Annotated in this window: 55 protein-coding genes and 1 pseudogene; 30 read left to right on the forward strand and 26 right to left on the reverse strand. The window is 68.7% G+C overall.

All coding sequences use genetic code 11. The features are described from left to right. From IE209_RS33905 to IE209_RS18610, 3 genes and pseudogenes are all read right to left on the reverse strand, one after another. Positions 1-464 (reverse strand): annotated as a pseudogene (locus IE209_RS33905) (Hpt domain-containing protein); the annotation flags it as partial. A gap of 18 nt (positions 465-482) precedes the next feature. After that, a complete protein-coding gene (locus IE209_RS18605; RefSeq protein WP_189688432.1) occupies positions 483-845 on the reverse strand; it encodes a response regulator in 363 nt (120 codons plus the stop codon). 43 nt (positions 846-888) lie between these two features. Then, on the reverse strand, positions 889-1,338 hold the full coding sequence (locus IE209_RS18610; protein WP_189688433.1) for a hypothetical protein: 450 nt from the start codon (positions 1,336-1,338) through the stop codon (positions 889-891). A gap of 169 nt (positions 1,339-1,507) precedes the next feature. Here IE209_RS18610 and IE209_RS18615 point away from each other — a divergent pair, with 169 nt between their 5' ends. The 3 genes from IE209_RS18615 to IE209_RS18625 are packed head-to-tail and all read left to right on the forward strand — an operon-like array spanning position 1,508 to position 4,226. Beyond that, positions 1,508-2,626, forward strand: coding sequence for a hybrid sensor histidine kinase/response regulator (locus IE209_RS18615; protein WP_189688434.1), 1,119 nt, complete (start codon positions 1,508-1,510; stop codon positions 2,624-2,626). After that, a complete protein-coding gene (locus IE209_RS18620) occupies positions 2,623-3,252 on the forward strand; it encodes a response regulator (RefSeq protein WP_189688435.1) in 630 nt (209 codons plus the stop codon). The genes IE209_RS18615 and IE209_RS18620 overlap by 4 nt, the downstream gene beginning before the upstream one ends. An 11-nt stretch (positions 3,253-3,263) precedes the next feature. Beyond that, positions 3,264-4,226 carry an aldo/keto reductase gene (locus IE209_RS18625; RefSeq protein ID WP_189688436.1) on the forward strand — a complete coding sequence of 321 codons (963 nt, stop codon included), beginning with the start codon at positions 3,264-3,266 and terminating at the stop codon, positions 4,224-4,226. On the opposite strand, the gene alkB is transcribed toward IE209_RS18625, so the two are convergent. From alkB to fliF, 14 genes are all read right to left on the reverse strand, one after another. Continuing rightward, a complete protein-coding gene (gene alkB, locus IE209_RS18630; RefSeq protein ID WP_373305383.1) occupies positions 4,214-4,849 on the reverse strand; it encodes a DNA oxidative demethylase AlkB in 636 nt (211 codons plus the stop codon). The two genes, IE209_RS18625 and alkB, sit on opposite strands and share 13 nt — an antisense overlap. A 14-nt stretch (positions 4,850-4,863) precedes the next feature. Then, positions 4,864-5,631 (reverse strand): flagellar biosynthetic protein FliR, encoded by a 768-nt coding sequence (gene fliR, locus IE209_RS18635; protein WP_189688438.1) that lies wholly within the window; start codon positions 5,629-5,631, stop codon positions 4,864-4,866. Between the two features lie 179 nt (positions 5,632-5,810). Then, positions 5,811-6,080: a flagellar biosynthesis protein FliQ gene (gene fliQ, locus IE209_RS18640; RefSeq protein ID WP_056667529.1), complete on the reverse strand. Its 270-nt coding sequence runs from the start codon at positions 6,078-6,080 to the stop codon at positions 5,811-5,813. Further along, positions 6,077-6,817, reverse strand: a complete 741-nt coding sequence (gene fliP / locus IE209_RS18645) for a flagellar type III secretion system pore protein FliP (RefSeq protein WP_189688439.1) — start codon at positions 6,815-6,817, stop codon at positions 6,077-6,079. The genes fliQ and fliP overlap by 4 nt, the downstream gene beginning before the upstream one ends. Continuing rightward, positions 6,814-7,158 (reverse strand): FliO/MopB family protein, encoded by a 345-nt coding sequence (locus IE209_RS18650; RefSeq protein ID WP_189688440.1) that lies wholly within the window; start codon positions 7,156-7,158, stop codon positions 6,814-6,816. The genes fliP and IE209_RS18650 overlap by 4 nt, the downstream gene beginning before the upstream one ends. A 7-nt stretch (positions 7,159-7,165) precedes the next feature. After that, positions 7,166-7,597: a flagellar motor switch protein FliN gene (gene fliN / locus IE209_RS18655; protein WP_189688441.1), complete on the reverse strand. Its 432-nt coding sequence runs from the start codon at positions 7,595-7,597 to the stop codon at positions 7,166-7,168. After that, the gene (fliM, locus tag IE209_RS18660; RefSeq protein WP_189688442.1) at positions 7,587-8,588 is read right to left on the reverse strand and encodes a flagellar motor switch protein FliM; all 1,002 of its coding nucleotides are present in this window, start codon (positions 8,586-8,588) and stop codon (positions 7,587-7,589) included. The genes fliN and fliM overlap by 11 nt, the downstream gene beginning before the upstream one ends. 9 nt (positions 8,589-8,597) lie before the next feature. After that, on the reverse strand, positions 8,598-9,167 hold the full coding sequence (locus tag IE209_RS18665; RefSeq protein ID WP_189688443.1) for a flagellar basal body-associated FliL family protein: 570 nt from the start codon (positions 9,165-9,167) through the stop codon (positions 8,598-8,600). 112 nt (positions 9,168-9,279) lie between these two features. Further along, positions 9,280-10,530, reverse strand: coding sequence for a flagellar hook-length control protein FliK (locus IE209_RS18670; RefSeq protein WP_189688444.1), 1,251 nt, complete (start codon positions 10,528-10,530; stop codon positions 9,280-9,282). Further along, positions 10,520-10,999, reverse strand: coding sequence for a flagellar export protein FliJ (gene fliJ, locus IE209_RS18675; protein WP_189688445.1), 480 nt, complete (start codon positions 10,997-10,999; stop codon positions 10,520-10,522). The genes IE209_RS18670 and fliJ overlap by 11 nt, the downstream gene beginning before the upstream one ends. Positions 11,000-11,004: 5 nt before the next feature. Further along, positions 11,005-12,444 (reverse strand): flagellar protein export ATPase FliI, encoded by a 1,440-nt coding sequence (fliI, locus tag IE209_RS18680; protein WP_189688446.1) that lies wholly within the window; start codon positions 12,442-12,444, stop codon positions 11,005-11,007. A gap of 192 nt (positions 12,445-12,636) precedes the next feature. Next, positions 12,637-13,365 (reverse strand): FliH/SctL family protein, encoded by a 729-nt coding sequence (locus tag IE209_RS18685; protein ID WP_189688447.1) that lies wholly within the window; start codon positions 13,363-13,365, stop codon positions 12,637-12,639. 189 nt (positions 13,366-13,554) lie between these two features. Continuing rightward, positions 13,555-14,550, reverse strand: coding sequence for a flagellar motor switch protein FliG (fliG, locus tag IE209_RS18690; protein ID WP_189688448.1), 996 nt, complete (start codon positions 14,548-14,550; stop codon positions 13,555-13,557). A 15-nt stretch (positions 14,551-14,565) separates the two neighbouring features. Beyond that, positions 14,566-16,329 (reverse strand): flagellar basal-body MS-ring/collar protein FliF, encoded by a 1,764-nt coding sequence (fliF, locus tag IE209_RS18695; protein ID WP_189688449.1) that lies wholly within the window; start codon positions 16,327-16,329, stop codon positions 14,566-14,568. Between the two features lie 175 nt (positions 16,330-16,504). Between fliF and fliE the strand changes: the two genes are divergently transcribed. Next, positions 16,505-16,828, forward strand: coding sequence for a flagellar hook-basal body complex protein FliE (gene fliE, locus IE209_RS18700; RefSeq protein ID WP_189688450.1), 324 nt, complete (start codon positions 16,505-16,507; stop codon positions 16,826-16,828). Positions 16,829-16,924: 96 nt separating this feature from the next. Here fliE and IE209_RS18705 read toward each other — a convergent pair whose 3' ends face one another. From IE209_RS18705 to IE209_RS18720, 4 genes are all read right to left on the reverse strand, one after another. Beyond that, entirely contained in the window at positions 16,925-17,224 is a 300-nt protein-coding gene (locus IE209_RS18705) for a flagellar protein FliT (RefSeq protein WP_145547533.1), read from the reverse strand. An 11-nt stretch (positions 17,225-17,235) separates the two neighbouring features. After that, the gene (gene fliS, locus IE209_RS18710) at positions 17,236-17,664 is read right to left on the reverse strand and encodes a flagellar export chaperone FliS (RefSeq protein ID WP_308433192.1); all 429 of its coding nucleotides are present in this window, start codon (positions 17,662-17,664) and stop codon (positions 17,236-17,238) included. A 74-nt stretch (positions 17,665-17,738) separates the two neighbouring features. Beyond that, positions 17,739-19,172 (reverse strand): flagellar filament capping protein FliD, encoded by a 1,434-nt coding sequence (fliD, locus tag IE209_RS18715; RefSeq protein WP_189688451.1) that lies wholly within the window; start codon positions 19,170-19,172, stop codon positions 17,739-17,741. A gap of 116 nt (positions 19,173-19,288) precedes the next feature. Next, positions 19,289-20,488, reverse strand: a complete 1,200-nt coding sequence (locus IE209_RS18720; RefSeq protein ID WP_189688452.1) for a flagellin — start codon at positions 20,486-20,488, stop codon at positions 19,289-19,291. 356 nt (positions 20,489-20,844) lie between these two features. Here IE209_RS18720 and IE209_RS18725 point away from each other — a divergent pair, with 356 nt between their 5' ends. From IE209_RS18725 to IE209_RS18735, 3 genes are all read left to right on the forward strand, one after another. Continuing rightward, entirely contained in the window at positions 20,845-22,047 is a 1,203-nt protein-coding gene (locus IE209_RS18725) for a flagellin N-terminal helical domain-containing protein (RefSeq protein ID WP_189688453.1), read from the forward strand. A gap of 67 nt (positions 22,048-22,114) precedes the next feature. Beyond that, positions 22,115-23,218: an ATP-grasp domain-containing protein gene (locus IE209_RS18730; RefSeq protein ID WP_189688454.1), complete on the forward strand. Its 1,104-nt coding sequence runs from the start codon at positions 22,115-22,117 to the stop codon at positions 23,216-23,218. Positions 23,219-23,243: 25 nt separating this feature from the next. Further along, positions 23,244-24,101, forward strand: coding sequence for a DUF1698 domain-containing protein (locus tag IE209_RS18735; RefSeq protein ID WP_189688455.1), 858 nt, complete (start codon positions 23,244-23,246; stop codon positions 24,099-24,101). Positions 24,102-24,117: 16 nt separating this feature from the next. Here the strand turns inward: IE209_RS18735 and IE209_RS18740 are convergent, their stop codons facing one another. Further along, positions 24,118-25,245, reverse strand: coding sequence for a DegT/DnrJ/EryC1/StrS family aminotransferase (locus IE209_RS18740; RefSeq protein WP_189688456.1), 1,128 nt, complete (start codon positions 25,243-25,245; stop codon positions 24,118-24,120). Further along, entirely contained in the window at positions 25,242-28,199 is a 2,958-nt protein-coding gene (locus IE209_RS18745) for a tetratricopeptide repeat protein (RefSeq protein ID WP_189688457.1), read from the reverse strand. Before IE209_RS18745 ends, IE209_RS18740 begins: the two co-directional genes overlap by 4 nt. Positions 28,200-28,487: 288 nt before the next feature. On the opposite strand from IE209_RS18745, the gene motA reads away from it, so the two are divergent. From motA to IE209_RS18800, 11 genes are all read left to right on the forward strand, one after another. Then, positions 28,488-29,345 carry a flagellar motor stator protein MotA gene (gene motA, locus IE209_RS18750; RefSeq protein ID WP_189688458.1) on the forward strand — a complete coding sequence of 286 codons (858 nt, stop codon included), beginning with the start codon at positions 28,488-28,490 and terminating at the stop codon, positions 29,343-29,345. A 14-nt stretch (positions 29,346-29,359) separates the two neighbouring features. After that, positions 29,360-30,331, forward strand: a complete 972-nt coding sequence (gene motB, locus IE209_RS18755; protein WP_189688459.1) for a flagellar motor protein MotB — start codon at positions 29,360-29,362, stop codon at positions 30,329-30,331. A gap of 61 nt (positions 30,332-30,392) precedes the next feature. Further along, positions 30,393-30,776, forward strand: a complete 384-nt coding sequence (gene cheY, locus IE209_RS18760) for a chemotaxis response regulator CheY (RefSeq protein WP_268245970.1) — start codon at positions 30,393-30,395, stop codon at positions 30,774-30,776. Between the two features lie 8 nt (positions 30,777-30,784). Next, positions 30,785-31,429 carry a protein phosphatase CheZ gene (locus IE209_RS18765; protein WP_189688460.1) on the forward strand — a complete coding sequence of 215 codons (645 nt, stop codon included), beginning with the start codon at positions 30,785-30,787 and terminating at the stop codon, positions 31,427-31,429. A gap of 25 nt (positions 31,430-31,454) precedes the next feature. Continuing rightward, entirely contained in the window at positions 31,455-34,445 is a 2,991-nt protein-coding gene (locus IE209_RS18770; protein ID WP_189688461.1) for a hypothetical protein, read from the forward strand. Beyond that, positions 34,442-34,954: a hypothetical protein gene (locus tag IE209_RS18775; RefSeq protein ID WP_189688462.1), complete on the forward strand. Its 513-nt coding sequence runs from the start codon at positions 34,442-34,444 to the stop codon at positions 34,952-34,954. Before IE209_RS18770 ends, IE209_RS18775 begins: the two co-directional genes overlap by 4 nt. Positions 34,955-35,056: 102 nt before the next feature. Beyond that, positions 35,057-36,271: a flagellar biosynthesis protein FlhB gene (flhB, locus tag IE209_RS18780; RefSeq protein ID WP_189688463.1), complete on the forward strand. Its 1,215-nt coding sequence runs from the start codon at positions 35,057-35,059 to the stop codon at positions 36,269-36,271. Beyond that, positions 36,271-38,349, forward strand: coding sequence for a flagellar biosynthesis protein FlhA (flhA, locus tag IE209_RS18785; protein ID WP_189688464.1), 2,079 nt, complete (start codon positions 36,271-36,273; stop codon positions 38,347-38,349). Before flhB ends, flhA begins: the two co-directional genes overlap by 1 nt. Continuing rightward, positions 38,346-39,926 (forward strand): flagellar biosynthesis GTPase FlhF, encoded by a 1,581-nt coding sequence (flhF, locus tag IE209_RS18790; RefSeq protein ID WP_189688465.1) that lies wholly within the window; start codon positions 38,346-38,348, stop codon positions 39,924-39,926. The genes flhA and flhF overlap by 4 nt, the downstream gene beginning before the upstream one ends. Then, positions 39,919-40,647 (forward strand): hypothetical protein, encoded by a 729-nt coding sequence (locus tag IE209_RS18795; protein ID WP_189688466.1) that lies wholly within the window; start codon positions 39,919-39,921, stop codon positions 40,645-40,647. The genes flhF and IE209_RS18795 overlap by 8 nt, the downstream gene beginning before the upstream one ends. A gap of 74 nt (positions 40,648-40,721) precedes the next feature. Then, positions 40,722-41,435 (forward strand): RNA polymerase sigma factor FliA, encoded by a 714-nt coding sequence (locus IE209_RS18800; protein WP_189688467.1) that lies wholly within the window; start codon positions 40,722-40,724, stop codon positions 41,433-41,435. A 78-nt stretch (positions 41,436-41,513) separates the two neighbouring features. Here the strand turns inward: IE209_RS18800 and IE209_RS18805 are convergent, their stop codons facing one another. The 3 genes from IE209_RS18805 to flgA form a co-directional block, all read right to left on the reverse strand. After that, a complete protein-coding gene (locus tag IE209_RS18805; protein WP_189688468.1) occupies positions 41,514-41,885 on the reverse strand; it encodes a hypothetical protein in 372 nt (123 codons plus the stop codon). A 33-nt stretch (positions 41,886-41,918) separates the two neighbouring features. Further along, positions 41,919-42,251 carry a flagellar biosynthesis anti-sigma factor FlgM gene (gene flgM, locus IE209_RS18810; protein ID WP_189688469.1) on the reverse strand — a complete coding sequence of 111 codons (333 nt, stop codon included), beginning with the start codon at positions 42,249-42,251 and terminating at the stop codon, positions 41,919-41,921. A gap of 101 nt (positions 42,252-42,352) precedes the next feature. Continuing rightward, positions 42,353-43,054 carry a flagellar basal body P-ring formation chaperone FlgA gene (gene flgA, locus IE209_RS18815; protein WP_189688470.1) on the reverse strand — a complete coding sequence of 234 codons (702 nt, stop codon included), beginning with the start codon at positions 43,052-43,054 and terminating at the stop codon, positions 42,353-42,355. 192 nt (positions 43,055-43,246) lie between these two features. Between flgA and flgB the strand changes: the two genes are divergently transcribed. From flgB to IE209_RS18875, 12 genes are all read left to right on the forward strand, one after another. Then, positions 43,247-43,672, forward strand: coding sequence for a flagellar basal body rod protein FlgB (gene flgB / locus IE209_RS18820; protein ID WP_145547569.1), 426 nt, complete (start codon positions 43,247-43,249; stop codon positions 43,670-43,672). 11 nt (positions 43,673-43,683) lie between these two features. Beyond that, entirely contained in the window at positions 43,684-44,088 is a 405-nt protein-coding gene (gene flgC, locus IE209_RS18825; RefSeq protein ID WP_189688471.1) for a flagellar basal body rod protein FlgC, read from the forward strand. A gap of 34 nt (positions 44,089-44,122) precedes the next feature. Further along, on the forward strand, positions 44,123-44,794 hold the full coding sequence (locus tag IE209_RS18830; RefSeq protein ID WP_189688472.1) for a flagellar hook assembly protein FlgD: 672 nt from the start codon (positions 44,123-44,125) through the stop codon (positions 44,792-44,794). Between the two features lie 25 nt (positions 44,795-44,819). After that, positions 44,820-46,043 carry a flagellar hook protein FlgE gene (flgE, locus tag IE209_RS18835; protein ID WP_189688473.1) on the forward strand — a complete coding sequence of 408 codons (1,224 nt, stop codon included), beginning with the start codon at positions 44,820-44,822 and terminating at the stop codon, positions 46,041-46,043. Between the two features lie 9 nt (positions 46,044-46,052). Next, complete coding sequence (locus IE209_RS18840; RefSeq protein ID WP_189688474.1) at positions 46,053-46,793, forward strand: flagellar basal body rod protein FlgF; 741 nt, start codon at positions 46,053-46,055, stop codon at positions 46,791-46,793. Positions 46,794-46,805: 12 nt separating this feature from the next. Beyond that, positions 46,806-47,588: a flagellar basal-body rod protein FlgG gene (gene flgG / locus IE209_RS18845; RefSeq protein ID WP_189688475.1), complete on the forward strand. Its 783-nt coding sequence runs from the start codon at positions 46,806-46,808 to the stop codon at positions 47,586-47,588. Positions 47,589-47,597: 9 nt separating this feature from the next. Next, positions 47,598-48,290: a flagellar basal body L-ring protein FlgH gene (locus IE209_RS18850; protein WP_189688476.1), complete on the forward strand. Its 693-nt coding sequence runs from the start codon at positions 47,598-47,600 to the stop codon at positions 48,288-48,290. A gap of 43 nt (positions 48,291-48,333) precedes the next feature. Further along, on the forward strand, positions 48,334-49,446 hold the full coding sequence (locus IE209_RS18855; RefSeq protein WP_189688477.1) for a flagellar basal body P-ring protein FlgI: 1,113 nt from the start codon (positions 48,334-48,336) through the stop codon (positions 49,444-49,446). A gap of 1 nt (position 49,447) precedes the next feature. After that, positions 49,448-50,311, forward strand: a complete 864-nt coding sequence (gene flgJ, locus IE209_RS18860) for a flagellar assembly peptidoglycan hydrolase FlgJ (RefSeq protein WP_189688478.1) — start codon at positions 49,448-49,450, stop codon at positions 50,309-50,311. Positions 50,312-50,324: 13 nt separating this feature from the next. Beyond that, positions 50,325-52,217, forward strand: coding sequence for a flagellar hook-associated protein FlgK (gene flgK, locus IE209_RS18865; RefSeq protein ID WP_189688479.1), 1,893 nt, complete (start codon positions 50,325-50,327; stop codon positions 52,215-52,217). 4 nt (positions 52,218-52,221) lie between these two features. Next, the gene (gene flgL / locus IE209_RS18870; RefSeq protein ID WP_189688480.1) at positions 52,222-53,487 is read left to right on the forward strand and encodes a flagellar hook-associated protein FlgL; all 1,266 of its coding nucleotides are present in this window, start codon (positions 52,222-52,224) and stop codon (positions 53,485-53,487) included. A 211-nt stretch (positions 53,488-53,698) separates the two neighbouring features. Then, the gene (locus IE209_RS18875) at positions 53,699-54,898 is read left to right on the forward strand and encodes an HDOD domain-containing protein (RefSeq protein ID WP_189688481.1); all 1,200 of its coding nucleotides are present in this window, start codon (positions 53,699-53,701) and stop codon (positions 54,896-54,898) included. Positions 54,899-54,993 lie beyond the last annotated feature (95 nt).

Consider the following 54,993-nt stretch of genomic DNA (forward strand, 5'->3'; position numbering starts at 1 on the left):
GGCGCCGGCGCCGGTGCGGGTGCTGCGGCCGCCGGCACGTTGCCCGCGGCCAGGTCGCTGATGCGGCGCACCAGGTCGGCCGTGGAGGGCACTTCGCCCTGGCCACCGTTCTGGTGGCGCGCCAACAGGCCGCGCGAGGTGTCGGCCGACTCCAGCAGCACGTCCACCATCTGCGGCACGGGCGTGATCTCGTGGCGGCGCAGCTTGTCCAGCAGCGACTCCATGTGGTGCGTGAGCTCCGTCACGTCGCGGAAACCGAAGGTCGCCGCGCCGCCCTTGATCGAATGGGCGCAGCGGAAGATGCCGTTGAGCGCCTCGTCGTCGGCCTGCGAGAGGTCCAGGCCGACCAGCATCTGCTCCATCTGGTCCAGGTTCTCGCCGGCCTCCTCGAAAAAGATCTCGTAGAACTGGCTCAGGTCGAAGTCGGCGCCACCGCCACCGGCTTCCTGCGTGTGTTCAGCCATGCAAGCTCCTCGCGGCGGTCAACGGATGACTTTCTGGATGACCTCGATCAGGCGCGCCGGATCGAAGGGCTTGACGAGCCAGCCAGTGGCACCGGCCGAGCGGCCGGCCTGCTTCATCTGGTCGCTCGATTCGGTGGTCAGGATGAGGATGGGCACGGTCTTGAATTTGGGGTCGTCGCGCAGCTTGCGGGTCAGTCCGAGGCCGTCGAGCCGCGGCATGTTCTGGTCGGCCAGCACCAGGTCGATGGGCTGGGCCTGCGCCTTCTCGTAGGCGTCCTGGCCGTCCACGGCCTCCACCACGTTGTAGCCGGCCCCGGTCAGGGTGAACGACACCATCTTGCGCATCGAAGGTGAGTCGTCTACGGCGAGGATCGATTGCATTGGAAGAACTCCGGGCGAGGTAGGCAGTGCGTGCAACGAGGGATCAGAACAGCTCGATCGAGCCAGCGTCCATCTCGCTCTGGGTGACAGGGTTGGGGCGGCCGTTGGTCGGGGCGCCGAACGGCGCGGCGGCAGCTTCCTCTTCCTCGGGGCCCTGCCCCATGGACTCGGCCGCCAGCTTGTAGGCACAGCCCTGCAGCACCTTGGTGGTGTGGGCGATCAGCTGCGAAGCCATGTCCTGGAACTGCAGTTCGGTCACGGCGTCGCGCAGCGTGCCGCGCACCTGGACCATGGCCTCGTGGTGCTGCGGCTCGGCCAGGGCACTGTGCACCTTGTCGAAGCGCTGCATCAGGTTGTCCATGGTGTGGGCCAGCAGGCTGTCCAGCCGCTGCAGATCGTGCATCACGACCATCAGCGAGTCCTGCAGGTCGGCCACGACCATCACCGGCAGCTGCACTGCCGGCGTCTGGGACGGTTCTGACTCTGCCGACATGGGTGTCTCCATAACACGGGAGAAGCTGCATTACTGAGCGAATGTAGGGCGGATATTAGTGCGGTTTGGGTACAGGCTCACCAAATGTGTAGGATGGGGCGACGAAGTGCAGCGCCAGGGAGACAGGCGTTGCGCACCGTACAGCTCCACCACCGCAGCAAGCCCGTCCATGGCCGACAACGCCGCCCCTGCTCCGATCCGGGTCCTGCACCTGGAAGATTCCGAAATCGACCACCAGCTCGTGGCCCTCACGCTGCGCAAGCACGGCATGGCCTTCGCCATGGAACGTGTGGAAACGCTGGAAGACTTCGCGCTGCGGCTGGAGCAGGCCTGCTTCGACGTGATCCTGGCCGACTACCACCTGGCCGGCTTCACGGCGCTGGATGCCTGGGCCCTGCTGCGCACGCGCGCGCAGCGCCCGCCGTTCGTGCTGCTGTCCGGCGCCATCGGCGAGGCGGCCGCCGTGGAAGCCATCCGCATCGGCCTGTCCGACTACGTGCTCAAGGACCACATCGGCAAGCTGCCGCACGTGATCATGCGTGCCATCGAGGTCTGGCAGGCGCGCCAGGACCAGGCCCGCGCCGACGCCGAACTGGCCGCCTCCGAGCGCCGGCTGGCAGCGCTGACCGAACATCTGCAGACCTCGATCGAGCAGGAACGCGCGGCGATCGCGCGCGAGGTGCACGACGATATCGGCGGCTCGCTGGCGGCGATCCGGCTCGACCTGGCCTGGATCGCCCGCCACAGCCAGGACGATGCGGCGATGCAGTCGCACACCCAGGCCGCCAGCGAGATGCTGCAGCACGCGCTGGAAGCCAGCCAGCGCATCATGATGAACCTGCGCCCGCCCATCCTCGACCAGGGCCTGGTGGCCGCCATCGGCTGGCTGGCCGAGGCGTTCGAGCGCCGCACCGGCGTGGCCACCGTGCTGGCCGCCCCGCCGGGCGGCCTCGACATCGACAAGACCCTGGCCCTGGTGGCCTACCGCACCGCGCAGGAGGCGCTGACCAATGCCTCCAAGTACGCCGAGTGCAGCCGGGTGGCGATCGACCTGTCCGACGGCGAAGGCGTGCTGACGCTGGAGGTCAGCGACAACGGCCGCGGCATCGCACCCGAGGCGCTCGCCAAGCCCAAGTCCTTCGGGTTGCGCGGCCTGGCCGAGCGCGCCAAGACCGTGGGCGGCTGGCTCGACATTTCGAGCCGGCCTGGCGCCGGCACCACCATCGTCCTGTCCATCCCGCTGGACGCCGCGGCGGCCGAGCGCCTGGCCCAAGGAGAGTCCGCATGATCCGCGTCGTGCTCTGCGACGACCATGCCGTGGTGCGCCGCGGCATCCGTGACACCCTGGCCGAGGCCGTCGACATCCAGGTCGTCGGCGAGGCCTCCAGCTATGCCGAAGTGCGCGATGTGCTGCGCAAGACGCCATGCGACGTGCTGGTGCTGGACCTCAACATGCCCGGCCGCGGCGGCATGGAGGTGCTGACCAGCCTCGGCGAATCGGGCATCAGCGTGAAGGTGCTGGTGGTCTCCATGTACCCGGAAGACCAGTACGCGCTGCGCTGCCTGCGTGCCGGCGCCAAGGGCTACCTCAGCAAGGCCGGCGACCCCGAGGAACTGGTGCGCGGCGTGCGCACCGTGGCCCAGGGCCGCAACTATGTGACGCCCGAGGTCGCGCAGATGCTGGTCGACAGCCTGGCCAAGCCGGCGCAGGAATCGCTGCACGCGGCGCTGTCCGAGCGCGAGCTGCAGACGGTGGTCAAGATCGCCAGCGGCAAGCGCCTGTCGGACATCGCCGAGGAACTCATGCTGAGCCCCAAGACCGTGAGCGTGTACCGCACCCGCGCGCTGGAAAAGCTCAACCTGGGCAACAACGCCGAACTCACCGTCTACGCCATCCGCAACGGCCTCGTTTGAAGGAATCGCCCATGCAATTGCGCCCCCTGGGAGCCACCGACCTCGCCATCGCCCCCGTCGTCTTCGGCGGCAACGTGTTCGGCTGGACCATCGACGAAGCCACCAGCTTCTCGGTGCTCGACGCCTTCGTCGATGCCGGCTTCAACGCCATCGACACGGCCGACGTCTATTCGCGCTGGGCCACCGGCAACCAGGGCGGCGAGTCCGAGACCATCATCGGCAAGTGGCTCCGGGCCCGCCCCAGCCGGCGTGACCAGGTGGTGCTGTTCACCAAGGTCGGCTCCGACATGGGCCTGGGCAAGCGCAGCCTGGCCGCCGACTACATCGGCCGCGCCGTCGAAGACTCGCTGCGTCGCCTGGGCGTGGAGCGCATCGACCTGTACTTCTCGCACTGGCCCGACCCGGAAACCCCGCACGAGGAAACCCTGGGCGCCTACGCGAAGCTGCTGGCCGCCGGCAAGGTGCGCGCCATCGGCACATCCAACTACGACGCGGCCCTGCTCGGCGAAGCGCTGGCCGTGGCGCGCCGCCAGGGCCTGCCCGCCTACCAGGTGCTGCAGCCCGAGTACAACCTGGCCGACCGGGCCTCGTACGAAGGCCCGCTGCGCGATCTCTGCCTGCGCGAAGGGCTGGGTGTGGTCACGTACTACAGCCTGGCCTCGGGCTTCCTGTCGGGCAAGTACCGCAGCCAGGCCGACCTGGCCGGCAGCGCACGCGGCCGGGGCGTGGCCAAGTACCTCAACGCGCGCGGCAGCGCCATCCTCGACGCGCTCGATGCGGTGGCCGCGGCCCACGGCGCCACGCCCGCCGAGGTCGCGCTGGCCTGGCTGATCGCACGCGAAGGCGTGACGGCGCCGATCGCGAGCGCCACCAGCGTGCGCCAGGTCGAGAGCTTCGCCAAGGCCGCGCGGCTGCAGCTCACGTCGGCGCAGATCGCCGCGCTGGATGCGGCCAGCGCGCCTCAGCCGGCCTGACGCAGCGTCAGGTTGATTCGCTCGGCGCCCAGCAGCGGGTGCGGCAGGTCCTTGAGCGGCAGCACGCCGTGAAAGCGCAGGCGGTCCACCCCGCCCCAGACCACCACGTCGCCATGCTGCAGCGGCACGCGCGCGGCCTTGTCCGCGCGCGCCAGCCCGCCGAACAGGAACACCGCCGGCATGCCCAGCGAGACCGAGACGATGGGCGCGCGGTGGTCGCGCTCGTCCTTGTCCTGGTGCAGCGACAGCCGCGTGCCGGGCCGGTAGTGGTTGATGAGGCAGGCATCCGGCGCATAGCCCGTGAAGCCGGCCGCGCCGGCCGCCGCCAGCGCCAGCTCGGCGAAAGCGGCGGGCATGGCAGGCCAGGGCTGGCCGCTGGCGGGGTCGGTCGCGCTGTAGCGGTAGCCACGCCGGTCCGAGACCCAGCCCAGCGCGCCGCAGTTGGTGTTGGCCACCGACATGGCCAGGCCGCCCGGCGTGAGCATGTGGCGCAGCGGCGCGGCGCGCTCGACCTCGGCCAGCGCGGCCAGCAGCCGCTCCACCCAGGGCAGCGCGAAGCCACGCAGCACGCAGGCATCGCGCCCCAGCGACAGCACGCCCTGCTGCGCCGGCTCGTCGAACAGCGCGCCCTGGGCCACTAGCGCGGCCCGAACAGCGCGATGGTGCGCTCCATCAGCGCCATCATGGGCTGGTCCATGAGCGGCAGCGTGGCCGCGATGCCGATCAGGCCCATCACCAGCGTGACCGGAAAGCCCACGGCGAACACGTTCATCTGCGGCGCCACGCGCGAGACGATGCCCAGCGTGAGGTTGACGAACAGCAGCAGGCCGATCATGGGCAGCGCGATCCACAGCGCGCTGGCGAAGATCTCGCGGCCCAGGCCATGCATCTGCAGCCGCGCCAGCGAATCGAGGAAGTTGCCGTCGGCCGGGAAGGCCTCGAAGCTGCGCACCACGGCCATCAACACCATCAGGTGGCCGTTGACCACGATGAACAGCAGCATGGAGATGGTGCCCATGAAACGCGACACGGCACTGACCTGCGCGTTGCTGGCCGGGTCGAAGAAGGCCGCGAAATTCAGGCCCATCTGCAGGCCCACGAGCTCGCCGGCCAGCTCCACGGCCGTGAACACCAGCCGCACGGCGAAGCCGATGGCCAGGCCGATGCCGACCTGCTGCACCACCGCGCCCAGGGCCTGCGGGCTGTTGATGCCGATGATGGGCTGGCCCACCAGCGTGGGCTGGGCCGCCACCGCGATCAGGAAGGCCAGCGCCACGCGCGCGCGCATGGGCACCGCGCGCATGGACAGGATGGGCATGGCCGTGAACAGCGCCAGCACGCGCAAAAAGGGCCACAGGACCGGCGAGATCCAGGCGACCAGCTGCGCTTCGCTGAAGGTAATCATGTCGCTCGGCGCGCCTTGCGTAGTCTCCGCTGCCGGCTCACAAGCAGCGGCACCGAAGGCCGCGGAGCAGGCCATGCGAGTGCACCCGCCGGGCCGGCTCTGCCGGACCGCTGGGTGCGCCCCTTGAGGGGGATGGGCTGGCTACACGCAGTGAGCCAGCCAAACGGGGTGGGCTCATGTCACTGCGGCAGTTGCGGAATCATCTCGATCATGCGCCGCACGTAGTCCACCAGCGTCGTCAGCATCCAGGGGCCGGCCAGGGCCAGCACCAGCAGCGCGGCGATGAGCTTGGGCACGAAGGACAGCGTGGCCTCGTGGATCTGCGTGATGGCCTGGAAGATGCTGATCACGAGGCCCACCACCAGCACGATGGCCAGCACGGGGGCCGACACCATGAGCAGCAGCGTCAGCGCCTCCTGGCCCAGCGTGAGGACGAATTGCGGGCTCATCGTGCGAACGAGGAAGCGAGCGAGCCGATCAACAGGTTCCAGCCGTCGGCCAGCACGAAGACCATGAGCTTGAAGGGCAGCGCCACCAGCACCGGCGACAGCATCATCATGCCCAGCGACATCAGCACGCTGGCCACCACGATGTCGATGACCAGGAAGGGAATGAAGATCATGAAGCCGATCTGGAACGCCGACTTCAGCTCGCTGGTCACGAAGGCCGGCACCAGCACCCGCAGCGGCGCGGTCTCGGCCGTGACGGAGGCGTCCAGCTGCGCCAGCCGCGCGAACAGCGAGAAGTCGGACTGGCGCGTCTGCTTGAGCATGAACTCGCGCATCGGCGCCTCGCCACGCGCGACCGCCTGCTCGAAGTTGAGCTGGTTGGTGGTGTAGGGCACGTAGGCCTCCTGGTAGACCTTGTCCAGCGTCGGCCCCATCACGAACAGCGTGAGGAACAGCGACAGGCCGACGACGACCTGGTTGGGCGGCGCCGACTGCGTGCCCAGCGCCTGGCGCAGCAACGACAGCACGATCACGATGCGCGTGAAGCCCGTCATCATGAGCAGGATGGCCGGCAGGAAGGACAGCGCCGTGAAGAACAGCAGGGTCTGGATCGGCACCGAATAGCTGCTGCCCCCGGGCCCGCTGCCGATGATGAGCGGCAGCTGTGCGTTGTTCTGCGCCAGCGCCGGCCCGGCCAGCAGGGCCAAGCCCGCCAGCATGGCCAGGCGCCGGGTCATGGCCGGACCTCTGGCGCGGGCGCCGGCACCGGCGTGGCCTCGGCCTTCACGAGCGCACCGGCGAAGTCGGGCGCGCCGGCTGGCATGCTGTGCAGCAGGTTGACGGACTGCGCCGTCACGCCCAGCACCAGCCAGGTGCGCGCGCCGGGCGGGCCCACCTCCACCGTCACCACGCGCTGCTGCGGCCCCACGGCCAGCGCACCGACCAAGCGCGAGGCCGGGCCGGCCGCGGCCATGCCACCCTGCACGCGCCGCTGCAGCCACTTGACGGCCCAGGGCAGCGTGCACAGCGCGGCCACGAACAGGGCCACGACCAGCAGGGTCTGCGAGGAAATCGACATCGGCGAATCAGCCTCCGCGGCTGACGCGGCGCAGCCGCTCCGAGGGCGTCACCACGTCGGTCAGGCGGATGCCGAACTTGTCGTTCACGACCACCACCTCGCCCTGGGCGATCAGGTAGCCGTTAACCAGCACGTCCATGGGCTCGCCGGCCAGCGCGTCGAGCTCGACCACCGAGCCCTGGGCCAGTTGCAGGATGTACTTGATCGGCACCTTCACGCGGCCCAGCTCCACCGACAGGGTGACCGGGATGTCCAGCACCATGTTGATGTCCTGCATGGTGCCGTCCTTGTTGAAGGCCTGGCGCGGCGGCGGCTCGGCGCCGGACAAGGGGCCGCCCTGCTCCGGGTCGGGCGCGGCGGACTTCTGCTCTTCCAGGGCCTCGGCCCAGGCAGCCATGGGATCTTCTTCGGTGTTGTCCTTGGGGTCTTCAGTGGCCATGGCGGTCCTCCGGATGGATGTCGTTGCCGCGCAGGCATTCCTCGATGCGGATCGCGTACTTGGCGTTGTGCGTGCCGTACTGGCACTCGAAGATGGGCACGCCGCCGATGGTGGCGGTGATGCTGGGCTGGCGCTCCAGTTCGATGAAGTCGCCCGGCTTCATGGCCAGCAATTGCTCCACCGTGGCATCGGCCCGGGCCAGTTCGGCCACCAGCGTGACCTCGGCCGACTGGATCTCGCGCGAGAGCACCGTGACCCAGCGCCGGTCCACCTCGACCGAATCGCCCTGGGTGGACGAGTACAGCACGTCGCGGATCGGCTCCAGCGTGGAGTACGGGATGCAGACGTGGATCACGCCGGCGATGTCGCCGATCTCCAGCTGGAACGCGGTGGAGACCACGATCTCGCTCGGCGTGGCGATGTTGGCGAACTGCGGCTGCATCTCCGAGCGCTGGTACTCCAGCTCCAGCGGGTAGATGCCGTGCCAGGCCTTCTTGTACTCGCCCGCGATCACGTCGAGCAGCCGGTTGATCACGCGCTGTTCGGTGGCCGAGAACTCGCGGCCCTCGATGCGCGTGTGGTACTTGCCGGCGCCGCCGTAGAGCGTGTCGATCACGCCGAACACCAGCGAGGGCTCGCACACCACCAGCCCGCTGCCGCGCAGCGGGCGCACGGCCATGATGTTGAAGTTGGTCGGCACGGCCAGCTCGCGCAGGAAGGCGCTGTAGCGCTGAACGGTGACGGTGCCCACCGAGATTTCGGGGCTGCGGCGGATCAGGTTGAACAGGCCGACACGGAAGTTGCGCGCGAAGCGCTCGTTCACGATCTCCATGGTCGGCATGCGGCCACGGACGATGCGCTCCTGGCTGGAGATGTCGTAATTGCGGATCTCGCCGGTTTCGACGACCTCCTCCTCCGCCTTCTGGCTCTCACCGGTCACGCCCTCCAGCAGGGCATCGACCTCTTCCTGCGAAAGGAACGACTCACTCATGGCCGGGCCTTACTGGATGATGAAGCTGGAAAAGAGCACGCGGTAGATCGGGTTGAACGCGACCGGGCGCGGACGCTTGCGCGGCTTGCCCTCCTGGGCCGGCGGCTCGTCCTCCTCGACCTCGTAACCCAGCGGCGCCGAGGCTTCGCGCAGGATGTCGTGGGCCAGCTTCTCCTTGCCCTCGCGCGTGAGCAGTTCCTCCGAGGTGCGCTGCGACACCAGCATCAGCACCGCGCTGCGGATGCCCGGCAGGTGGGCCTTGACCTGGTCGGAGGTCTTCTGGTCCATGACCTCCAGCGTCACGCCGACCTGGGCGAATTTCTCGCCGCCGGCGTCGGCCAGGTTCACCACCATGTTCTCCAGCGGCAGGTAGACGGGCGGCGTCGCCTCCTTGCCCTTCTTGGCATGGGCGGCAGGCGGCGGGGTGGCGCCGGCCTCTTCCTCGTCGGCATGGCCACGGCCCAGCAGCATCCAGGCGGCGCCGGCCACGGCCAGCAACAACACGGCCACGGCACCCAGGATCAGGGGCTTCTTGCCCTTGGGCTTGGGTGCGGCGTCGGCGGCAGCAGGAGCGGACACGGCGGTTTCCTTTGTCTTCGGGGCTGGGATCGGTTCTGCCCGGATTATTGACCCGTATCGACAGACCGATCAGCGGATTAGGCTGGGAAAACAGGCATATATAGCCCGCCTCTCACACGTAGAGGTCCAGTGCGCCGGTGGGCCGGCGCGGTGCCGCAGCCACCGTCTCGGTCGCCGGTGCGGCTTGCACCGCCGGCCGGCGCGCGGCCGCGGCGCCGGCATCCGGCCCTGCCTGGCCACGGCCGTCCTGGCCGCCGTGGGCACCGACCGACACGCCGGACAGCACCAGGCCTTGCGCGCCGAGCAGGTCGCGCAGCTGGTCCACGCTGCCGGCCAGCATGTCGCGCGTGGCGGCATGCTCGGCGCGGAACTGCACCTGGGCCTCGTTGCCGTCCAGCGCGATGCGCACCTGCACCGGCTCGCTGGTGCCCACCGTCAGCTCGGCGCTGCGCACACCCTGGCTGGCCCAATGGCGCAGCTGGTCGGCCAGCTGCCGGTCGAAGGCCGTGTCGGGCGGCGCCGACGCGTCCAGGCCGGCCAGCGCGGCGTCGTACTGCACGGTGGGGGTGAAATCCGGCGCGGCCCAGCCGGCGGCGCCATGGGAGTTGCCGTGTTGGCCCGCGCCATCGCCGGCCGATTCCTGCCCGCCGCGGCGGGCGCCGCCCGCCAGACCGGCCGGCTCTGGAACCAGCACCTGGACCTCGGCGCGCGCAGGCCCTGCCAGCGCCTGGACCGCACCGCGCTCGGCCCGGGCCGGCTCGCGCATCTCGCGCGCCTGGCCTGCCACTGCGGCGGCAGGGGCGGCTTGCCGCAGGGCCGATTCGGGCGCCGCCTGCTCACGCGCGGCGAGGTGCTGCTGGAGCTGCTCGAACACGCTGGCGTACTGCGGCGCCAGCCGCGGATCGGTGGCCGCAGCGGCGGCCGGCGCGGCCTGGCCGTCGACCGGCCCTGCGGCCTGTGCGCCCGGGCGCTCGCCGCTGCCGGCGGGCTTGCCGCCCTCGGGCTGCACTGCCAGGCGCGTGGCGGACCCCTCGGCCGCCGGCGAGGCAGGCACCGGCTGCGCCGGCACGGGCGTGGCCGGCGCGGGCAGCAACGCGGCCAGGGCCGCGGCATCGGCGGGCTGGGCATCGGCCGGCAGCGCCTGGGCGTCGCGCCGGCCCCGCCTGCCTTCGGCCTGCGCCCCACCGGGCAGCAGGGCCGCCCCGTCACCCTCGGCCAGGCCGAGGCCGTCTTCCAGGGCCGCCATCATGGCCAGGAAGTCGCCGCCGCCCGCGGCCTGCGCTGCCGCCTTGGCGCCGCCACCGGTCCGCTGTGCCGCGGCGGTGCCCGCATGGCCGGCGGCCGCCCCTTTTTCAATGCCCATGTTCTTGCTCCTCGGCCTGCTGGCGCTGCGTCAGCGCGTGGCGCACGGCCGCCATTTCATCGGTCTGCCGCTGTTCGCGGCGTGTCTGTACCAGGGCCATCGCCTCTTCCTTGCGGCGCACGGCCTGGCGCAGCGTCGCCACGCGCAGCTCGGCCTGCAGCAGCGCCTGGCGGGCCATCTCCTCGCGGCGCAGCTGCTCGGCCACGGCGCGCCGCTGCATGGCGATGGCCTCGTCCAGCCGGGCCATGAAGCGGTGGTGGTGCAGCATGAGTTCGGGCAAGGCGCTGATGCGTGCCTGCGATTCCCAGCGCTGCTCGGTCTCCTGCGCGTAGCCCGTCAGCTGCGCGAGCTGCTGTTCGGCCGCGACGCGGCGCTGCTGGGCCTGGCCCAATGCCCGGCTCGCGGCGTCGCGCCGGCGCTCGGCCAATTCGATGGCCAGGGCCAGGGTCTTGAGCAGCTGTTGGGACATGCTGTTCAGGCCCCGTCGGGATCGAGCGCCATCGCCATCTGGCGCACGCTCTGCTGCAGCGGCGAGCAGGCGAACATGTCCTGCTGCAGGAACTCGGCCATGCCGGGTGCCAGCCGCACGGCCTCGTCGAGCTGCGGGTCGGCGCCGGGCGCATAGGCGCCGATCTGCACGAGGTCGCGGCCCTTCTGGTAGCGTGAGTAGACGGCGCGGAAATGCCGGGCCAGCAGGAAGTGCTCCTGGCTCACCACGTTGTGCATCACGCGCGAGGCCGACTGCTCGATGTCGATGGCCGGATAGTGGCCGGACTCGGCCAGCGCGCGCGACAGCACGATGTGGCCGTCCAGGATGGCGCGCGCGGCGTCTGCGATCGGGTCCTGCTGGTCGTCGCCTTCGGACAGCACGGTGTAGAAGGCCGTGATCGAACCGTGGCCGTCCTTGCCGTTGCCGCTGCGCTCCACCAGCCCGGGCAGCTTGGCGAAGCAGGACGGTGGGTAGCCCTTGGTGGCGGGCGGCTCCCCGATGGCCAGCGCGATCTCGCGCTGGGCCATGGCATAGCGCGTCAGCGAATCCATGAGTAGCAGCACGTGCTTGCCCTGGTCGCGGAAGTACTCGGCCACGGCCGTGGCATAGGCCGCGCCCTGCATGCGCAGCAGCGGCGGCGCATCCGACGGCGCGGCGACCACGACCGAACGCGCGCGGCCATCCTCGCCCAGGATGTCTTCGACGAATTCCTTGACCTCACGGCCGCGCTCGCCGATGAGGCCGACCACGATCACGTCGGCCGCGGTGTAGCGCGCCATCATGCCCAGCAGCACGCTCTTGCCCACGCCGGAACCGGCGAACAGGCCCAGGCGCTGGCCGCGGCCCACGGTGAGCATGGCGTTGATGGCGCGCACACCGGTGTCCAGCACCGTGCGCACGGGGTCGCGGTCCATGGCGTTGATGGGCTGGCGGTCCATGGGCAGGGCCCGCACGTCGCGCACCGGGCCCTGGTGGTCCATGGGCAGGCCCTGGGCATCGACGACGCGGCCCAGCAGGCCATCGCCCAGCGGCAGGCGCAGCACGCCCTCGGCCGGCGGCGCGGCACCGTCCGGCACATCGCCCAGGCGCGGCACGGGCACATAGGGCGGCGCCGGCGTGACGCTGGCACCGCGCGACAGGCCGTGCACGTCGCCGGCCGGCATCAGGAACGCACGCTCGCCCGCGAAGCCCACGACCTCGGCCAGCACCGGCGCCTGGCCCGGCATCTGGATGTGGACCTGCGAGCCGACCGGCACGCGCACGCCCGTGGCCTCCAGCACCAGGCCCGCGAGCCGCGTGAGCGTGCCGCGCACCTCCAGCGTGGCGCCGGCGCGCACGCGCGCCAGGGCCGTGTCCAGCAGGCCGTCCCAGGCGGCGGCGGGCGCGTCGGCCTCAGAGCTTGAGAGGGAATTGATTGGGCTCATGACAGGGCTCGCAAAGGCGCCGGGCAAGGCGCGTCGCGCAGCCCATATCGGGATATGGGCAAGCGGCGCAACGCCGCCCGGCGTTTTTGAGGGCCCTGGCCCGCAGGGCAAGCCCCCGCAAGCCCAAGGCCTTCAGGTGCCACGGCGCTTTTCGGGGGCTTGCGTGAGCTCAAGCGATTTCCTCTCAAGCTCTCAGGCATCGCCGGCCTCCTGCTGCCAGGGCGCGTCCAGCCCCAGCTGGGCCAGCGCCCGGCGCCAGCGCGCCGGCAGCCGGCCGTCGACCACGGTGCCGGCCGCCTCCACCAGGCAGCCGCCGCGCTCCACCTGCGCGTCGGCGATCCAGTTCACCTGCAGTGCCGCATGCTCCTCTTGCAGCGCGGCTTCCACGACGGCGAGATCCTCGGGATGCAGCGTCACGGTGGCGACCTTGTGCTCGGCGCCCAGCAGCGCCAGCGCCTCGCGCACCACGGGCAGCACGGCATCGGGCTGCACGGCCAGTTCGCGGCGCACGATCTGGCGCGCCAGCTCGGCGGCCAGGTCCAGCACCTGGCGCGCCTGGCGCTGCTCGCACTCGGCCAGCCGCTGCTGCAGCTGCTGCACCACGGCCGCCAACTGGGCGGCGTTCTCGCGGCCCTGGCCGCTGACATAGGCGTCCAGCTGCTCGTGGCCCACGCGCGCGGCGTCGGCATGGCCACTGGCATAGCCGGCGGCATGGCCGGCGTCGTAGGCGCGCTGCAGGCGGGCTTCCTCGGGCTCCGGCTCTGGCTCGGGTTCGGGCGGCGGTCCGGGCAGCTCCGCTTCCAGCAGCGGCTCCGGTTCGGGCTCCGGCGCGCCCAGCCGGCCGAACTTCCAGGCCGCGACCGCGCCGATCTCCTCGCCCGGGATGAAGCGGGTGTACATGCGGTTGCGGGCGGTGGACATCTCAGCGATCCGATGCGCTGCGCGCCGCGCCGAGGAAGCTCGGCAGCGGCTCGCGCGCAGCGGCGCCAACGGCCGCGGAGCAGGCCATGCCAGCGCACCCGCGGAACTGGCTCTGCCAGGCCGCTGGGTGCGCCCCTTGAGGGGTATGGGTCGGCCACACGAAGTGAAGCCGGCCAAACGGGGTGGTCCTCATATCAATGCGTCATCGCCGCCGCCCGCGAGGACGATCTGGCCTTCGTCGGCCAGGCGGCGCACGGTCTTCAGGATTTCCTTCTGCTGCGCCTCGACCTCGGACAGGCGCATCGGGCCGCGCGATTCCAGGTCCTCGCGCATGGACTCGGCGGCGCGGCTGGACATGTTGGACAGGATCTTCTCCTTGAGCTCCGGCGCGGCGCCCTTGAGCGCCGCGATGAGCGCGTCGGACTGCACTTCCTTGAGCATGACCTGCATGGATTTGTTGTCCAGGTTGATGAGGTCGTCGAACACGAACATCTTGTCCATGATCTTCTGCGCGAGGTCCGGGTCGTGGCCGCGGATGGACTCGATGACGGTGCTTTCCAGGTTGGTGCCCAGGAAGTTGATGATTTCCGCCGCCGCCTTGACGCCACCCAGCGAGGACTTGCGGATCTTGTCGCCGCCGGCCAGCACCTTGAACAGCACCTCGTTCAGGTCCTTGAGCGCCGTGGGCTGGATGCCCTCCAGCGTGGCCACGCGCAGCAGCACATCGTTGCGCAGGCGCTCGCTCAGGTGCTTGAGCACGCCGGAGGCCTGCTCGTGGTCCAGGTGCACGATGATGGCGGCCACGATCTGCGGGTGCTCGTTGCGCAGCAGCTCGGCCACCGACAGCGGGTCCATCCACTTCAGGCTCTCGATGCCGGAGATGTCGCCGCCCTGCAGGATGCGGTCGATCAGCAGCGAGGCCTTGTCGTCGCCCAGCGCGCGGCGCAGCACATTCTTCACGTAATCGCCGGTGTCGGACACCAGCAGGCTCTGGCGGCTGGCGGTCTCGGTGAACTTGCTGACCACCGCCTCCACACGCTCGCGCGGCACGGTGCGCGTGCGCGCGATGGTCTCGCCCAGGCGCTGCACCTCCTTGGGCGAGAGGTGCTTGAACACCTCGGCCGCTTCTTCCTCGCCCAGCGACATCAGGAAAATGGCGGAATCGGTCAGGCCTTCTTCATCCATGGTCTTGGTCTCCCGTCAGGACGAGCCGCTGGCTTCGCCATTGATCCAGTCCTTCACGATGTTGGCCACCGCGATCGGATTTTCCAGCGCCAGCTTGCGCGCCGCCTCCAGCCGCAGCTGGTGGTCGGTGGGCTGCAGGTCCACCGTGTCGCTCAGGGCCGGGCCGCCCAGCGCCGGGCGCTCGGCATCGTCGGCCACCAGCGCGTCGAGCTGGCCGCCACCGTCCGGGCCACCCGGCGTGCCGCTGCCGTCGGCCAGTGCCGGCTCGGGCTTGGGCGGCTGCATGGCCTTGAAGCCGGGCCGCACCAGGCCGAACAGCACGATCAGCGCCAGCAGCAGCATGCCGATGGGCCAGGCGAAGCTGCGCAGGTTCTCCGGCGTGGCGACCTGCTGCCAGAGCGGGCGCGTGTCGGTCGGCTCCACCGTCTGCACGAAGGCGGCGTTCATGATGTTGACCGAATCGCCGCGGTCCTGGCTGAAACCAATGGTTTCACGCACCAGCGCCGTCATCTGGGCGATCTGCTCGGCCGACAGCGCGCGCGTGGTGGGGTTGCCCTTGTCGTCGGTGGCGCTCTGGTGGTTGACCACCACGGCGGCCGACAGGCGCTTGATGCTGCCCGAGCCGCCACGCACGGTGCGCACGGTCTTGTCGACTTCGTAGTTGGTGATGGATTCGCGCTTGGTGTTGCTGGGGCCGCCCTGGGCGCCGCCGGAGGCCTGCAGCGGCTGGGCCTGGCCGTTGATGGGCGCGTTGGCCGGCTGCGGGGGCTGGTTGGACACTGCGCCCGGAATGCCCGAAGGCTGACCCGGCTGCGGGCCGGTGGTGGTCTCCACCACCTGCTGGCTGCGCACGGCGCTGGCGTCGGCGGCCAGGTTGGGCCGGTGCTGCTCGCTGGTCTGCTCGGTCTGGGAGAAATCGACCTCGGCCGTGACCTGGGCCTTGACGTTGTTGCGGCCGACCACGGGCTCCAGGATGTCCATGATGCGGCGCGTGTACTGCTGCTCGATCAGCGAGACGTATTGCAGCTGCTGCGCGTCCACGCCGCCGCTGGCCTCGGGCGTGCCCGACAACAGCTTGCCCGTGTCGTCCAGCACGCTGACGGCCGAGGGGTTCATCTCGGGCACGCTGGAGGCCACGAGGTGCACGATGCCGGCCAGCTGGGTGCGGTCCAGCGTGCGGCCGGCGCGCAGCGTCACCAGCACCGAGGCCGAGGGCTTTTGCTGCTCGCGGAAGAAGCCGTTCTGGTTCGGCAGCGCCAGGTGCACGCGCGCGCTCTCCACCGAAGCGATGGACTGGATCGAGCGCGTGAGCTCGCCCTCCAGCCCGCGCTGGTAGCCCAGCCGCTCCTGGAACTGGGTCATGCCGAAGCGGTTGTTCTCCATGAGCTCGAAGCCCGCCACCGAGCCCTTGGGCAGGCCCAGCGAGGCCAGGCGCAGCCGCACGTCGTGCACGCGGTCGGCCGGCACCATGATGGAGCCGCCGCCCTCGGAGTACTTGTACGGCACGTTCATCTGCGTGAGCTGGGCCACGATGGCGCCGCCGTCCTTGTCCGTCAGGCCGTTGTACAGCGTGCGGTATTCGGTCCGGTTGCCCATCATGAAGCCGACCACGATCACCAGCAGCATGAGGCCGATGCCCAGCCCCAACCGGATGCGCTGGGCGCGGTCCAGCCGCGCCAGGCGCTCGGCCAGCGGCGATTTGGCGCGTTCGCCCGCGGCAGCGGGTTCCGCGGGGGCGGGGACCAGAGGACCGGCAGGAACTTCGGCAACGGCAGACATCGTCGTGGGGCACGCCGCGGGGACGAACGTGCGCAATGGGGGAGATGCGGCGGATTATTCTGAGATCTGGCCGGATTCTTCGCCAGATAAGCGCGCGGATTGGCCAGCATTTCAGCCCATGGCAGCGGCCGGCGGCCACTAGGATTGCCGTCATCCCCCAAGCCTGGACGCCACCATGGACCTGCGCCTCACCCCCTCGATCGGCTCCACCATCGCCCGCCCGGCACCGGCGGCGGGCACAGCCGCGCGCGGCGTCGCCACCGAAGCCAAGGAACAGGCGGGCTTTTCCACAGCGCTCAAGAGCGCGCTGGTGTCGGTCAGCGGCGCCCAGGGCGAATCCGGCCGGCTCTCGCGCGAGGTCCAGCTCGAGAACCCCCAGGTCAGCCTGGAAGAGACCATGGTGGCGATCCAGAAGGCCCAGATCGGCTTTCAGGCCACCTTGCATGTGCGCAACCGCATGGTGCAGGCCTACACCGACATCATGAACATGCAGGTCTGAGCCCCCTCCCTGCCCGCCCCCCCCCAAACGACAAGAGCCGCCCATCGGGCGGCTCTTTGCATTGGGGCGGTGGCGCCAGGCCACCGCGGCGGGCGCTCAGTGCAGCAGCTGCGGCCGGCTCTCCAGCATGTATTCGAACTGCGTGAGCCAGGGCTCGGTGAGGCAGCGGATCTCGGCGTCGTTGCGCAGGATGCGCTGCATGATGCGCGCCTTCTCCTTGCGCTGCTCGGCCGTGAGCTGCTCGGTCTGCGCCTGGTGGCGCAGCTGTTCGATCAGCACGGCGCAGGCGCCCTCGTGGCGCACCACCTCGTCCCAGTCTTCCTGCTGGGCGGCCCGCAGCATCTTGACGCTGCTGTCCTCGATGGCCTTGTAGTAGTCGATCAGCATGTGCGACATGGTGCTGCTGCTCAGGAAGCGGCCGGCTGGCCGGCGGGGGTGGCAATGCTCTTCCAGGCGCCGTAGACCGGCACGATCAGGTCAATCACTTCTTGGATCATCGGCGCGTCGTTGTGGATGTTGGCTCTTGTGAGTCGGCTGATGCTGTAGTTGTAGACACCGCGCAGGTTGGTCGCCAGCTCGCCGCCTGCGGCATCGTTGAGGGCGGCCTTGAGGCCTTCCTCGAGGATGCGCACGGCCTTGCCGATTTCCTTGCCCTTGGTCTCCATGTCACCCCGCATTGTGGCGGCGTGGGCCTGGCGCAATGCGGCAAGCAAGCCCTCATAAAGCAGGCAAATCAGCTGATGGGGGCTGGCGCCTTCCACGCTGGTCTGGGTGCCAACGCGCTTGTAGGCGGCTGCGGAGCGGGAACTGACCGAGGTGAACATCGAAGAGCCCATGAAACTGTCGTTGATGTTGTGGTTATCGGCAGGACGGGCCCGGACTCAAGAGCTGCGTGCGTGAAAAACCGGTGTCAGTCGTTCTTCTTGTTCCACTGCGAAACCTGCTGGTCCATGTAGTTGGCCAGGGCCTGCAGCGTGCCCATCTTCACGTCCAGGGCGGTGTAGGTCTTGCGCAGGCGGGCCTCGGCCAGCGTGGCGCGGTCGTTGACCTTGTCCTGCTCGCTGAGATTGCGGTCGGACTCGCGCGCCAGGGCGTCGGTCTTGTTGTTGAGCAGGCCGTCGAACGACAGGACTTCGCCCGTGTAGCTCTTCATGCGCGCGGCGAGGCCCGTGGCGGTGCCGTCGGCGTTGCGCTGGATGAACAGCTTCTTGACGTTCTCCAGATCGTCCAGAGAAGTGCTGAGCTTGGCGCCGTTGACAGTCAGATTGCCATCGCGCCCCATCGTGATGCCGATGTCGGACAGGGAGTTGAACACGTTGCCCGTCATCCCGTTCGTTGCCAGTACCGATCGCAGGCTGTTGCGCAGGCCGACGGCAGTGCCATCGCCCTGCAGGTCGCCGGCGGTCTTGGTCTCGCTGTCGTACTTGGTGGAAGTGGCCAGCAGCGTGTTGACTGCGTTGTAGGCGTCGACGAACTCCTGGATGTTCTTGGTCATCGCCTCCTTGTCCACGGTGGTCGTGATCAGGGCATCGGCGCCGGCCGGCGTGACTTCGTTCAGCGAGATGGTCAGGCCTGGCACGGCATTGACCAGCTGGTTTTTCGCAGAGGTCACGGTGATGCCGTTGATCGTGGCCACGGCATCCTGGGCCGCCTGGTAGCTGTTGGCCGCCATGCCCACGGTGGGCTGGGCCAGATCGAATGCCAGCCGCGACAGGCCGGCGTTGTCGGCGTTGTTGCCATCATCGTCGGCCGTGGTGATGCGAAAGCCCGACACGGCGCCGGTCTCTTTGGAACGCAGCATCAGCCGATCGCCCGAAGCGTCGGACAGCACGGTCGCGACGACCCCGGCGCCGGAGTCGTTGATCTTGGCAGCCACCTGCGCCAGCGTGTCCGTCGCGCCGACGGTGACATTGACGGCCGCTGCGGTACCTGCCGTGAACACGCCGGCATTCCAGCTGCCGATCTCCAGCGTCAACTGTCCCGACCCGATGGTCCCACCGGCGGAGATGGCGGTGGACACGGTCGATTGCGACTGCGCCAGCTTCTGGACGCCGACGGAAAAGCTGGTGGCAGCCGCGATGCCGGTGACGCTGACCGATACGGCCGATTCCTTGGACGACTTGACGGCGAGCGTGTTCCAGCCGCTGTCCAGCGTCAGCTTGGAGACGGCGTCCTGGAGGGTGGACACGAGCGACTTGATCTCGCCATAGGAGGACACCTTGGTCTGGATCTTTTCCGCCTTGGCCTGCAGCCCTTCCAGCGGCTTCTTCTCCAGCGCGACCAGCTTGCTGATGATGTCCTCGACCTCGAGGCCGCTACCGATACCGACCGATGTGATGGCCATGCCGATCTCCTCGCGCCGAAAGCGCACAAACGCAAAACGGCGGACAGGGTAGCACCCTTGCCCGCCATCCAAAGCGCCGAAAAGCGCCCCTGTCCAGGGCGCTCATCGGTAGCTGCTTACTGCAGCAGGGCCAGCACGCCCTGCGGCAGTTGGTTGGCCTGGGCCACCATGGCGGTACCGGCCTGCTGCAGGATCTGCGTACGCGACAGGTTGGCGGTCTCCTTGGCGAAGTCGGCGTCCACGATGCGGCCGCGCGATGCCGACAGGTTCTCCACCTGGATTTCGATGGAGCCCACGGCGTTCTCGAAGCGGCTCTGCAGAGCACCGAGGTCTGCACGGGAGTTGTTGACCTGATCGATCGCGTTGTCGATCTTCTTGAGGGCAACCCATGCGTCGGCCTGCGTTTCCACCGTCAGGGTGTCGATGCCAGACACTGCAGTACCGCTGGCAGCAGCGATGGTGACCGACGAGAAACCGGTGCTTGCAGCGCTCAGTCCGGAGAACGTGATCGCCGTGACGGCGTTGCCGGATGCGTCGACCTTGGAGGAGCGGAACTCCACGCTGAAACCAGTCACCTTGTCGCCGGACAGGAAGGCCGTGACACCGGTATCGGCCGACGCGCGGTTGATCGCCTCCACGACCTGACCCATGCGCTCCTGCGCCGAGCTGGCGGCCTTGATCGCGCCGAGGTCGGTGGTGACGCCATCGACCGTGATGGACAGCGTGTTGGCCGAGATGGCCGTCAGCGAGGTGATGCCGGACGCACCGATACCCGTGACCGACGATGTGCCGTAGTTGACATTGGCCAGGCCCTTGGCCGTGGAGTTCGTCAGCGCGCCGACCGTGATGTTGTCGCCCGAGTTGGCGCCCACCTGGAACACCGCGCCCGAGAAGCTGCCGTCCAGGATCTTGGTGCCGTTGAAGTTGGTTTGCTTGGCCACCCGGTCGATTTCGTCGGTCAGCTGCTTGACTTCGGCCTGCAGTGCCTTGCGGTCGGCCGTGCTATTGGTGGCATTGGAGGACTGCACCGCCAGTTCACGCATGCGCTGCAGCATGTCGCCCACCTTGCCCAGCGCGCCTTCGGCCGTCTGCGACAGCGAGATGCCGTCGTTGGCGTTGCGCGCCGCCACCGTGTTGCCACGGACCTGCGTGCTCATGCGCTCGGCGATGGCCAGGCCGGCCGCGTCGTCCTTCGCACTGTTGACGCGCAGGCCGGAAGACAGGCGTTGCATCGAGGTCGCCAGCGAACTCTGCGAGGAACTGAGGTTTCGCTGTGCATTCAGCGAAATGACGTTGGTGTTGATGGTCTGTGCCATGAAAAGACTCCAAAAAAGCGGCAAAACGCCGATCACAACGCCAGCACCGCGCTGGCCGCCCTGACCGGTGGCGGCGAGAAAGCATTTGATTCCAAAGGCTTTTTCTCTGCCACTTTGCCGGCCAACGGGTCCTTCGAGACCCATTGCACAGGTTTTCGGACCGCTCCCGGAAAACTTGAGGGCCTGTTTAGGTCCCGCAGCAGAAAAGGCGCAACTTTTGGACGCTTTTCGGCCGTATGCGGCGGCGTCACGTCTCCAGAATTCCGAGCACGCCCAGGAACGTGGGCGCCGACGGTGCGCTGATCTGGCGCGGCCGACCCGGTTCCACCCCCTTGGACAAGTAGGAGCACCCTTCCATGGCCTCGACGATCAACACCAATTCCATCTCGCTCAATGCCCAGCGCAATCTGAGCGCCTCCCAGGGTTCGCTGGCGACCTCGATGCAACGCCTGTCTTCCGGTCTGCGCGTCAACAGCGCAAAGGACGACGCGGCCGGATTGGCCATCGCCGAGCGCATGAACACCCAGGTGCGAGGACAAACAGTGGCGGCACGCAACGCCAACGACGGCATTTCGCTGGGCCAGACGGCCGAAGGTGCGCTGGGCAAGGTCGGCGACATGCTGCAGCGCATGCGTGAACTCGCCGTACAAGCGTCGAACGCCACCAACAGCAAGGCCGACCGTGCCGCGTTGCAGGCCGAGGTTGCCCAGTTGCGCGATGAAGTTGACCGGGTGGCCAAGCAAACCAGCTTCAACGGCACCAAGATCCTCGACGGAACGTTCTCCGGGGCCGTTTTCCAGGTCGGCGCCAACTCGGGCGACAACATCACTGTGGGCGCCCTGACGGACACAACGGCCAAGGGCCTGTCGCGGATCGCCTACGGCACCTCCACGATCACCGGCATCGCCGCCGCCGGCATCACCTCGCTCAACGCGATCGGCGGCAGCACTCTGTCGATCACCGTGGGCGGTGTCACCACCGACCTGGGCCCGATCAAGGCCGCCAACTCGAGCACCGAACGGCTGGGCCAAGTCATCGAGGCCATCAACCGCAAGTCGGCCGATACCGGTGTGACGGCCTTCCTGTCCGGCGACCAGGTGACCGGCTTTTCGGTCGATTTCCGCTCGTCGCGCGTGGACGCCTCGGGCAACGCTGTGACCGGCATCACCTTCGCGGGCCTCACCGCAGCGAGTACGGGCATCAGTTCCGTGGCCATCGTGGCGGCCTCGGGCACCGCCACCTCCGGCATCGACACACTGACGATCGCCACACAGGCCGATGCCTGGGTGGCGCTGAAGAAGATCGACAGTGCCTTGGACCAGGTCAACGAGGCGCGCGCCGACCTCGGCGCCTTGCAAAGCCGCTTCGAGAACTCCGTTGCCAACGTGGAAATCCAGATCGAGAACCTGGCCGCCGCCCGCGGGCGCATCGTCGATGCCGACTTCGCCAAGGAGACGGCGAACCTGTCGCGCACCCAAATCCTGCAACAGGCCGGCACTGCGATGGTGGCCCAGGCGAATCAGCTGCCGCAGCAAGTTCTCCAACTGCTGCAGTCTTGAAGCAGCCAGCGGCAGACCGCCGGCACCCGCCGCCGGCATGCGCGGCCCCGCGTGACAATTGCCCGCCATGCACTTCCTGATCCTCTCGGGTGCCAACGAACGCGCCATCGTTGCGGCATGCCGCAGCCTGCGCAGCGACGGCATTGGGTTCTCAATCATTGCGCGCCCGCGACAGGATCCGATCGCACGCAGTTTTCTGACCAAGCACGTCGTCGCTACGCGATCGCAGGACACGCTGGATGTGGACGATCTGGTGCAGACCATCCTGGCGGTACGCCATCGGCTGCCCGCGCGGCTGATCTATCTGCCAGTGTCCGAAGCGCTCAATCGTCTGGTCCTGCGGCACCGGGACCGCTTGACTCAGGAGTGCCGTCTGGAAATCCCCTTGCCTTCATTGGCGACCTACGAACTGCTCTCCGACAAGGCAAGCTTCAATGCACTGGCCCTGCAGTTCGGGCTGGAGCTTCCGCCGTCGGAGACCTTGCCTCACACCGCGCCGCTGCCGCTGGTTGCCAAGCCGCATGCGGAGTTCGATGCAGCGACACACCGCAAGCTCTACCCAGTCCTGATGTTCGAGGAGCACGAGCGCCAAGCATTCTTCGCCAACGAGAACGTCGCCAACTACTTCTTCCAGCGCTTCGTCCGGGGCGCGAGCCACTACTACCTGATGTTCTTCGACCGCGCCGGTCGCTGCGCGAGCCTATTCCAGGAGAACATGGCCCAGCAACCCGGCGGAAAGTCCATCCTGGCCGCACAGAGTTGTGACTGCCCATCGCCGGATTTCCTGGAACGGCTTACCCGCTGCATCGCGTCTACGGGTTTCTTCGGCTTCTGCATGGTGGAAGCAATCACCGTGGAAGGGCGCAGCTACCTCATCGAACTCAACCCCCGGCTATGGGGCCCGTTGTCGCTGGCCGTACGCGCCGGCTTCCGGATCGCCTGGCTCGGCGCGCCGGAAGCCATGGTCTTTCCCGCGCCGCCGGATCGGAAAGTCCGGTACGCCTGGCTGTCGGGCATGCTGGGCACCCACCTCGCCGGTCGCAAGATTCGCTGGTACCAGCGCAAGCGACGCGACTTTTACGCGCATCTGTGGTCGTTCGTCCGACAGGACATTTACTGCAGCTCGCTGGCCAGCCTTCCAATGGCCGTGCGCGAGCTGCGCAGACCCTGAAACCCTCTGACAACGAAAGCCTGACATGACCGAATTGCCTGCCCAGCTGACCCAAGACTCGCTGCTCGACCTGTGGCATTCGACCGGCAAGCACGGCATCTACCAGCAGCTTCCAGCCTTCCTGGTGCGCGACTTCGGCGTGACCGCGCCAGTGGACGAACGCTGGCGCGGCGACCGAACCCGCCTGGACTATCTGCGCACACGCATCGACTTCAGCGGCTTGCGCGTGGTGGACATCGGAGCGAATACCGGATTCTTCAGCCTGACCCTTGCGCATGACGATGCAGCCCAGGTCACAGCCGTCGAGCCGGACCCGGCCAACAGCGCCTTTCTGAGAGCCGTCGCCCAGCATTACAGACTGGGCCAGATGCGGACCAGCAGCACACCCGTCACGTTGGACACGGTGGCTGCGCTTCCTGAGTCTGACCTGGTGCTGCTGCTGAATGTGCTGCACCACGCTGGCGACGATTTCGACCGCAGCCACGTGCCCGAGCCTGGCGCCCTCGCCGCCTATATGACCGACTACCTGGGCCGATTGGCGCGCACCACGCACCGCATGGTGTTTCAACTGGGCTACAACTGGTGCGGCAACAAGGCAACGCCGGTCTTGCCAGGGGTGCGCGAACCGTATGCGATGCTGGACTACCTGCAACCGGTCATGCAGGCCGCCGGATGGGTGATAGAAAGCGCAGCGCTGCGCTTCGACGTGGACGATCCCCGCATGGTCGAGATTTCAACCGATCCCCGCAGGCCGGCGCTGCAGACGCCCTCGGATGAGCTCCTGGCGCAACCCGGCGTGCAGGAGTTGCTCGGGGGACGCCCACTGACGCGCGTCAGCGAGTTTTACGCGCGTCCCCTGCTGATCTGCCGCAAGGCCGGCTGAACGGCGGCGCTGCCCCTCACCAGGGGTGGCGGATCAACTGGATCGTCCGCTCGACCACATCCAGGTCCAGTTCCGCGTAGATCGGCAGACACAAGACCTGGCTGGATGCGCGGGCCGCCACGGGCAGATTGTCGCGCGCGGCGGAAGGCAGACCTTTGTACATGGGGAAGTCGCTGATCAGCGGGTAGAAGTACCTGCGGGCATAGATGCCCCGCTCCTTCAATACCTGGTAGAGCTGATCGCGGCTCATCGGGTAGTTCGGATGCTCCACCATGATCGGGAAATAGGCATGGTTGGCCCGAGACTCACCGGCGTCGTTGACGCAGCGCACCCCTTTGACCGATGCCAGCCCTTCACGGTACATCGTGTCGATCACGCGGCGCTTTTCCAAGGCCGCATCGATGTGCTTGAGCTGAAGCAGCCCCATCGCGGCATTGACCTCGCTCATCTTGCCGTTGATGCCGGGCGCCACCACCGTCACTTCGTCCACGAAGCCAAAGTTCTTCAGGTGGTCGATGCGCTTTTTGGTCTTGGCATCGGGCGAAATGATGGCACCGCCCTCGAAGGTGGTGAACACCTTGGTGGCATGAAAACTCAGAACGGACAGGTCGCCGTACTGCAGGACGCTCGCATCGTCACAACGCACGCCAAAGGCATGCGCAGCGTCGTATATGACCTTTAGACCGTAGTTGTCGGCGATCTGCTCGATGCGCTTGACGTCGCAGGGATGGCCATAGCAATGGACGGGCATGATCGCCGTCGTCTGCGGCGTGATGGCCGCCTCGATCTTGTCGGGGTCCAGATTCAGTGTATCGGGATCGACATCGACGAACACCGGTTTGATGCCGTTCCATAGCAGCGAATGCGCCGTGGCGACGAACGAGTACGGCGTGGTGATGACCTCCCCCGTGATGCGCAGGGCCTGCAAGGCCGTGACGAGGCCGATGGTGCAGTTGGCGAACAGCGAAATGTGCGCCACGCCCAAGTACTCGCACAGCGCACGTTCGAGCTGCTGGTGGAACGGCCCGTTGTTGGTCAGGATGCGGCTGCTCCAGATCTTCTCCAGATAGGGCATGAAGTCTTCCAGCGGCGGCAGACTGGGTTGCGCCACATAGACCATGCGCGGCTGAGGTTCGTTCTTCATGCCATTTCCTCCTGCCCGCGCGCAGCGTGCGGGTCATGCGCTCCAACCTCTTCGTACTCCACCTTGAATGCCTGCGCCGGCAGACCTTCGCACCAACGCAACCACATGCGGCGCAGCGCGACGGAGACCCCAGCCACGACCGTTTCCAATTGCGTCGCATTGGCCGCCTGCAGCTGCGGCCGCAGCCGGGCACGGATGGTCTGCAGGCCCGCTACGTTGTGCGACCACGCCGTCGCCCGATCGACCAGGCCGCCCACGTCGGTCACGATGAAGTCCCGCAGACCGACCCGGTTCAGAAACATCGCGGACTGCCTGCTGGGCAAGGTGTCGCCTGCGATCGTCAAGGTCGGCACGCCCATCCACAGGGCATGGTTGGTGGTCGTCCCGCCGGTGTAGGGAAAGGTGTCCAGGCAGATGTCGACGCGGTTGTGCAGTTGCATGTAGTCGTAAAACCCTGTGCGGGGCTGCAGGATCAGCCGCTCGCGCACCACGCCGGCATCGTTCAGCCAAGCCAGGATCTGCTCGGGTTCGGAATGGGCTGGCAGGCCAGCCAACAGCAGCCGGGAGTCCGGCACCGCACGCAGGACTTCGGCCCATGCCATCACCACCTCGTGGTTGATCTTGCTGAGCCGGTTGAAAGAGCCGAACGTCACATAGCCGTTGGCGAGCGCCGGCGCCGGTCCCACGTCAGGCATGCTCTCGAGGCCGTTGAACGGGGACACCAGCGGCAGCTGGACCAGCCGCTCCGTGAATTGCGCGCCAAACGCATCCGACGGCAGGAAAAAGTGTTCAACGAACCGGTAGTCCATGCTGCGCAGGCCGGTCGAGCCAGGATAGCCCATCCAGGTGATCTGCACCGGGGCCGGCTTGCGCGCGAAGACAGCCAGGCGGTTACCGGCCGTGTGGCTGGTGAGGTCGATCAGGATGTCGATCCCGTCGCCCTGAATCTGCCGGAACAGGCGGTCGTCGGATAAGCCGACCACCGGCCGCCAGGTTTCGAAACTGGCGTCGATGCGGCGTGTCGTGGCGTCCCGCGCGGCATGGTTGTAGTAAGCGACGCACGAGAACTCTGGCAGGCGCGCGAAGCGTTCGATGAAGGGCTCGAAGAACTTTGCGAGCGCATGGTCGCGGAAGTCGGCCGACACGAACCCGACCCGCAGCCGACGCCCGGCTTGGCGGCCATTGGCGTGCGCGGCGGCCGCAGCCCCGACGCGCGCTTCCAGCAGCTCGCCGTACCGACGATGCTCTTGCGCCAGCTCCTGCGCGCCCACTTGCGCGCTGTGGCTCAACGCGTACAGCATGCAGCTGCGTGCGTAGTCGAACTGCGGATCGATGTCCAGCGCACGCCTGTAGCAGGCGATGGCCTTGTCCACGAATCCCTGCATCGTGTGCGACACGCCGAGGTTCGTGTGCAGCGACGGTACATGGGGCAGCACCTGCAGGCTCTGCTCGATCACGACGACAGCGCGGTCGTAGTCGCCCCGCTCGTAAATCGATTTGCTGAGGTTGATGTGGGCTTCGGCGTAGTCCGGTTTGAGCGCCAGGGCTTCGCGCAGGGCCGCCTCTGCCTCGTCCCAGCGCTTTTGCTCGATCAGATTGGTGCCCAGGTCGAAGTGCGCGCTGGGCGAGTCGGGCTCAGCAAGCAGGCAGCGCCGAAGGCAGGTTTCGGCCTCCTCCAGGCGGCCCTGTTGCTGCAGCAGCAGACCGAGCCGCTTGAGCGCTGGCAGGCACTGCGCATCCAGTTGCAAGGCCTTGCGGTAGGCCGTTTCGGCCATGGACAGTTTTCCTTGCCGGTGCAAGGCCGCACCGTGCGCGCTGTGTGTCTGCGCATCGCCCGGCTGCCGGGCGAGCGACAAGCCGAAGCACTGCAGCGCTTTGTCGCCCTGCCCCAAGGCGTCGTACAGGATGCCGAGGTTCCCCAACGTGGTCGCGTCCTGCGGAGCCAGCGCCAGCGCGTGGAGGTAGCTCTCCACCGCGTCGCCCAGGCGCCCTTGTGCCTTCAGCGCGAAACCCAGATTGCTGTGCACGTCGACCCAGTCTGGCGCGAGGTCGCGCGCGGAGCGGAAGTCGGCCTCCGCTTGCGCCGGACGGTCCAGCGCCAGCAAGGCATTGCCCTGGTTGAAATAAGCCTGTGCGTAATCCGGCCGCAGCGCGATGGCACGCTGGAAACACTCCAGCGCATCCCCGGGCTGGCCCAAGCTGACAAGCGTATTGCCCAGGTTGCAGTGGACCTCCGGGTCGTCGGGCAGCAATTCGGCCGCGCGCCGCTTGGCGGTCAACGCGTCCGCATGTCGCCCCATCTGCTGCAGCACCGCGCCCAGGATCTTGGACACCACGCCGGACGCGGGATAGCGCCCCGCCAGCCGGCGCGCCAGCCGCTCGGCCTTCTCATAGGCGCCGCGGTTGAAGAGCGTCACCAGCTCGTTGGTCTCCTGCAGGCCGGGACCGGGCACGCGGCCTGCCGGCTTGGCCGGCCGATGCGGCCGCGGTGCCGGCGGCTGGGACATCTGCGGCCTCCAGCGAACGCCTTCGATGGCCGGCAGGGGTTGCTCGGCCTGCGCCATCTCGTCCTCGAGGCGATGGATCAGGTTCTCCTCCACCCCTTGCAGCCGCGCCAACGGCAACACCTGGCGGGCAGCCGAGAACTGCCCATCCTTGATCAGTGCATCGACGTAGCTCAGCCAGAACTGCCGACGCTGCGGCTGCCTGTCGATGGCCGCCTCCAGCAGCGGTAGCGCCTGCGCTGGACGCAGCAGATGCACGGCGAGCAGCACGCCCAGGTTGTGGCTGGCGTCGGCATGACCTGGCCATCGCGCCAGGATCGCCCGATAGCCTTCCTCCGCTTGGGCGAATTCCCATGCCCGGTGGTGGCCGATGGCTCCGCTCAGCAATGGCGCAATGGCCGAACCATCGGGGCCCTCGGAGGATGTCGCTGCGTCGATGTCGCCGTGCATTGGGATCGGTCCTTGTGTGTCGGGTAGGCAGGCCATGCCCACGAAAGCAACGCAAAGGATAGGGGCCGGCATGTGCCGAGAAGCCCGGATGTGGCCCGCTTTTCCAGACCACTTCGAAGGACCCGGCCCTACAAGCGCTGCCACCCGATGTACGTCGTGTTTCCGCCGCTTATTGGCTCTTTGGTCGCTTCGTATCTTCCGCCCCATCCGATACATTTGCAACCCAATGAGCCCCCCCCGCTTGCCTGCGCCGGCTTCGGCCAGGCCCACCACCAGCCGCCACGCCCCATGATCGTCATCATCGGCTACGTCGTCGCCATGGGCTGCATCTTCGGGGTGTATGTCTTCCACGGCGGCAACATCGGCGTGATCCTGACGGCACTGCCGTTCGAGCTGATCACCATCTTCGGCGGCGCGCTGGGCGCCTTCGCGGTGAACAACCAGCCCAAGGTGCTCAAGGCCACGCTCAAGGCGCTGCCCACGGCCTTCAAGGGCTCCAAGTTCACCAAGGAGCGCTACCTGGAGCTCATGGCGCTGCTCTACGACATCCTGCAAAAGGCCCGCAAGGAGGGCCTGATGGCGATCGAGAAGGATGTCGAGGAACCCGAGCAGTCGGAAATCTTCAAGAAATACCCCGTCGTCGGCAGCGACCACCACGTCGTGGAGTTCATGACCGATTACCTGCGCATGATGGTCTCGGGCAACCTCAACGCCCACGAGATCGAATCCTTGATGGACAGCGAGATCGAGACCCACCACCAGGAAGCCCACGGGCCGGTGGCCGCCATCGCCCGCCTGGCCGGGGCGCTGCCGGCCTTCGGCATCGTGGCCGCCGTGCTGGGCGTGGTGAACACCATGGGCTCGGTCGGCCAGCCGCCGGCCGTGCTGGGCGGCATGATCGCCTCGGCCCTGGTCGGTACCTTCCTCGGGATTCTGCTGGCCTACGGCGTGGTCGAGCCGCTGGGCGGCCTGCTGGAGCAAAAGAGCGAGGACGCGGCCAAGGAGCTGCAGTGCATCAAGACCACGCTCCTGGCCAGCATGCAGGGCTACAACCCGTCCACCGCCATCGAGTTCGGCCGCAAGGTGCTGTTCTCGACCGAGCGCCCCAGCTTCGCCGAGCTGGAAGCGCACGTGAAGAAGAAGTAGCGGGAGCCTGAGCCATGGCCGGCGACGCGAAGAAGCTCCAACCGATCATCGTCAAGAAGATCAAGAAGTCCGGCCATGCGGCGCATGGCGGGGCCTGGAAGATCGCGTACGCCGACTTCGTGACGGCCATGATGGCCTTCTTCCTGCTGATGTGGCTGCTGGGTTCGACCACCGAGGGCGACCGCAAAGGCCTGTCGGACTACTTCAACGCCCCGCTCAAGGTGGCGCTGATGGGCGGCACCGGCACCGGCGCGAGCAATTCCATCCTGCCCGGCGGCGGCAAGGACCTGACCGAGAAGGTGGGCCAGACCGCGCGCGGCCAGTCCGACGACACCGCCAGGAAGCGCCAGAGCGCCGAGCAGACCAAGGCCGAAGCGGCGCGCCAGGACGCCCGCCGCATCGCAGACCTGCGCGCGCGCATCGAGGCGCTGATCACCAACACGCCCAAGCTCAACGAGTACCGCTCGCAGATCCGGCTGGAAACCACGCCGGACGGTCTGCAGATCCAGATCGTGGACGACCAGAACCGGCCCATGTTCGACAGCGGCAGCGCCCTGGTCAAACCCTACATGCGCGACATCCTGCGCGAGATCGGGGCCGCGCTGAACGATGTGGAGAACCGCATCAGCCTCGCCGGCCACACCGATGCCACGCCCTACGGCAACGGCGAGCGCGGCTACAGTAACTGGGAGCTGTCGGCCGACCGTGCCAACGCCTCGCGCCGCGAACTGGTGGCCGCCGGCATGCCCGACGCCAAGCTGGGCCGCGTGGTCGGCCTGGCGGCCAGCAGTCCGCTGGAGCCCAAGACGCCCAATGCGCCCGTCAACCGCCGCATCACGCTGACCGTGCTGACCCGCGAAGCCGAGGAGCGGCTGATGGGCGGCGCGCCCGCAGGTGATGCCACAATAGCCCAGCCTGCGCCCACGCAGGGCGCGCCGCTGTTCGAGACCGGGCCCGGTCCGGCTCGCAAGGGCAACCCACCATGAGGACACCGAGAGCTCGATCCATGCGCCTTCATTCCGTCAACGCCAATCACGAGGGGCAACCGTGGCCGAACTTCGCTTTCTGATCGTCGACGACTTCTCCACCATGCGCCGCATCGTGCGCAACCTGCTCAAGGAAGCCGGCTACACCGATGCCGAGGAGGCCGAGGACGGCGTCGCCGCGCTGAACAAGCTGCGCAACGGCCGCTTCGACTTCGTGGTGAGCGACATCAACATGCCCAACATGAACGGCTTCGAGCTGCTGGCCCAGATCAAGTCGGACGAGAAGCTCAAACACCTGCCGGTGCTGATGGTCACGGCCGAGGCGCGCAAGGAGGACATCGTGGCGGCCGCCCAGGGTGGCGCGGCGGGCTACATCGTCAAGCCCTTCACCAAGGCCACGCTCGAGGAGAAAGTGGCCCACATCCTGAAGAAGCTCGGTCTGTAAGGGCAGCCATGCAGACCAGCGAATCGCTCCCGCAGCCTGCTTCGCCCGCCCCCGCAGCGTCCGACGACGCCACGCAAGACGTCCACCACAAGCTCGGCCTGCTCACGCGCCAGCTGCACGACAGCCTGGCAGAGCTGGGCTACGCCGAGAAGCTGCGCGGCAGTGTCGACGAACTGCCCGACGCGCAGAGCCGCCTGACCTACATCGCCCGCCTCACGGGCGAGGCCGCCGAAAAAGTGCTGAGCCGCGTGGAGCAGGCCAAGACCCAGCACGACTTCATCGCAGCCGAGACGCGGCGCGTGGGCGAGCTGCTGGTCAAGGACCCGGTGGCGGCCGTGGCCCGCGGCGTGGTCTACAACTTCCTGGGCGATGTGGACAAGGCCTCGCGCGAAATCGACCAGCACCTGACCGAGATCATGATGGCGCAGGACTTCCACGACCTCACGGGCCAGGTGATCGCCCGCGTCGTGAACCTGGCCGCGACCATCGAAGAGCAGCTCGTCGCGCTGCTGATCCAGACGGCGCCGCCCACCGCCAAGCCTGTGACCGCCCAGGCCCCGCTGCAGGGCCCGGTCGTCAACGGCGAAGGCCGCGACGACGTGGTCACCGACCAGTCGCAGGTCGACGACCTGCTGGCCAGCCTGGGCTTCTAGTCCGGGCCCGGCAGGCCGAAGCCCGATGGCCACGCCGGCGGACCAGATCCTTCCCTTTCTACAGCACGCGCTGCGGCAGATCCCGCAGGACGCTGAAGACAGTCGGCGCCTGGACCGCACACTGCGCCGGATGGAGCGCCATCCGGAGAAGGGCTTCTTCCAGGCGCTCGGCCGTGCTCCCGCACCGACCTGCGGCATCTGGGCCGCCTATCTGCTCTCGCTGCTGCAGCAGTGGCAGGACACGCGTACCCAGGACCACGCCGTCACGCTGCCCGCGCTGCGAGAGCTGCACCCGAGCAGCGGCGATGCCCACTGCAACCGCCTGCTCGACGCCCTTTGCAAGGTCCTCGCCGCGCTGGGCTGGAGCGTGTGGGAAGCTGCCGAGGATGCAGGGGACGCCGACGTGCTTGCCCACCAACTGGCATCTGCCGCCGACGCCCTGTTGGCGCTGGGCCAGGCCGACCAGGCCTACGATTTCCTCTCGCTGGCGCTGTATGCCGCCGGACCCGGAATGCCCGCCGAGCGCGAACGCATGGCGCGCCAGGCCATCGCGCTGGCGCAGGCAGCGCAACGCCCGCACCAGGTGGCGGTCTGCACGGTGATGCTCGCCAAGGCCGTGCAGGAAATCGCCGACAGCGCCCCGGACCAGCGCCTGCGCGCATTCGAGCTGACCGAGATCGCCATCGAACGGCTCCAGCAATGTCCACCGCCCTGGCGCTCGCCAGCAGCCCACACCTTGCTTGGTCACGTGCAGTCCCGTGGCTGGCTGCAACTGCTGGCCGTGCCGCTGCTGCTGTTGCTCGAACCGGACCAGCAGCCGCCCGGGCTGGCAGAACAGTTGGGCGTGGCCGGCTGGCTGCCGCGCGTGGCCACCGGCCGGCTGCAGGACCGCGTCGAGCGGCTGCACGACCAGATCGGCCTGCAACGCTGGGAGATTGCCATCGACCAGGCCCGCCACGCGCTGGAGGCCCCTGGCGCCACAGCCAACCCGCGCGTCCATCCCATCACCTGGACACTCGAGCACCATGCGCACCGGCGCGCCGTGCCGCATTCGCACTCGTTTCTGCGTGAGCGCGATTTCGACCGGCACCTGGTCGAGCTGGCACACGAAACCACGCACGTGCTGAGCTATCTGGGCCATCTGGGTGCCGCCATCACCTGCCTGCGCCTGGCCAACCACGACAACGAGAGTGTGCTGTGGTCGCTCGCCGTGCCGCCCGGCACACCGCGCGAGGAACTGCACCGCCTGTTCGCGCAGGGGCCGGCACCGCTGCCGGCCGGCGATGCGGGGCAGCTATTGCGCGCCAGTGTCGGCGTCGAGCTGGCGGCCAAGGCACGCGCGCTGCAGGACATCTGGACGCCGTGGCTCGAAGGGCTGGCCGTGTTCGGCGAAACCGCGGCAGATCCCGCCGCCGACCCGCACCGCATCCACCGCGTGGCAGAAACCCTGCGCGGCCTGGTCGACTTCATCGCGCCAGGCGGCGACACGCCCGCGCAGCTGCAAATGCGGCTGCACGCCCACGTGCAGGAGTTCGAGCAGCGCAGTGCCCAGGCCATCGCCCGCTGGAGCCCGGTGCGCCTGGCGCAGATGCTGCGGCGTGCCGATGCGCCGTACTTTGCCGGCTATGCCGCCGTGCGCAGTGTGGTCGCCAGCTGGCGGCGGACCCTGGGCGCGCCGCTGTCCGGCGCCCAGGCCTTCGATCTGCTGCTGCACGCCACGCGCTTTTCCACGTCACCGGCGATCCCCGACCTGTCTCTGCCCAGCGACGTCTTCGAGCCGGCAGCCCGGCAGGCCATGACCGACTGGGTCCGCGGACTGGCCGGGCTGGATGCGCACATGCTGACCCTGTATCTGCAGGCAGAAGGTGGTCGCATGCTGGTCTGGGACGGCTTCAGGCTTGTGCCGCCCGGCCCGGGCGATGCGCCGGCGGTCGAGCGGCAAGCCGCCTGGGTCGCCACACGCATGGCACAGGCGCTGGCCACGTCCACCACCCCGCACGACGCCCGCGAGCGCGCTGGCTGGAACGGCCCGTGTGCTGCGTTGGCCGCGCGCTACTCCCGGGCCATGTCCGCCTATCGCCGCAGCGCCGACGGGATGGCCGCGCAGAAGCGGCTGCAGGGCCTGGTCGACGAACGCATCACGCTGGGCAGCCTGCTGGCGATCGGCCGCACCGATGCCGCCTTCCACCTGGTGTGCGATCCAGCGGCCGGTCAGTCCATGCTGATGCTGCAGCTGCGTACCACCGAAGCCCATGTGGACACGGGCCAGCCCTCGTCCAACGTGTTGTGGCTGCCGATCTCGACGCGTGCGGGGCAGGCGGTGGCAGAGCACTACACCGACACCGCCGAGCCACGCATGCAAGTCACCCGCGTGATTGACCTGGCAGGCCTGCTGGCGCCGGGCCAGCCGGCGCACCTGCTGGCCCTGCGCTACGGCGAATGGTTTTCCGTGCGCGGCACCACGCCGCAGGCCGATGCACTGCTGCAGGCCGACGCAGAGCGCGCCGAGCATCTGCACGCCATGCTGCGCATGCGGCTGCACCCCACGCCGGCCGAACGCATGGTCGGCGAGCAGTTCTTCGCCGAAGACGGTGCGCTCGAACGCACGCTGGGCTGGCTGGCCGACCCGGCGCCATGGCGCGATGCGGACGATCCAGTGCCGGCGGCCCCCTGGGCCGCGCGCATCGCCGGCGTGGCCCGGCAGGCGCTGGACCCGGCGGCGCGCGGCGCCCGCGTTACCGCGGCCGCGCGCGCCATGCTGGCCGCGCTGCTGCCCGGCGCCACGGATCTCGTGCGCGGCATCGTGGACGCCGGGTTCCAGCAGCTCACGGCCGGTGCCCCCCAGTTGCGCAGCGCCACCATCGACCTTCTGCTCACGACGGCCCGCGCGCCGCTGGCCAGTGCCGACGCCGACGCGCTGGCCGCCCAGCTGCAGGCGCAGGGTGTTGCGCTGTTCCACACCACCCCGGCCGGGTGGGACGTCCGCCCGGCCACCACCGAAGCGACATCGCCATGACAAGGAACCTGCTGGTCCTCGACGACACCATCTTCCAGAACGCTCTGCGCGCAGCACAAGCCATGGGCCGAGACATCCCGTTGCCGTCTGGCATGCTGAATTCACCGCTGACGGACGAGCTGGCCGACTGGGTGGACCGGCTGTGGGATTTCGCGGAAGCCGCGCTCGTGCGCGCCTACCGCGACGGCCGCGCCGCGGCGCAGCCCATGATCGATCAGCTGGGCGCAAAGCTGCAGGAGGCTGGCGCCGCCGTGGCCAACCGGCTGAACGATATACGCGCCGCCCTCACCGAAAAGCTGAACGCCTGCCTGCAGGCCGCCATCGACGGCGCACTGGCTCGCGTGCGCCCGTTCGTGCTGGTCGGTGGCGAGCGACTGGCACTGCAGAAAGTCGGCGTGGAACAGAAGATCAGCCTGTCTGGCTCGCTCAAGGCTTCGCTGGAAAGCCTGTGCGAGTTCGTGGCCGACGGTGAATTCGCCATCTCGACGGAGTACGGCATGCCGCGCTGACGGCAGGGCGCCGGACCTGGATCAGACCCGGCAATCCACCTCTTATCGCGCCTTCGTTGCGGCGCCGGCTCCCCACAATGCGGCTCACCCCGAGCCCCATCCATGGAATCCAGCAGCCAAGACCGCAATTTGCCCGCGTCGGAGCGCAAGCTCCAGCAGGCCCGCAAGGACGGCCAGGTCGCCCGCTCGCGCGACCTGTCCAACCTGGCGGTGCTGGGCGTGGGCGCATTCGCGCTGCTGGCGCTGGCGCCCTGGATGTTCGGCCGCCTGCAGCTGGCGGTGCACCACCAGCTGCGCTTTTCCGCCGACACCCTGCTGCATCCGCTGCAGATGCTGGACCGGCTGCAGAGCATGACCTTGGCCGGCCTCGTCGTGGCGCTGGCGCTGGCCGCCATCGTGCTGGTGGCCGCGGTCGGCAGCACGGTCGCCGCCGGCGGCTGGGTCGTGACCACCAAGCCGCTCACGCCGGACCTGAACCGCCTGAACCCGCTCAGCGGCTTCGGCAAGATGTTCACCAAGGAAAAGCTGGTGGAGACGGCCAAGCTGCTGGCCATCACCATCGTGCTGGGCGTCGTGGCCTGGTTCTACCTGAAGGGCAGCATCGAGACCGTGGCCATGATGGTGCTGCAGCCCTCGCCGCGCTCCATCGTGCTGCTGGGCGACTGGCTGACCAAGGGCGTGGCGCTGCTGCTGCTGGTGATCTTCGCGGTGGCCATGTTCGACGTGCCGATCCAGCTGTTCCTGCACAAGTCGCGGCTCAAGATGTCGCACCAGGAAGTCAAGCAGGAGCACAAGGAGTCCGAGGGCAACCCGCAGCTCAAGGGCAAGCTGCGCCAGCGCGCCCGCGAGATCGCCAACCGCCGCAGCATCCAGGCCGTGCCCAAGGCCGACTTCGTGCTCATGAACCCGACCCACTTCGCCGTGGCGCTGCGCTACGACGAGAAGACCATGGCTGCGCCGCAGGTCATCGCCAAGGGCGCGGACCTGCTGGCCTTCCGCATCCGCGAGGTGGCGCAGCAGCACGCCGTGCCGGTGCTGCAGTCGCCCATGCTGGCGCGCGCGCTGTACGCCCATGCCGAGCTGGAGGGCGAGATTCCCTCGGCGCTGTACACGGCCGTGGCCCAGATCCTGGCCTACGTCTACCGGCTGAAGGCCGCGATGCGCGGCGACGGCCCGATGCCCGAAGAACAGCCCGAACCATTCGTGCCGCCGGAACTCGACCCGCTGGGCAAGACGGTGGCGGCCGAAACCACAGCCACCGGCGCCGCCGACCCGGACGCTCCGCTGGATGAACTCAAGCCCGTGGAGCCGCGCTGATGCCGACCTCTCCGCAAGCCCTGCTCGCCGCGCTGCAGCGCCACAGCACGCATGTGCGCGGCATCGCCGCACCGGTGCTGGTGGTGGCGATCCTCTCGCTCATGGTGCTGCCGATCCCGACCTGGATGCTGGACACCTTCTTCACGATCAACATCGCGATGGCGCTGATGGTCATGATGGTGGCGGCCTACATGGTGCGGCCGCTGGATTTCTCGGCCTTCCCGGCCGTGCTGCTGCTGACCACGCTGATGCGGCTTTCGCTGAACGTGGCCACCACGCGGGTGGTGCTCATGGAAGGCCACACCGGCGCGGGCGCGGCCGGCGCCGTGATCGAGGCCTTCGGCCACTTCCTGATCGGCGGCAACTTCGCCGTCGGCCTGATCGTGTTCATGGTGCTGGTGGTGATCAACTTCATCGTGATCACCAAGGGCGCCGAGCGCATCGCCGAGGTCTCGGCCCGCTTCACGCTGGACGCCATGCCCGGCAAGCAGATGGCGGTGGACGCGGACCTCAACGCCGGCCTCATCGACGACAAGGAGGCCAAGCGCCGCCGTGCCGAGGTGGCCGAGGAGGCCGAGTTCTTCGGCTCCATGGACGGTGCCAGCAAGTTCGTGCGCGGCGACGCCATCGCCGCCATCCTGATCCTGGTCATCAACATCGTCGGCGGCTTCGCCATCGGCATGCTGCAGCACGGCCTGTCGGCCAGCGATGCGGCCAACAGCTACATCCTGCTGGCCGTCGGCGACGCGCTGGTGGCGCAGATCCCGGGCCTCCTGATCTCGGTGGCGGCGGCGATGGTGGTCTCGCGCGTGGGCAAGGAGCGCGACATCGGCAAGCAGATCGTGGCGCAGATGTTCGACTCGCCGCGCGCGCTGGCCATCACGGCCGGCATCCTGGCGCTGCTGGGCCTGGTGCCCAACATGCCGCACGTGGTGTTCCTGGGCGTGGCGTCGGTGCTGGGCTACATGGCCTGGAAGATGGCCAACAAGCCCAAGGAAGGCACGCTGGTGGCCGGCCCGCCGCCGGCACCCGCCGACAACGAAGCCAGCTGGGACGATCTGCAGCCCGTGGACCTGCTGGGCCTGGAGCTGGGCTACCGGCTCATCACGCTGGTGGACAAGACGCGCCAGGGCGACCTGCTCAACCGCATCAAGGGCGTGCGCCGCAAATTCGCGCAGGAGGTCGGCTTCCTGCCGCCGGCCGTGCACGTGCGCGACAACCTGGAGCTCAAGCCCAGCGCCTACCGCATCACGCTGCGCGGCGTGGTCGTCGGCGAGGGCGAGGCCTATCCGGGCATGTACCTGGCCATCAACCCGGGTGGCATCAGCACGCCGCTGATCGGCACCGCCACCACCGACCCGGCCTTCGGCCTGCCGGCCCACTGGATCGACGAGCGCCAGAAGGAAGCCGCCCAAATGGCCGGCTTTACGGTCGTTGATTCGGAGACCGTGATGGCCACCCATTTGTCACACTTGATGCAGGTGCAGGCGGCCCGTCTGCTCAGCCGCACCGAGACCCAGCAACTGGTGGAACACGTGACGCGCCTGGCTCCCAAACTGATCGAGGAAGTGGTTCCGAAGATGGTGCCGCTGGCCACGTTCCAGAAGGTCCTGCAGCTGCTGCTGGAGGAATCGGTGCACATCCGCGACATCCGCAGCATCGTCGAATCGCTGGCCGAGCATGCAAGCAGCGTGAGCGACCCGCTGGAGCTGGCCCGCCGCGTGCGCATCGCGCTGGCCCCGGCCATCGTGCAGCAGATCTACGGCCCCACGCGCGAGCTCAACGTGATCGCCATCGAACCCGCGCTCGAGCGGCTGCTGGTGCAGGCCCTGGGCAGCGCCGCCGGCCCCTCGCTGGACCCCAGCGTCGCCGAGCTGCTGACCAAGAACGCGGCCGACGTGGCCATGAAGCAGGAAGAACTCGGCGTGCCGGCCTGCCTGCTGGTGCCCGACCAGATCCGCAACGCCATCTCGCGCCTGGTGCGGCGCGTCGCTCCCCGCCTGCAGGTGCTGGGGCACAGCGAGATCCCTGAAACGCATTCCATCCGTATCGGCCCCATCCTCAGAGGTGCAAATTGAACATCCAACGCTTTACCGCCGCGACCTCGCGCGAAGCCCTGGCCAAGGCCCGGATGGCATTCGGTGAGGGCACGCTGATCCTGTCCAACCGCCAGACCGCGACCGGCGTGGAGGTCATGGCCACGGCCGAGGACGCCGTCGCTGCGCCGCCCGCGCAGGCCGCGCAGGCCGCCACCGGCCAGACCCGCCCCGCACCGCGCCGCACGCCCATGGCCGCCGAGAAGACGCCCGTGGCCGAGGACGCCGAGCAGCTCGCCATGAGCACGCTGTCGTTCCAGGACTATGTGCGCGAACGCATGCTGCGCCGCCGCCACGAAGCCATGGGCGCAGCCGCCACGCCCAAGCCCGCCGCCACCAGCACGGCCAGGCCCCCGATCGCGCCGATCGTCGCCAAGCCCTCCTCGCTGTCCGAGCGTGCCGAACGCGAGGTGCAGACCCTGCGCAAGCCGCCGGCCTCCGTGCAGCTCGCGCAGCTGGCCGAACGCCTCGAGGCCGCCAACGCGGCGCAGGCCGCCGCGGCGGCCAAGCCGGTGGCGGCCAAGCCCGCGCCGCATGCCCTGCCCTTCGTCAAGGAGGTGCTGCGCACCCGTCCGCAGCCCGGCCCCGCCGCGCCCGTGGCCGCACCGGCTTCGCAAGGCATCGTCGACGAGCTGCACGCGATGAAGGAGATGATCGAGGAGCGCTTCAGCACCCTGGCCTGGCTCGGCCAGGCCAAGCAGGACCCGATCCAGTCCAACCTCATGCTCAAGCTGATCCGTGCCGGTTACTCCCCGAGCCTGGCGCGCGCGCTGCTGGAGCGCATGCCTGCGGACTGTTCCGCCGCCCAGGCCGTGCACTGGATCATCGAGGTGCTGCAGCGCAACCTGCACACCGACACGGGGGCCGCGCCGCTGTACAGCGAAGGCGGCGTGTTCGCCCTGGTCGGTGCCACCGGCGTGGGCAAGACCACCACCGCCGCCAAGCTGGCCGCGCACTGCGTGCAGGAGCATGGTGCGGCCAGCGTGGGCCTGATCACGCTGGACACCTACCGCGTGGGCGCGCACGAGCAGCTGCGCAGCTACGGCCGCATGCTGGGCGTGGTGGCGCACCTCGCGCACGACCGCGCCGCGCTGCAAGACCTGCTGGGCCTGCTGGCCGGCAAGAAGATGGTGCTGGTGGACACCACCGGCGTGGCCCCGCGCGACCCGCGCAAGCAAGGCATGCTGGACATGCTGGACCTGCCCGATGTGCAGCGCCTGCTGGTGGTCAATGCGGGCGGCCAGGGCGACCAGCTCGACGACGTGATGGGTGCCTTCAAGACCGGCGGCGTGCAGCAGACCATCCTGTCCAAGGTGGACGAGGCCGTGAAGCTGGGCCCGGCGCTGGACGCCACCATCCGCCACCAGCTGCTGGTGCGCGGCATCTGCAACGGCCAGCGCGTGCCCGAGGACTTCGAGCGCGCCGACGCTGCCAAGCTGGTCGCCGCCTCCATGCGCAGCAACGTGCGCTCGGCCTACGACCCCAAGCCGGCCGACCTCAGCTTCATCTTCTCCACGGCCGGCGCCGCCCCGCTGCGTGCCGAGCGCGCCCATGCTTGACGCCTTCGCCGACCAGGGCGCGAGCCTGCGCCAGGCCCGCCCGCCCGCACCGGCCCGGCTCATCACGCTGGTGAGCCAGGGCGAGCAGGAGCACGAGCAGGCCCTGCTGTGGCAGCTGTGCCAGGCGCTGCAGAACTACGGCTATCCGCCCGTGGTGCTGGACGGCACCAGCCTGGAATCCAGCGAGCGCCCCGGCCTGGTGGACCTCATGCAGCACACGCCCTGGGGCGCGCTGGGCGCGACCGAGGATTCCGACTGGGCCGTGATGCCCGCCGCCGCCGGCCTGCGCGCGCTGGGCCGGGCCCGGCCGCGGCCGCTGGACCTGCTCGGTGCACTGTTCCAGGGCTGCGGCGTGCTGGTGCTCTATGCGCGCGCCGAACTGTTGATTCCGGTGCTGGCCGACAGCGCCGCCCAGCCGGTGCTGGCCGTCGCGCCGGGCCGCCATGCGCTGCTGCGCGGCTACCGCACGCTCAAGCAGTTCCAGCAGGAGGGCCGGCTGGCGCCCACGCTGGTCTCGCTGATCACCTCGTCGCTCCGCAACGCAGACCAATTGGCCCGTACGACCGGCCGAAGTCTGCAAAAATGCGCCCTGACCTTCCTGGGCTGCGAGACCGACATGATCACCGTGCGCAGTGAACCGCAAGCCGAGCAGCGCAGCGACGACGTGCGCCGGCTGGCGCTGCGCCTGCTCGAGAACGGCGCTGTGCCCTTCATGGCCTGAGGTGCACTTGCGCGTACGCTCCATCTCACCTGCCCACCCCCATCACCGCGCGGCGGCGAAGGGAGGCGACTGACATGTACACCGCCAAAGGCCAACTCGACCGCGAGCACATGATCCGGCAGTACGTGCCGCTGGTGCGCCGCCTTGCGCACCACATGATCGCCAAGCTGCCGGCCAACGTGGAGCTGGACGACCTGATCCAGGTCGGCATGATCGGCCTGTCCGAGGCGCTGACGCGCTACGAGGCGGCCCAGGGCGTGCAGTTCGAGACCTTCGCCACGCAGCGCATCCGCGGCGCCATGATCGACGAGTTGCGCGAGGGCGACTGGATGTCGCGCGGCTCGCGCAAGAGCCAGAAGGACATCGAACGCGCCGTGCAGCGCGTGGAACAACGCCTGGGCCGCAGCGCCAAGGAGTCCGAGATCGCGGCCGAACTCGGCATGGCGCTCGGCGAATACCAGGAACTGCTGGACAAGGTGCGCGGCACCCAGCTCGTGTACCTGGAAGACATGGGCGGCGACGAGGATGCCGAGGGCTTCCTCGACCGCCACACCGGCGACGCCGAGGCCGACCCACTGAACCTGCTGCGCAACGACCGCTTGCGCAGTGCGCTGGTCGAGGCCATCAAGTCGCTGCCCAAGCGCGAACAGTACATCATGAGCATGTACTACGAGAAGGACCTCAACCTCAAGGAGATCGCCGCGGTGCTGGGCATCACCGAATCGCGCGTGTGCCAATTGCACAGCCAGTCGGTGGCGCGGCTGCGCGCCAAGATGCGGGCGCATTGAACACGCCTGGGCCGACAGGCATGCAAAAACGAACGCCCTGCGATGCAGGGCGTTCTTGCATGCCGGTACTCAAGCGTCTTAGCGGGCGGGCGCCGAGTAGATCTGCGGCGCCGCGCCGCTGAAGCCGGCGCGCCGGCCCGGCGCCTGGTAGGTCGGCTGCTTGTGCGGCAGCACCACGGCCAGGCTGCGTGCCACCACCACGGTGCGGCGTGCGAGCTGGTCGCGCTGCTGCGCCAGCGCCCGCGCCAGCTGCGCCAGCCGCGCGCCCACGGCATCCGACAGCGGGCGGGGCTGTTCGGCGGCAGCGTGGGCCAGTTGCGCCAACGCCTGGCGGAACGCGAGCGCGCCGGCCTCGTAGGCGGTGGCATCGCCTTGCAGCAACAAGCGGGTCAGGGAATCGAGCTGCGCCTCGGCCTCGGCGAGCTGGTGGAGAAAGCTGTCAGCCACCATGGCGGTGGCTCCGGTTCAGGCTGTGGCCCAGCCTCAGTGGTTGCCGGTGCCGCGCTTGGGTTGCAGCATTTCCTGCGCATTGGCGAGCATCTTGTCGGCAATGGCTTCGGGATTGATCTGGTAGCTGCCGTCGGCGATCGCCGCCTTGATCTCGTCGACCTTGGACTGATCGATGTCGCCAGCCTCGGCGCGGCGCGTGGCTTCCAGCGTCTTGCCCAGCGTGGACACGCTGACCGACGCGCCCGGCGTGGCCGCAGGCGTGCGGACAGCGGCCGCCTTCGCCTGGGCGGCGGCTTCCGTTTCTGGCCCGGGCCGCTTGGCCGGGGTGATTCCCGGATTCGGGTCGGGCGTCTGTCCGATCTTCATTGCACTCTCCATGGCCCCTTTGAAAAGGGCATCGTGCAGATGCTATCGGCAGTTTCAAGAGCGACTTGAGGGCGAACATGTGAATTCCTTGCCGACAGGCGTCACATGGCCAGCTCGACTGTACGGGCGTCCAGCACGGTGCCCGTCAGGATGCGGCCGTTGTCCATGCGCACGCGCGCGGCCTGGCCGATCACGCCGACCGTCAGCGCCTGTCCGTCCGAGCTGATCGAAAAGCCCGAGCCCTGGGCCACCACGCGCACCTGGGCGCCGGCCTGAAAGGCCAGCGGCGCGCGCACCATGGACTGGCGGATGGCCTGGCCGGGCATGTAGCTGCGCGTGGCGATCTGCCCGACCCACAGCGCCGGATCAGCGAGCACGGGCGAGCGGTCCTCGGCCCAGTCGACCTCGCCCTGCTCGGCGTCGTCGGCGGTCAGCACCGCGCCCTGGGCCACCTGGCCGCGCAGCAGCCAGGCCGGTCCGAAGGCCTTGACCGTGACGGGCAGGAACACGCTCCAGCGCGTGGCGCCGTCCACGCAGCGCAGGCCCAGCCGTGTGCGGCCCCACAGGCGGGTATTGGGCGGCATGTAGGGCTCGACCTGGCCGCAGGGCGCCAGCTTGAGCCGGCTGTCCAGCGCACCGATGCTGACCTCCATGCGCAGCGGGCCCTTGGCCTCGGCCGGCAGCTGGGCCAGCGCCTGCTCCACCCACTGCTGGCTGATCTGTTCGTACTGCGCCCAGGCCGGTGCGCACAGCGCGGCGGCCAGCGGCCACAGGCCCTGTCGGAGCGTTCGTGCAAAACCCATGGCCATACCTCCTGCAAGCGTGAATGGGACAGCCGCAACTGTAGGCAGGCCGGCGCCGGTCGAAGCTCCGAACTGCGCGCCAAACAAGGCCCTCATCGCGGCTTCGCACAGCCGGCGGACTTTCACAATTCCCGGCACCCCCTGCTCCGTCCGCACCTGTGGCGGAGCCAACCATCGCACGAGGTGATGCCCATGTTGGACAAATTGACCGGCACGCTGGACTTCCAGGCCCGCGCCCTGCTGCTGCGCTCGGAACGCCAGCGCACCATCGCGAGCAACATCGCCAACGTGGACACCCCGGGCTTCGTCGCGCGCGACTACAAGTTCGGCGACGCGCTCAAGAACGTGATGCAGGGCGACAAGGGCTACGTGGTCTCCACCGGCCAGGCCCGCACCGCGGCCGGCCACCTGCCGTTCTCGCGCATCGGCGAGCTCTCGCACCAGAACGATCCCGAACTCGGCTACAGCGTGCAGGCCCAGCCCAACCTGGACCAGAACACCGTGGACCTGGACCGCGAACGCGCCAACTTCGTCGACAACACCGTGCGCTACGAGGCCGCGCTGCGTTTCATCAACGGCCAGGCCAAGACCATGCTCACGGCCATCCAGGGGCAATAAGGAGCTTCGCCATGTCGATGTTCTCGATCTTCGGCGTCTCGGGCAGCGGCATCAGCGCCCAGTCGCAGCGGCTCAACGTGGTGGCCTCCAACCTGGCCAACGTGGACGCCGTGGCCGGTCCCGACGCCCAGCCCTACAGGGCGCGCCAGGTGGTGTTCCAGACCACGCTGATGGGCGCCGACAGCGCCGCCGGCGTGTCCGTGCGCCAGGTGACCGAGAGCGAGGCGCCGGCGCGCAAGGTGCTGGACCCGAACCACCCGCTGGCCGATGCCGAGGGCTATGTCACGCATTCCAACGTCAACGCGGTCGAGGAGATGGTCAACATGATCTCGGCCTCGCGCTCCTACCAGAACAACGTGGAAGTCATGAACACGGCCAAGACGCTGCTGCTCAAGACGCTGCAGATGGGCCAGTGAGCCCGCTGCGCCCGCCACCTGAAAGACCCACACCATGGCCATTTCCACCGACGTCCTGAACTCCGTCAACGGCACCAGCAGTACCGGCACCGGCAGCACCAGCGGCACGAGCAAGAACGACTCGAGCGCGCAGGCGGTGCAGGACCGCTTCCTCAAGCTGCTGGTCGCGCAGCTCAACAACCAGGACCCGATGAATCCGCTGGACAACGCGCAGATGACCTCGCAGATCGCCCAGCTCAACACCGTGACGGGCATCGAGAACCTGAACTCCACCGTCAACAACGTGCTGGCGCAGATGGCCTCGATGCAGGCGCTGCAGGGCGCCGCCATGGTCGGCCACGACGTGCTGACCGAGGGTTCGGCACTGCAGGTCACCGACAAGGTGGGCCGCGGCGGCTTCGACCTGGCCACCAATGCCGACAGCGTGAAGGTGCAGGTGCGCACCGCCGGCGGCACCCTGGTCGACACCATCGACATGGGCGCGCTGGCCGCCGGCCGCCATGCCTTCGAGTGGGACGCCACCAAGTACAGCGGCAGCGAGGCATTGACCTTCACCGTGATGCCCAAGGCCAACAACACCGCCGTCACCGCCACCGCGCTGCAGCGCACCCGCGTCGAAGGCGTGAGCAACGACAACAACGTGCTCACGCTGCAGTTGGCCGGCGGCAAGACGCTGCCCTACAGCAGCGTCAAGGCCATTCTCTGAACCCCCCACGCCTCAGGAGCTTTCCATGGCATTTCAACAAGGTCTCTCCGGTCTGAGCGCCGCCAGCAAGAACCTGGACGTCATCGGCCACAACATCGCCAACGCCAACACCACCGGCATGAAGGCCTCGCGCGCCGAGTTCGCCGAGCTGTACGCCAACGCCATGGGCTCGGCCGGCGGCATCAACCAGGGCATCGGCGTCGAGGTGGCCACCGTGTCGCAGCAGTTCACGCAGGGCAACCTGTCGGTGACCGGCCGCTCGCTGGACGTGGCGATCAACGGCAACGGCTTCTTCCAGATCGACCAGCCCAACGGCACGCGCGCCTACACCCGCGACGGCTCGTTCAAGCTGACCAAGGACGGCCAGATCGTGACCAACGACGGCGGCAGCCTGCTGGGCATCACGGCCACGCCGGACGGCGTGATCCCGACCGGCGGCACCATCGGCCCGCTGATCCTGCCAGCCGGCGGCGAGATCAAGGCCGACCGCAGCACCGAGCTGAACCTGCGCTTCAACCTGGACGCCTCGGCCACCGTGCCCACCGGCACAGCGCCGAGCGCACTGGTGCCGCCGATCGAGACCTACGGCACCTCGGCCGTGACCTACAACTCGCTGGGCACGGCCGTGCCGATTGGCATTTACTTCACCAAGACCGCCAACAACACCTGGGACGTCTGGACCTCGGTGGACGGCGGCGCGCTGACCAACAGCGGCACCATGACCTTCGGCAACGACGGCGAGCTGACCTCCTCCAACGCGCTGACCCAGCTGAACATTCCCGAGTCGGACGGCACCACCTTCCCGATCGACCTCAACCTGGAACGCGCCACGCAGTACGGCTCCTCGCGCTTCTCGGTGACCAAGGCGCTGGCCGACGGCCAGACCTCGGGCAAGCTGACCGCCATCAACATCGACGACAGCGGCGTGGTGCTGGGCGTGTACTCCAACGGCAAGACGCTGGCGGCCGGCCAGATCCAGCTGGCCACCTTCACCAACGAGCAGGGCCTGTCGCCGATCGGCGGCAACCTGTGGATGGCGACGCCGGCCTCGGGCCTGGAGCCCACGGCCACGGGCGTGCCCGGCACCGGCAACCTGGGCGTGGTGCGCGCCGGCACGCTGGAGGACTCCAACGTCGACCTGACCAAGGAGCTCGTGAACATGATGACGGCGCAGCGCACCTACCAGGCCAACGCCCAGACCATCAAGACGCAGGACCAGGTCCTGAACACGATTCTGAACATCCGCTGAGGCTGAACCATGGACCACATCATCTACACCGCGATGACCGGCGCCACCGCCGCCTCCGGACGGCAGGCGGTGTTGTCCAACAACCTCGCCAACGTCTCGACCAACGGCTTTCGGGCCGAGCTGTCGACCTTCCGCTCGGTGCCGCTGAACGGCCCGGGTTCCAGCAGCCGGGTGTTCGCGCTGGAGACCACGCGCGGCCACGACAGCACGCCGGGCCCGGTGCAGCGCACCGGCCGCAACCTCGATGCGATGGCGCGCGACAACGCCTGGTTCGCCGTGCAGGGCCTGGACGGCACCGAGGCCTACACGCGCGGCGGCGCCTTCGAGGTCACGGCCGCCGGCACGCTCGTGAATCCGCAGGGCCTGCCCGTGCTCAGCGATGGCGGCGCGCCCATCGACGTGCCGCCCAACGCCGAGGTCACGCTGGGCTCGGACGGCAGCATCAGTGCCAAGGTGGGCAACTTGCCGCCCACCAACCTGGGCCGGCTCAAGCTGGCCACGCCCACGCCGGACGACCCGCTCAAGCGCGGCGACGACGGCCTGTTCCGCACCACCTCGGGCGACCCGATGGCCAACGACGCCAATGCGCGCATGGCCGCCGGCGCGCTGGAGGGCTCCAACGTGAACGCCGTGGAAACCATGGTCGGGATGATCCAGGTCGCCCGCCAGTTCGAAACGCAGATGCGCCTGCTGCAGCTCGCCGAGGCCGGCGACAAGAGCGCCAGCCAACTCCTGGGCGTCCAGGGCTAACAAGGAACCGCCATGATCAATTCGCTCTGGATCTCCAAGACCGGCATGGAAGCCCAGCAGACCCAGCTGGACGTCATCTCGCACAACCTGGCCAACGTCTCGACCACCGGCTTCAAGCGTTCCAACGCGGTGTTCGAAGACCTGATCTACCAGAACCTGCGCCAGGTCGGCGCCAACAACACCGAGGCCGAGCAGCTGCCCACCGGCCTGCAGCTGGGCCTGGGCGTGCGCACCGTGGCCACCAGCCGGCAGTTCTCGCAAGGCACGCTGCAGCTGACCGACAACCACTTCGACGTGGCCATCAACGGCAACGGCTTCTTCAACATCCAGTTGCCCGACGGCACCGTGGGCTACACGCGCGACGGCAGCTTCGAGGTCGACTCCCAGGGCCGGCTGGTCACCTCCAACGGCCTGCCCGTGGCCAACGGCATCACCGTCCCGCCCAACACGCTGTCGGTGAGCATCAGCGAGACCGGGACCGTGAGCGTGATGCTGCCCGGCAACACCGCGCCACAGCAGGTGGGCACCATCGCCATGTCCACCTTCATCAACCCGCCGGGCCTGGAGCCGCGCGGCCAGAACATCTTCACCGAGACGGCCGCCTCGGGCCAGCCGCAGGGCGGCACGCCGGGCACCAACGGCCTGGGCATCATGAAGCAGGGCTACCTGGAAACGTCGAACGTCAACGTGGTGCAGGAGCTGGTGACCATGATCCAGACGCAGCGCGCCTACGAGATGAACTCCAAGGCCGTGCAGACCTCCGACCAGATGCTGCAAAAGCTCGCGCAGCTGTAAGGAGCCCGCATGCGCCGCCAAACTTCCCTGCGCCCCTGGCTGCTGGCCCTGGCCGCGCTCGCGCTGGCGGGCTGCGAGACGCTGCAGCAGACGCCCAAGGTCGAATTCCCCGACCCCGTGACCCAGCGTCCCGTGGCCATCGCGCCGCAACCCGCGCCCGTGGCCACGGGCGGCCTGTACTCGCAGGTGCGCTACCGCCCCTTCTTCGAGGACCGCCGCCCGCGTCTGGTGGGCGACACGCTCACGGTGCAGATCGTGGAAAACCTCAACGCCAGCCAGACCAGCACCGCTTCGGTCGACAAGTCCGGCAGCGTGAGCAGCGGCATCAGCGCCTTTCCCTTCCTGTCGGCCAACCGCCTGGGCAAGCTCAACGTCGGCGCGGAGTCGGAGAACACCTTCGCCGGCAGCGGCGGCACCAGCGCGGCCAACACCTTCAGCGGCACCATCACCACCACCGTGGTCGACGTGCTGCCCAACGGCCACCTGGCCGTGCTCGGCGAAAAGCAGATCGGCGTGAACCAGAACGTGGACGTGCTGCGCTTCTCGGGCACGGTGGACCCGCGCGCCGTGCTGCCCGGCTCCATCGTGCCGTCCACGGCCGTGGCCAACGTGCGCGTGGAGTCGCGCGGCCGCGGCCAGCAGCAGGACGCCATGGCAATTGGCTGGCTGGCACGGTTCTTTTTGAGCGTTCTGCCGTTCTGAGGCTTCGCACAATCGCGGCAGCCCTCTCTTTCCGAGCACTGCCATGACATTCCTGCCACGCCTCCTGCTCCCGCTGCTCGCCTTCGCACTGCTGGCCCAGCCCGTGCAGGCCATGCGCATCAAGGAGGTGGCCGCGGTCCAGGGCGTGCGCAGCAACCAGTTGACAGGCTACGGCCTGGTGGTGGGCCTGGACGGCACCGGCGACCAGACCACGCAGATGCCCTACACCACGCAGAGCCTGTCCAACTACCTGCAGCAGCAGGGCATCGTGCTGCCGGCCAACCAGGCCTCGCAGCTGCAGCTCAAGAACGTGGCGGCGGTGCTGGTCACCGCCGAGCTCCCGCCGTTCGCGCAGCCGGGCCAGGCCATCGACGTGACCGTCTCCTCCATGGGCAACGCCAAGTCGCTCAAGGGCGGCACGCTGATCGCCACGCCGCTGCGCGGTGCCGACGGCGAGGTCTACGCGCTGGCCCAGGGCAGCCTGGTGGTGGCCGGCGCCGGCGCGGCCGCGGGCGGCAGCAAGGTACAGATCAACCACCTGTCGGCCGGCCGCATCCCGGGCGGCGGCCAGGTCGAGCGCAGCGTGCCCACGCCGCTGCAGGAGGGCGACCACATCGTGCTGGGCCTGGACGCCTCGGACTTCCAGACAGCGCGCCGGGTGGCCAGCGTCATCAACGACAAGCTGGGCCAGGGCCTGGCCCAGGCGCTGGACGGCCGCACGGTGCAGGTGCGCGCGCCCAGCACGCCGCATGCGCGCGTGAACTTCATCGCCGAGCTGGAGGAACTGCGCTTCGACATGGCCGCGCCCTCGGCCAAGGTGGTCATCAATTCGCGCACGGGCTCCATCGTGCTGAACCAGGCCGTGACGCTGGGCCCCTGCGCCATCGCGCACGGCAACCTGTCGGTCAGCATCGCCACCACGCCCGTGATCAGCCAGCCCGCGCCGTTCTCGCAGGGCCAGACCGTGGTCGGCCAGCAGTCGGACATCTCGGTCAAGCAGGAACCCGGCAAGCTCATCCAGTTGCAGGGCGCGCCGCAGCTGGGCGACGTGGTGCGCGCGCTGAACGCGCTGGGCGCCACGCCGCAGGACCTGCTGGCCATCCTGCAGGCCATCAAGGCCGCGGGCGCCCTGAATGCCGAGCTGGAGGTGATCTGACATGTCGCTGTCGCCGCTGGTCACCAAGAACAACGCCCTCGCCGCCGACGCGCGCTCGCTGGACGCGCTCAAGGCCCAGGCCAACAAGGACGGCGCCGGCGCCATCAAGGAAGCCGCGAAACAGCTCGAATCGCTGTTCATGCGCGAGCTGATCAAGAGCATGCGCGACGCGACCATGAAGTCCGGCCTGCTCGACAGCCCGCAGAGCGAGATCAGTTCGGACCTGCTGGACCAGCAGCTCTCGGTCTCCATGTCCGGCCTGCCGGGCGGCATCTCGGCGGCCATCGAGCGCCAGCTCTCGCGCCACACGGTGGCCATGGACAACACGCGCGTGCTGCCGCCGGCCAGCGACGGCGCCAAGGTGTCGCGCATGCCCGCGGGCAGCGCCGGCGCCAAGCAGGATTTCGTGCAGCAGCACCAGGAGGCGGCCGAGCGCATCGAGCAGCAAAGCGGCATCCCGGCCCACTACATGATGGGCCAGGCCGCACACGAGACCGGCTGGGGCAAGCGCGAGATCAAGCATGCCGACGGCAGCCCCTCGTTCAACCTGTTCGGCATCAAGGCCGGCCCGGGCTGGACCGGCAAGGTGGCCGAGGTGACGACCACCGAATACGTGAACGGCGAGGCGCGCAAGGTCAAGGCCAAGTTCCGCGCCTACGACTCGTACGAGGATTCGTTCCGCGACTACGCGAACCTGATCACCAACAGCCCGCGCTACGAGAAGGTGCTGGCCAAGACGGCCTCGCCGCTGGCTTTTGCCACCGAACTCAAGCGCGCCGGCTATGCCACCGACCCCGACTATGCGGGCAAGCTCAGCCGCGTGATCAACAGCACGCTGCAGGTGCAGCGCGCGCTGAACGCATGACCCGCGGCGCGCCATGAGCAACATCCTCAACGTCGGCGTCCGCGCGCTGCAGGCCAACCAGGCCGCGTTGTCCACGATCGGCCACAACATCGCCAACAACGCCACCGTGGGCTACTCGCGCCAGGTGGTCAACCTCGCCACCGTGGAGGGCCAGTACACCGGCGGCGGCTACATCGGCAAGGGCGTGGAGGTGGCGTCGATCCAGCGCGTCTACGACGCCTACCTGACGCGCCAGGCCGCGCTGTCCAAGTCGGTCTCGGCACAGGACGTGTCGCGCGCCGAGAAGCTGCTGCAGCTCGAGGAGCTGTTCGGCACCGGCAAGACCGGGCTGGGGGCTTCGGTCAGCGAGATGATGAACGCGTTCTCCGACGTGGCCAGCGCGCCGACCGACCTGACGGCCCGCACCGTGGTGCTGACGCGCGCCTCGGAAACGGCCTCGCGCTTCAACGACACCGCCACCCAGCTGGCCAACCTGCAGCGCGGGCTGACCGAGGAGCTGGAAAACAGCGTATCCACGCTGAACACGCTGATCACCGGCATCGCCGAGGTCAACCGCCAGATCCAGGCCGTCGTCGGCCTGAACCAGCCGCCCAACGACCTGCTGGACCGACGCGACCAGCTCATCAGCGAGATGAACAAGTACGTCCAGACGACGACGCTGGAGAACAACGACGGCACCGTCAGCGTGTTCGTGGCGCAGAGCCAGCCCGTGGTGCTGGGCACCCGCGCGCTGGAGCTCAAGGTGGCCAACGATCCGCTGGACCCCACCCGCAGCGAGCTGCGGCTCGTCAACGGCAGCACCGAGGTCAAGCTGCAGGACAGCATGCTGGGCGGCGGTTCGCTGTCCGGGTTGATGCGCTTTCAGAACGAGGACCTGGTGGAGGCGCAGAACCTGCTCGGGCGCATGGCGGTCTCCATCACCACGGCCATCAATGCACAGCACAGGCTGGGGCTGGACCTGGATGGCGACCCCGGCGGCGACCTGTTCACGCCCGTCGCCATGGCCGACGGCGCGGCCTTCGCGAGCAACACGGGCAGCGCCGCCATCGGCATCAGCGTGGCCGACGCGAGCCAGCTGCGCGCCTCCGACTACCGCGTGACCTTCACGTCGCCGACCACCTACACGGTGACGCGGCTGTCCGACGGCGCCACGCCGGCCGTGGCCCCCGGCCCGCCGCCCACGGTCGATGGGCTGGCGCTGGACATCACCGGCGCAGCCGCCACCGGCGACAGTTTCCTGCTGCGGCCCTATGCGCAGGCGGCCGGCAACATGCACACGCTGTTCGCCTCGCCGCGCGACCTGGCCGTCGCCAGCCCGGTGCAGGCCAGCATGGGCACGACCAACACCGGCGGCCTGGCGGTCGGCAAGCTGGCGGCGGGCTCGGTGCCGGCACCGGCCAACGTGACGATCACCTTCACGAGCGGCACCCAGTACACGCGCTCGGACGTGCCGGGCACCTTCACCTACAGCCCGGGCACGCCGATCAGCTACGACGGCGCCAACCCCTCGGCCTGGACATTGACGCTGAGCGGCGCGCCGCAGCCCGGCGACACGCTGACCGTGGGCGCCATCAACCCGGCCTACGCGCCGCTGGACGCCGGCAATGCCAAGGCCCTGATGGACCTGCGCGACATGAAGCTGTTCGACGGCGCGCCGCTGACCGACGGCTACGCCGCGCTGATCGCCAACGTGGGCGTGCGGGCCCAGAGCGCGCAGTACGCGGCCGACGTGTCCAAGTCCATCGCCGAAGACCTGGAGGCCCAGCGCACCGGAGTCTCCGGTGTGAACCTGGACGAGGAAGCCGCCAAGCTGATCCAGTACCAGCAGGCCTACCAGGCTTCGGCGAAGATGCTGCAGGTGGCGCAGAGCATCTTCGACGCCCTGATCACCACCGTGACCCGTTGACGCCATGGCCAATACCTTCACCCGCCTGGGCACCGCCAACACCTTCGACGCCGCACGCCAGACGTTGCAGACGCGCCAGGCCAACCTGGCCGACCTGCAGGCCAAGCTGACCGAGGGCAAGCGCGTGGTGCGCCCCAGCGACGACCCGACCTCGGCCGCGCAGGCCGAGCGCGCGCAGACGCGCATCGCCCGCATCACGGTGGAGCAGCGCGCGCTGGAGACGCAAAAGAGCGCCATCCAGCTCGGCGAATCCACGCTGGGCGATGCCACCGCCCTGCTGCAGCAGTTCCGCGACCTGCTGGTGCAGGCCGGCAGCGGCGTCAACAGCCCGACCGAACGCGAGACCATCGCCAAGCAGCTGGTGGGGCTGCGCGACGAGCTCGTCACCCTGGCCAACCGCAAGGACGCCAATGGGCTGCCGCTGTTCCATGGCCTGGGCAGCACCTCGGCCCCGTTCGAGGTCAGTGCCGACGGCACCGTGCCCGACCCCGACTACAGCTTCAACGGCCTGCCCGGCCAGGCCGGCTCCGACGACGTGGCCATTCCGGGCACGCTGGACGGCCGCGCCACCTGGATGGACGTGCCCGAAAGCAACGGCGTGTTCAAGGTCAGCCTGGGCGCGGGCAACAGCGGGCAGATGTACACCGACGTGGGCATCGTCAAGGACGCTGCCCTGATGGGCAGCGAGGGCACGGACTTCACGCTGACCTTCCACGTCGACGCCACGACCGGCGCCATGACCTACGACGCCACCAACAACACCACGGGCGTCACCACCACGGGCCTGCCCTACAAGGAGAACCAGACCATCACGCTGGGTGGCATCTCCATGGTGGTCAAGGGCGTGCCGGCCGAGGGCGACCGGCTCGAGGTGGACGCCACGGTGCCGGCCGACCGCCCCAGCATCTTCGGCGTGCTGGACCGCGCCATCGCCGGCATGTTCGAGCCCGGCAGTTCGACCAAGGGCGCGAGCAGCGCCAACGCCAACTTCAACCACGAGCTGGCGATCTCGCTGGCCCAGGTGGACACCAGCCTGGAACGCATCGGCGCCATGCGCGGCCGCGCGGGCGACCTGCTCAACCGCGCCGACCGCATCCACGACACGCAGGAAGACCGCAACGTGCAGGCCGAAGGCGACCGCTCGCGCGCCGAGGACATGGACATGATCCAGGGCCTGTCGGACTTCCAGAACCAGCAGACGAGCTACCAGGTCGCGTTGCAGACCTACGCCTCGATCCAGAAGCTCTCGCTGTTCGACTTCCTCCGGTGAGATGAAACCACCCCGTTTGGACTTCTCACTTCGTGTAGAAGTCCCATCCCCCTCAAGGGGCGCACCCAGCGGTCCGGCAGAGCCGGCCCCGCGGGTGCACACGCATGGCCTGCTCCGCGGCCGTTCGAACAGCAGCTTGCGACCCAGTTTCGTGTTCTGCGGATGGCGTGCCGGCACAATGGGCACTTGAGTTTTCCGGTCGCGAGGAGACATGACGCAATCCGTCGTCGGCAGCATCACCCTGGGCTACCGCCCACTCTGGAACCGGGCCCGCGAGCTCGAGGCCGTGCAGTTGTTCGTCGAGGCCGCCCAGGGCGGCGCGATCGACGCCGTGCACCTGGTCGCGGCGCTGCAGGAACTCTCGTCCATGGCCACGCCGCAGCTGCTGCTGTCCATGCACAACAAGCGCCTGCTGTCCGACATGCTGGCGCACGCGCCGGCCGGCGATTACTGGATCGAGGTGCGCGGCGAATGGCTCAGCGAGCCCGACATCTACGAGCGCACCCAGAAAGCCCATGCACGCGGCCTCAAGCTGGTGTGGCGCGGCGCGCTGGAGGACTGGCCCAAGACGCCGCTGCAAGCCTGCTTCTTCCTGCGCCTGCTGACCCTGGCACCGCTGACCGCGGCGACGGCGCTGCAGGAGGCTGCGGCCGGCCGGCAGCCCGACGGCAGCATCGCGCCGGGCCAGATCTACGAGGAGGTGCAGAGCCGGGCCCTGGCCGACCTGCTGCTGGACCGCGCCGGCGCACTGGCCATTGCCGGCTGGCCGTCCGAGGACGTGCTGCACGCCCACCGCCACCAGCCTGTGGCGCCGGACGGCGAGGTGATCCGGCGCGCCGGCAAGGCCGTGGACGACGACCAGTCGATGGAGCAGATCGAGGCCGTGGTGCGCGAGGAGCCGGTGCTGGCCTACCGCTTCCTGTCGTTCACGAACTCGGCCGCCATGGCCGGGCGCGGCGGCATCGAATCCGTGCGCCACGGGCTGATGATGCTGGGCTACGGCGCCTTGGGCCGCTGGCTTGCCGAGCAGGGTGCACATGCCGCCACCGACATCGACCTGCGCCCGGTCAAGGCCCAGATGGTGCTGCGCGCGCGCCTGACCGAACACCTGCTGGACGCCGGCGCCGAAGACGGCCTGCGCCGCGAGGTCTACCTGTGCGGCCTGTTCGCCGAGCTCGACCTGCTGCTGCACGAGCCGCTGGGCCAGGTACTGAACCGGCTGCCCTTGTCCGAGCGCATCTACGCCGCCGCGGTCAAGCGCAGCGGCCCCTACGCCCCGGCACTGCAGGCCGCGCGCGCCATGGAGGGCGACGACACGCCGGCGTTGCGCGCAGTCTGCCGCGCGCACGGCATCGGCGTGGAAGAGGCCAACCGGCAGTTGCTGCGGGCGCTGGTGGGGGCGCGGCGGTAGCGGGGTTTGCCGCTCGGCGACCGGGTGTGCGAGCGCGCCTGCCTGTGTGACGATGAGGGCCACTGCGGACCGCAGGGCAGGTGCTGCACTTCTGG

It is taken from the genome of Pseudorhodoferax aquiterrae, from assembly GCF_014652235.1.
GTDB lineage: Bacteria > Pseudomonadota > Gammaproteobacteria > Burkholderiales > Burkholderiaceae_C > Pseudorhodoferax > Pseudorhodoferax aquiterrae.

Bases quoted from the DNA above. Each gene is read 5' to 3' on its own strand.
- IE209_RS18735 (WP_189688455.1), top strand. From the start codon at position 23,244: ATGACCGAATTGCCTGCCCAGCTGACCCAAGACTCGCTGCTCGACCTG.
- IE209_RS18745 (WP_189688457.1), bottom strand. From the start codon at position 28,199: ATGCACGGCGACATCGACGCAGCGACATCCTCCGAGGGCCCCGATGGT.
- fliR (WP_189688438.1), bottom strand. From the start codon at position 5,631: ATGATTACCTTCAGCGAAGCGCAGCTGGTCGCCTGGATCTCGCCGGTC.
- IE209_RS18705 (WP_145547533.1), bottom strand. From the start codon at position 17,224: ATGTCGCACATGCTGATCGACTACTACAAGGCCATCGAGGACAGCAGC.
- fliF (WP_189688449.1), bottom strand. From the start codon at position 16,329: ATGTCTGCCGTTGCCGAAGTTCCTGCCGGTCCTCTGGTCCCCGCCCCC.
- flgE (WP_189688473.1), top strand. From the start codon at position 44,820: ATGGCATTTCAACAAGGTCTCTCCGGTCTGAGCGCCGCCAGCAAGAAC.
- fliG (WP_189688448.1), bottom strand. From the start codon at position 14,550: ATGGATGAAGAAGGCCTGACCGATTCCGCCATTTTCCTGATGTCGCTG.
- flgK (WP_189688479.1), top strand. From the start codon at position 50,325: ATGAGCAACATCCTCAACGTCGGCGTCCGCGCGCTGCAGGCCAACCAG.
- IE209_RS18775 (WP_189688462.1), top strand. From the start codon at position 34,442: ATGACAAGGAACCTGCTGGTCCTCGACGACACCATCTTCCAGAACGCT.
- IE209_RS18850 (WP_189688476.1), top strand. From the start codon at position 47,598: ATGCGCCGCCAAACTTCCCTGCGCCCCTGGCTGCTGGCCCTGGCCGCG.
- fliQ (WP_056667529.1), bottom strand. From the start codon at position 6,080: ATGAGCCCGCAATTCGTCCTCACGCTGGGCCAGGAGGCGCTGACGCTG.
- IE209_RS18830 (WP_189688472.1), top strand. From the start codon at position 44,123: ATGGCCATTTCCACCGACGTCCTGAACTCCGTCAACGGCACCAGCAGT.
- fliN (WP_189688441.1), bottom strand. From the start codon at position 7,597: ATGGCCACTGAAGACCCCAAGGACAACACCGAAGAAGATCCCATGGCT.
- fliP (WP_189688439.1), bottom strand. From the start codon at position 6,817: ATGACCCGGCGCCTGGCCATGCTGGCGGGCTTGGCCCTGCTGGCCGGG.
- IE209_RS18795 (WP_189688466.1), top strand. From the start codon at position 39,919: ATGCTTGACGCCTTCGCCGACCAGGGCGCGAGCCTGCGCCAGGCCCGC.
- fliM (WP_189688442.1), bottom strand. From the start codon at position 8,588: ATGAGTGAGTCGTTCCTTTCGCAGGAAGAGGTCGATGCCCTGCTGGAG.
- IE209_RS18855 (WP_189688477.1), top strand. From the start codon at position 48,334: ATGACATTCCTGCCACGCCTCCTGCTCCCGCTGCTCGCCTTCGCACTG.
- flgL (WP_189688480.1), top strand. From the start codon at position 52,222: ATGGCCAATACCTTCACCCGCCTGGGCACCGCCAACACCTTCGACGCC.
- IE209_RS18840 (WP_189688474.1), top strand. From the start codon at position 46,053: ATGGACCACATCATCTACACCGCGATGACCGGCGCCACCGCCGCCTCC.
- IE209_RS18765 (WP_189688460.1), top strand. From the start codon at position 30,785: ATGCAGACCAGCGAATCGCTCCCGCAGCCTGCTTCGCCCGCCCCCGCA.
- IE209_RS18770 (WP_189688461.1), top strand. From the start codon at position 31,455: ATGGCCACGCCGGCGGACCAGATCCTTCCCTTTCTACAGCACGCGCTG.
- fliI (WP_189688446.1), bottom strand. From the start codon at position 12,444: ATGAGCCCAATCAATTCCCTCTCAAGCTCTGAGGCCGACGCGCCCGCC.
- IE209_RS18740 (WP_189688456.1), bottom strand. From the start codon at position 25,245: ATGAAGAACGAACCTCAGCCGCGCATGGTCTATGTGGCGCAACCCAGT.
- motA (WP_189688458.1), top strand. From the start codon at position 28,488: ATGATCGTCATCATCGGCTACGTCGTCGCCATGGGCTGCATCTTCGGG.
- flgB (WP_145547569.1), top strand. From the start codon at position 43,247: ATGTTGGACAAATTGACCGGCACGCTGGACTTCCAGGCCCGCGCCCTG.
- fliD (WP_189688451.1), bottom strand. From the start codon at position 19,172: ATGGCCATCACATCGGTCGGTATCGGTAGCGGCCTCGAGGTCGAGGAC.
- IE209_RS18875 (WP_189688481.1), top strand. From the start codon at position 53,699: ATGACGCAATCCGTCGTCGGCAGCATCACCCTGGGCTACCGCCCACTC.
- IE209_RS18730 (WP_189688454.1), top strand. From the start codon at position 22,115: ATGCACTTCCTGATCCTCTCGGGTGCCAACGAACGCGCCATCGTTGCG.
- IE209_RS18685 (WP_189688447.1), bottom strand. From the start codon at position 13,365: ATGTCCACCGCCCGCAACCGCATGTACACCCGCTTCATCCCGGGCGAG.
- flhB (WP_189688463.1), top strand. From the start codon at position 35,057: ATGGAATCCAGCAGCCAAGACCGCAATTTGCCCGCGTCGGAGCGCAAG.
- flgC (WP_189688471.1), top strand. From the start codon at position 43,684: ATGTCGATGTTCTCGATCTTCGGCGTCTCGGGCAGCGGCATCAGCGCC.
- fliE (WP_189688450.1), top strand. From the start codon at position 16,505: ATGGACCTGCGCCTCACCCCCTCGATCGGCTCCACCATCGCCCGCCCG.
- IE209_RS18805 (WP_189688468.1), bottom strand. From the start codon at position 41,885: ATGGTGGCTGACAGCTTTCTCCACCAGCTCGCCGAGGCCGAGGCGCAG.
- flgA (WP_189688470.1), bottom strand. From the start codon at position 43,054: ATGGGTTTTGCACGAACGCTCCGACAGGGCCTGTGGCCGCTGGCCGCC.
- IE209_RS18610 (WP_189688433.1), bottom strand. From the start codon at position 1,338: ATGTCGGCAGAGTCAGAACCGTCCCAGACGCCGGCAGTGCAGCTGCCG.
- flgM (WP_189688469.1), bottom strand. From the start codon at position 42,251: ATGAAGATCGGACAGACGCCCGACCCGAATCCGGGAATCACCCCGGCC.
- IE209_RS18800 (WP_189688467.1), top strand. From the start codon at position 40,722: ATGTACACCGCCAAAGGCCAACTCGACCGCGAGCACATGATCCGGCAG.
- motB (WP_189688459.1), top strand. From the start codon at position 29,360: ATGGCCGGCGACGCGAAGAAGCTCCAACCGATCATCGTCAAGAAGATC.
- IE209_RS18670 (WP_189688444.1), bottom strand. From the start codon at position 10,530: ATGGGCATTGAAAAAGGGGCGGCCGCCGGCCATGCGGGCACCGCCGCG.
- flgJ (WP_189688478.1), top strand. From the start codon at position 49,448: ATGTCGCTGTCGCCGCTGGTCACCAAGAACAACGCCCTCGCCGCCGAC.
- IE209_RS18620 (WP_189688435.1), top strand. From the start codon at position 2,623: ATGATCCGCGTCGTGCTCTGCGACGACCATGCCGTGGTGCGCCGCGGC.
- IE209_RS18720 (WP_189688452.1), bottom strand. From the start codon at position 20,488: ATGGCACAGACCATCAACACCAACGTCATTTCGCTGAATGCACAGCGA.
- flhA (WP_189688464.1), top strand. From the start codon at position 36,271: ATGCCGACCTCTCCGCAAGCCCTGCTCGCCGCGCTGCAGCGCCACAGC.
- flgG (WP_189688475.1), top strand. From the start codon at position 46,806: ATGATCAATTCGCTCTGGATCTCCAAGACCGGCATGGAAGCCCAGCAG.
- IE209_RS18650 (WP_189688440.1), bottom strand. From the start codon at position 7,158: ATGTCGATTTCCTCGCAGACCCTGCTGGTCGTGGCCCTGTTCGTGGCC.
- fliS (WP_308433192.1), bottom strand. From the start codon at position 17,664: ATGGGCTCTTCGATGTTCACCTCGGTCAGTTCCCGCTCCGCAGCCGCC.
- IE209_RS18725 (WP_189688453.1), top strand. From the start codon at position 20,845: ATGGCCTCGACGATCAACACCAATTCCATCTCGCTCAATGCCCAGCGC.
- IE209_RS18625 (WP_189688436.1), top strand. From the start codon at position 3,264: ATGCAATTGCGCCCCCTGGGAGCCACCGACCTCGCCATCGCCCCCGTC.
- IE209_RS18605 (WP_189688432.1), bottom strand. From the start codon at position 845: ATGCAATCGATCCTCGCCGTAGACGACTCACCTTCGATGCGCAAGATG.
- fliJ (WP_189688445.1), bottom strand. From the start codon at position 10,999: ATGTCCCAACAGCTGCTCAAGACCCTGGCCCTGGCCATCGAATTGGCC.
- IE209_RS18615 (WP_189688434.1), top strand. From the start codon at position 1,508: ATGGCCGACAACGCCGCCCCTGCTCCGATCCGGGTCCTGCACCTGGAA.